Here is a 57,671-nt window from a genome sequence, read left to right on the forward strand (position 1 = left end):
GAGAAATGGCGGTGCAGGGATCATCTCCCCAAACACCGCCATTCCTTCGTTTTCACACGTTTAGGGATGGAGGGGAGCTGTCTGTCGCGTGAACAGACTCCCATTTGAGACTCCCTCTTACACATTTCTAATAAACAACATTAGTCTCTTTAGAGATTCTCTTATGCTTTTTTCAGTGCTAATTGGATCGAGCGAAATAATATATTTCCCGGTTACGGGGTGAACTCGTTCGTGTTAAAAAAGTATAGGCAGTTATAAAAGAGTGCTATCGATAAGCGCTTTCATGCGGTTCATGCGGTGCTATAGTTGGTCATGTCACGAATCCAGACAGGACTGAAAGGGGCCGTATATCCATGAAAAGAGGCTTCAAATCGATCGCGCTCTTGCTCGTTATCGCGCTGTTCGCGGCGCTCGTCGCCGCCTGCGGCGGCAAAAACGGGGGGAGCGGCGGCAAAGTCAGCGTAGGCATCGTGCTGCCGACCAAGGACGAAGAAAGATGGCTGCAGGACGAACAGCGGTTCAAGGACGCGCTCTCCGACACCAAGTATTCGACCGAGATCTTGTTCAGCCAAGGCTCCTCCGCCAAGGAAAAGGAAAACGTCGAGACGCTGATCAATAAAGGCATCAAAGTTCTCATCATCTGTCCGTTCGACGGCGCGGCGGCAGGCGCTGCCGTGGAAGCCGCCAAAAAAGAAGGCATCCAAGTCATCGCCTACGACCGTCTGATCACGAATACGGATGCGGTCGACTACTACGTCACGTTCGACAGCAAAACCGTGGGCGCCAAGCAAGCCCAGTACCTCGTCGATCACGCCAAAGGCTCCGGCCAGCCCCTCTACCTCTACGCCGGCGCAGCCACCGACAACAACGCGTTCATTTTCTTCGAAGGCGCGTGGGAAGTGCTGCAGCCGAAAATCGCGGACGGCACGTTCAAGATCGCCAACTCCAGCGAAGCTACCGCTCTGAAGGATTCCAAGAGCCTCACGCGCGACCAGATCAGCAAGATCATCGGCCAGGTGACGACGAACTGGGACGCGAACGAAGCCAAAAACAAAGCCCAAACGCACCTGACCGCCGCCTCGGCCGATATGAAGGGCGACGTGGCCATCCTCGCGCCGAACGACGGCACCTCCCGCTCGATCGCCGACGTCTTCGCCTCCGACAAAGCGATCACCAGCTACGTCATTACCGGCCAAGACGCCGACAAAGCCTCCATCCAGTACATTATCGACGGCAAACAATCGATGACGGTGTTCAAGGACGTCCGCACGCTCGTCAAAGACGCCATCGGCATGGCGGTCGAGCTCCTCGACGGCAAGACGCCCGAGACGACCGGCTCGTACAACAACGGCAAGAAAGACGTCAAAGCCAAGCAAACCGACGTCATCGTCGTCGAGAAGAGCAACGTCAAGCAGGAGCTCGTCGATTCGAAGTATTACAAAGAAAGCGACTTTACGGGACTCTGATCGCTGCGCCCATATCGATGAACGGGATAGTGATAGACTCGTCTATCACTATTCCGCCATTGTCAGAAGTTTGTCCGGCTAAGGAGTGCATACGATGAGCGACTATCTGTTAGAAATGCATCATATCACCAAAGCGTTTCCGGGCGTCAAGGCGCTCACGGACGTCAGCTTCAAGGTGGCGCGCGGCGAGATCCATTGCCTCATCGGCGAGAACGGAGCGGGCAAGTCGACGCTGATGAAGGTGCTGAGCGGCGTTTACCCGCACGGCACGTACATGGGCGACATCGTCTTCGATGGCGCCGTGCAGTCGTTCGGGAAGATCGGCGACAGCGTCCGGGCCGGCATCGCGATCATCTATCAGGAGCTGGCGCTGTTCCCGGATCTGACCGTGTACGAGAACATCTTCGCGGGCAACGAGGTTCGGCGGGGGGCGGTCGTGGACTGGAACCGGACGATCGTCGAGGCGAAGCGCATGCTGCGGAAGGTGAAGCTGAACGTCCATCCCGACGCGCTGGTCAAAGATCTCGGGGTGGGCAAGCAGCAGCTCGTGGAGATCGCGAAGGCGCTGAGCAAGGACGTGAAGCTGCTCATTCTCGACGAACCGACGGCGGCGCTGAACGAGAACGACAGCGAAAATTTGCTGGCGCTGCTCCGCGAGCTCAAGGAGCAGGGCATCACCTGCATCATGATCTCGCACAAGCTGAAGGAAGTCATCTCCATCGCGGACAAGGCGACCGTACTGCGCGACGGACGGACGATCTGCACGCTCGACGCGGCCAAAGGCGAGATCGTCGAGAGCGTCATCATCAAGCACATGGTCGGCCGCGAGATCGAGGATATTTATCCGAAGCGGGCAAACAAGACGTTCGGCGAGCCGATCCTGGAGGTCCGGGATTGGTCCGCGTACGATGCGCAATCGGGCCGGCATGTCGCGAAGAACGTCAATTTGCAGGTCAGAAAAGGCGAGATCGTCGGCATCGCCGGCCTGATGGGCTCCGGGCGGACGGAGCTGGCGCTCAGCCTGTTCGGCACTCCCCGTTCTTACAGGCTGCGGGGCGAGATGAGGTTGAACGGCGCGCCAGTCGCCTTCAAGCATACGAGCGACGCGATCGGGGCGGGAATCGCCTATGTGACCGAAGACCGCAAAGGCGACGGCCTCTTCCTGATCCAGGACATCAAGAGCAACGTGACCGCCGCCAACTTGCGGGGCATCTCCGCGCGCGGGGTCATCAACGACAACGAGGAGGTCAAGGTCGCCAACGCCTACAAAGACTCCTTGTACGTCAAGGCGCCGTCCGTGGAGCAAATCGTCGGCAACTTGAGCGGCGGCAACCAGCAAAAGGTGTCTCTCGGCAAATGGCTGTTCGTAGGACCCAAGCTGCTGATCCTCGACGAGCCGACGCGCGGCATCGACGTAGGCGCCAAGTTCGAGATCTATACGATCATGAACCAGCTGATCGCCCAAGGCATGAGCATCATCATGATCTCCTCGGAGCTCGGCGAGGTGCTCGGGATGAGCGACCGCGTGTACGTTATGGCGGAAGGGCGCATCAAGGGCGAACTGCAGGCCGTCGAGGCCGATCAGGAAAAAATCATGCAGCTTGCGACGCAATAGGAGGCACACCGATGAATTTTTTCAAGGAAGCGAAATCGCTGGTTAAAGTCAACATCCGCGAATACGGCATGTACATCGCGCTGTTCGTCATCATGCTGACGTTCTCGATCCTGACGGACGGCCTGTTCATGTCTTCCCGCAACATCAGCAATCTGCTCGACGCGACGGGCTATACAGCCGTGCTGGCCGTCGGCATGACGCTCGTCATCGTCATCCGCCATATCGACTTGTCGGTCGGCTTCGCGGCCGGCTTCATGGGCGCGATCGCCGCCATCCTGCTCACGCAGGGCGGCGTGCCGGTCTACCTGACCATTCCGATCATCCTCGTGCTGGGCGTGGTTGCCGGCATGTTCAACGGCGTGCTGGTCGCCTCCATCGGCATTCCTTCGTTCGTCGCCTCGCTCGCAGGCATGCTGATCTTCCGAGGGGCGCTGCTGCGGGTGACGGAGAAGACGGGGACGATCAATATCAAGGACGAGCACTTCAACGCAATCGGCAACGGCTTCATTCCTTCGTTAGCCGACGTGGGAGGCCTGAACCTATCCTCGCTCATCCTGGGCGTCGTCGTCATCGCGCTGTACATTTACTTTGAAGTTTCCAAGCGCCGCAACAAGCTCAATTATCAGTTCGAAGTCGTCTCCGGCCGCATCTTTGCGCTGAAGCTCGTCTTCGTGTCCGTCATCGTAGCCTACATCACCTGGATCATCGCCGGCTACAACGGCTTTTCCTGGACGGTCATCATCATGCTGGCGGTCGTCATCGTCTATCACTTCCTGACGACCAAGACGGTGCTCGGCCGGCATATTTACGCCGTCGGCAGCAACCCGGAAGCCGCGCACCTGAGCGGGATCAACGTCAAGAAGATTACGTACTTCGTCTTCGGCTCCATGGGCATGCTGGCGGCGCTGTCGGGCATTCTGTTCACCGCCCGCCTCCAATCGGCGACGACGACAGCCGGAACGCTGTTCGAACTGGACGCGATCGCGGCGGCGTATGTCGGCGGCGTCTCCTCGGCGGGCGGCGTGGGCAAGGTCACGGGCTCCATCATCGGCGCCATCGTCATGGCCTCGCTCACGAGCGGGATGAATCTGTTGGGCGTCGGGATTTCCTACCAATACATGATCCGCGGCGGCGTTCTCGCGGCGGCGGTCATATTCGACGTCCTGACGCGCAAGAAGAGAGGTTAACCCGCCATAGGCGACTTGTAGATAGTAGATTGATTTTCCGGCTCGACCTGAATTCGGTGCTTGACCAACGGGTTAGCCTTGAACGAGCCCCCATTTTTGACCAAATAGCGTCGCTCACAACCGATAGGATTTTCGCCCCGCCATGGTCAAACGACAAGCCGCTCCCGCCTCTTCCCGCACAACTCGCGCGGGGGAGGAGGGGGCGGCTTGTATGCATCCAAAGTTCGGAACGACGCCTATAAAAATGCTATATTAGGATCAGAAAAACCGGATGCTGCTTTTGACCCCGGTTCATGATGAACGTCATTCGGAGGTGCCCGATGAAACCGATCCAAACGACGAAACGAGCGTTACGGCGCTTTTTGTTAGAAACGCAGCTGCTGCTGCCCTCTCGCGAGGAACGAGCAAGCTCCGCGGCGGAGCTGCGCGAACGCGTGATGGATGTGATCCGGCAGTTGGAATGCGTACAGATCGACCCGGTGTCCGCCGTGCGTCCGAATCAGCATTTGGCGCTGGCGGCCCGAATTCCCGGGTACGAACCGGGGATTTTGAACGAACTATTGCGAGAACATCGGGTTTTTGAGTATTTGGCGAATGCGGCATGTATGATTCCGATCGAGCAATACCCGATTTTCGAGCCGGTCCGCCAGCGTCTGCGCGAGCGGACGCAAGCTCATCTCGACCAATTGGGGTCCGTCGCCGAGCAAGTGCTGCAACGATTGGAAAGCGAAGGGCCTCTATCCGCCAAATCGTTCGAATCGGATCAAAGGGTGCACGGGTATTGGGACAACGTCAGCGCGAAAACCAAAGCGACTTCCCATGCATTGAACTTATTAACGGACGCCGCGCTCATCCGGATCGTCGGCAGGCAAGGGAACCAACGGCTGTTCGACGTGACCCGCCGCAGCGTTCCGGCCGGGCTGTTGGCATCCGCCGAGCGGATCGGGACGCCCGAAGCGCTGGACGCGATGATGCGGCATTACTTTCGCGCGTTCAGGGTATTCGAGCCTAGCGATCCCCGCCTCGGATGGCAGCGTCTCGCCGCCCGGGAACGGCGCGAAGCGATCGAGCGCCGGGTGGCATCCGGCGAAGTCGCGCCCGTCCAAGTCGAGGGGCTCAAATCCCTTTATTACATCTTGTCTTCGGATCTGGAGCGGTTCTCCGTCCATCACGACGAGGACCTGGCGCGGGTCGGCCGGCCCGACGAGGAGGGACCGGTTCGTTTCCTTCCGCCGCTGGACAATTTATTGTGGAGCCGAAAAAGATTGGAGGATCTATTCGACTTCACGTATCGATGGGAGATTTACACGCCTGCGGTCAAGCGCAAGTACGGCTATTACGCGATGCCGATCTTGGCCGGCGACCGCCTCGTCGGCCGAATGGATCCGCGGCTCGACAGCAAGAAAAGACACTTGACGGTGCAATTGCTGCAATTCGATCGGGCCACCGACTTGACGGACCGCCTTCATAAAAATGTGCTTAGCGAACTGGATTCGTTTGCCCGCATGCATGGGGCGGACACCTTTTCGGTCGAGCAATACGCTTTCGGCCAAGAGGACGACGGGTAGCAGAGGATCGGCCAACCGATCCTCTTCGTCATTAATTCGCCGGCGGTCGGTTGTACCCGCGATCCCCGTACGGCTGCAGCTTCTCCAGCCACGGCTTCAGCATCATTTTCAGCTCCCAGCGCACGTCCGTCACGTCGGCCGAATCCTTCTGCTCCAGCACCTCATATTTGAACGCGTCCGCCCCCTGCGTTTTCCAGTCCTGCTGCAGCCCGGCATTCGCAAACCTCCCCATATCCAATTGCGCTTGGATCGTCGTCCATTTGTTTTTGAGATTCGGATAGCTATCGAGAAAGATTTTGCCGTTATGCCGATTGGTGATTTGAATGACGCCCATGAACGTCTTGATCTCTTTGTACGCTTCGATCAGGTCCTTGCGTCTTTGCTTGTCCATGCGGTCTCGCTCCTCCTCTTCGTGCCGCCGAGATGCACCCTTTATAAATTACTCATTTACTAAATTACTGATGATGATACCGACTTGCAGATCCGATGTCAATGGCGGTACGGAACGGGAAGTCCGATCCCGGACCGTCAACAGGTGTATATCGAATGTAAAAGCTTGTATATGGCTGGCTTTGAATCCGCTTTATATACTGGAGAAGTGATAGGAAGCCCGCGCGCAGCCTCCTGCATCAAACCGTATATGGAGGGGTTCCATGAGTAGGAAAGTCAAAGGCGTTCTGGCCGCAGCTTTGATCGCCGGCCTCGTCGCAGCTACCGCTTGCAGCAAGACGGACAACGGCGTTTCGCCTTCCGCCGCTTCGAAGGGTTCAGAACCATCCGCATCGTCTTCTGCATCGCCGGGCACGGATACGAGCCAGGTGCTCGAAATTTCGACCGTGCGGGCCAGCGATCCGTATCTGAAGTTCGATCCGGGCGAATCGTTCGACAAAAACGCGGTATACGACGCATACGAGAAAGACGTGGGCGTCAAAATCACGAACAAATGGATCGCCGACATCAGCCAGTTCCCGGAAAAGCTCAAGATGGCGATCGCCTCCAACGACCTCCCGGACTTTTTTCCGGTCGACGCCTCCCAGCTTCAACAGCTGATCGAAGCGGACATGATCATGGATCTGACCGACGTCTACGACAAAAACGCGAACGAATACACGAAAAAGTTTATGACGATGGACGGCGGCCTTCAGATGAAGACGGCGACGTTCGACGGCAAGCTGATGGCGATCCCGCAGACGGGCAACCCGTACGGCTCTCAATTTCTCTGGGTGCGCAAGGACTGGCTTCAAAAGCTGAACCTGCCGGAGCCCAAAACGATGCAGGACGTCCTGACGATCGCAGAAGCGTTCAAGACCAAGGATCCCGGCGGCACCGGCAAGTCGTACGGTCTCGTCATGAACAAAAACCTGTACGACGGCGCGACCGGCGTTACCGGGTTCATGAACGGCTATCACGCCTATGCGGACATCTGGATCGACGACGGCACCGGCAAGCTGGCATACGGGGATATCCAGCCCCAGATGAAGCAGGCGCTTCAGGCGCTGCAAGACCTGTTCAAGAAAGGACTCATCGACCCGGAATTCGCGGTCAAAGATACGAACAAAGCGTCGGAGCTGCTGTACGGCGACAAGGCCGGCCTCGTCTACGGCGCGGAGTGGTCCCCCGCCCAGCTCGTCAACGGCGCGGTTAAGGACGGCAAAGTCGTGCAGGACTGGGCCGTGTACCCGCTGCCTTCGGCGGACGGCGAACCGGCCAAGTCGCAAATCGGCATCGGCGTAGGCACCTATTACGTCGTCTCCAAGCATGCCAAGCATCCCGAAGCCGTCATCCGGCTGCTGAACCAGTTCATCGAAGCGGACAACAACCAGACGGAGGAAAACAAAGTCTACGAGTTCGGCAAAGACCGCGTAGAGAAATCCAGCAACTACTGGCTGCTCAATCCGCTCACCGCTTACAACCAAACGAGCACGAACGGCGACGTTCTGCCCGGCGCGATCGCGAACCGCGATCCGAGCGGACTGAAGACGAAGGACCAGAAGACGCGGTACGGCCGCGCGATGAAGTACGTGGACGGAGACGTCAGCATGTGGTGGGAATATTTGATCTCCGGCCCGAACGGCGCCGTCTCCCTGTACCCGGACATCAAGAAAAACAACCTGTTCATGCAGAACAAGTTTTACGGGGCGCCGACGCCGACGATGGTCGAGAAAAACGCGATCCTGCTCAAGAAGCGGGACGAGGTGTTTATCAAGATCATCATGAACCAGGCGCCGGTCGACGAGTTCGACAAATTCGTCTCCGACTGGAAGAAGCTCGGGGGAGACCAGATCACGCAGGAAGTGAACGACTGGTACGCCAAGGTGAAATAAGGGTCGGTCGCGGACCGGAGAGGGCCGCCAGTCCGGCTCCGGTCCGTCCGCTCCCTTTAGAAAAGCGGGGCAGGTGATGCGAAGTGAACGCCATCGGCAGATGGTGGCGCCGGGAGTGGCCGCTGCATGCAATGCTCATCCCGGGTCTTGCCGCCATCCTTCTTTTCAGCTATATCCCGATGGCCGGCGTCGCGATGGCCTTCGAGAAGTTCATTCCGACCAAGGGACTGTTCGGATCTCCGTTCGTCGGGCTGAAAAACTTTCGATTCCTGATCGACTATCCGGATATCGGGCGTATTTTCTTCAATACGATCTATATCGCCTCCATGAAGATCGTAGCGGGGCTGCTCGTCCCCATTACGATCGCGATTCTGCTGAACGAGCTCGGAAGGGCATGGATGAAGCGAACGTTCCAGACGCTCGTTTACTTGCCGCATTTTCTCTCTTGGGTGCTGCTGAGCGGCATCCTGATCGACGTGCTGTCCCCGTCCACGGGGATTGTCAACCAGATCCTCGGGGCGGTCGGCATGAAGCCGGTTTTCTTCCTCGGCGATAATCGCTGGTTCCCTTATGTCATGGTCGTTTCGGACGTCTGGAAGGAGTTCGGCTTCGGGACGATCGTCTATCTGGCGGCGCTGACGGGCATCAATCCTACGCTGTACGAGGCGGCGGAGATCGACGGCGCTGGGAGGTGGAAGCAGACGCTCCACATCACGCTGCCCGGCATGATGCCGATCATCGTGCTCATGCTGACGCTGAACATCGGCAACGTGCTGAACGCCGGCTTCGACCAGATTTTCAACCTGTACAATCCCCAAGTGTACGAGAGCGCGGACATCATCGACACGTTCGTCTACCGGGTCGGGGTGGAGCAGACGCAGTTCGGCTTCGCGACGGCCGTCGGGCTGCTCAAGTCGATCGTGTCGTTTCTCTTGATTTCGACTTCTTATTTCCTGGCCTACCGCTTCGCGAATTACCGCATTTTCTAACGGACGGCGGACCGGCGGAAGCGTTCAAGCCCACGCGAGGAGGAGACATTTTGCGCTACAAACTGTCCATCGGCCGCAGGCTTTTCCTGGGCGGCAACGTCGTCTTCCTGACGGCGGTGTCGCTCGGCTGCCTCATGCCGCTCGTTCATATATGGGCCCTGTCGCTCAGTTCCGGCGCGGCGGCTTCGGCGGGCGAAGTCGTGCTCTGGCCGGTGAACTTCACCACGGCCGCCTACGAGAACGTCTTCGGCAAGCCGGAATATTTGCGCGCCTTCGGCATTTCGGTTCAACGCGTCGTTCTGGGCACCGCCATCAGCATGCTGCTGACGATCGTGACGGCTTACCCTCTCGCCAAGGACCAGCGCCAGTTTCGGATGAGGACGGTCTACGTCTGGATCTTCGTCCTGACGATCTTGTTCAACGGCGGCCTCATCCCCTGGTATTTGACGCTCAAGACGCTCGGCCTGATCGACACGATCTGGGCGCTGGTGCTGCCGGGCGCGCTGCAGGTGTTCAACGTGATCCTGCTCCTGAACTTTTACCGCAATCTGCCCAAGGAGCTCGAGGAGTCCGCGCGGATCGACGGCGCCGGCCACCTCGCCACGCTGTGGAAGATCTATGCGCCGCTCTCGCTGCCCGCGCTGGCGACGACAGGGCTGTTCACGATGGTCGGCCATTGGAACAGCTGGTTCGACGGCATGCTGCTCATGAATCATCCCGACAAATACCCGCTGCAGACGTTCCTGCAGACGATCGTCATCAATCTCGACTTCCGGTTCATCAAGGCGGAGGACGCCGAGCTGATCGTCAAGCTGTCGGACCGGACCAGCAAGGCGGCGCAGATCTTCGTGGCCGCCTTTCCCGTCCTCGTCGTCTATCCGTTTTTGCAGCGGTTTTTCATTAAAGGAATCGTGATGGGGAGTGTCAAAGAATAACCGTCAACCATTTACAGGCGGGTGAAGACAGATGACGCGTTTTTTCCGGTTGAGGGATTATTCGATCGTACAGAAAATTATGGCCGCCTTTTTGGCGGTCCTCTTGCCATTGATGGCGATTACGTGGCTGATCAACGAAAAGGGCTCGGACAGCATTCGGACCGAAATCTCGCAGTCGGTCCTGAACTCGACGCGCTACTACCTGGATGCGCTGGACCAGGAAGCGGACCGGATCGTTCGGTATTTGCCGAAGTACGTGACGGACGACGACCTGCTGGAGCTTTCCGCGGCGGGCAACGACTTGTCCTACTACGAGCGGGCGCAGAGCATCCTGAACATCCAGAAGCGGCTCGCCTTGATGAAGGATTCGAGCCCGTTCATCGAGAAGGCGAAGGCGTACATCCCCCTCTTGGACCGGACGGTGACGAGCGTGGGATACGAGACCTCCATCGACCGGGAAGAGTACCTCGCGATCCAGCCGAACCGCAGGCGGTACGAGGAGCCCTTCATCTCCTGGCACGGCCGGCTGTTCATCGGCATGCAGTATCCGGCAAACTCCCAACGGCCTCCGCTGTTCGCCGTCTCCGCGGAGCTGTCGACCGTCAAGCTTCGGCAGTCGCTGGCCCAGATCGGCGCCTCGCTCGGCGGCAAGAGCGCGATGGTGAATCTCGACCGCGAATGGCATATCCAGAGCGACGACGACCCGGCGTACCTGGAAACGGTCGCCGCCTTTGCCCGGGAACGGCAGGCCGCGGGGCAAAAGGAAGGATACGCGACGCTGCGCTACGGCGGGCAGCGGTACCTGGCCGTCTACAAGTATTCGCCGCTTTGGAATGCGTACACGGTGAGCAGCGTCCCCGAGGCGAACGTCCTCGGTCCGATCCAGAAATACCGGGTTTGGTTCTGGTGGGCCTGCGCGCTGGCCGTCGCCGTCGTGCTGTTTTTCTCCTACTCGCTGTTCCGCCTCATCTATCGACCGCTGATGCGGCTCGTCCACTCGTTCCGGCGGGTCCAGCAAAACCGCTTCGATCCGATTCCGATCGATCGGGGGCGCGACGAGTTCGGGTACTTGTACGAAGCGTTCAACGATACGGTCCATTCGCTCAAGACGCTGATCCGGGACAACTACGAGCAGCAGATCCGCAGCCAGCGTTCCGAGCTCAAGCGGCTGCAATCGCAGATCAACCCGCATTTTCTCTACAATTGCTTTTTCGTTCTTCTGCGGCTGATCAAGTCGGACCGGCACAAAGAAACGGCTTATCGATTTTGCCTGTACATCGGCGAGTACTTCCACTTCATCACCCGCAACGACGCGGACGACATCCCTCTCGAGACGGAGGTGGAGCACTCGCGCACCTACGTGGAGATGCAGAAGATCTGCTACGGCGAGCGGATCGAGGCGAGCTTCGACGTGGAGGCGCCGGACATCGTCGTTCCTCGGCTCGTGCTGCAGCCGATCATCGAGAACGCCTACAAGCATGCGCTCGGCAACATGCCGGGCAAGGGGGCGCTGCGGGTGCGCGGCGAGCGGCACGAAGGAGGCTGGGCTTGCTGCGTCGAGGACAACGGCGACGCGATCACGGACGAAGCCATCGAGCAGATGAATCGCAAGCTCCGGGTGACCGGGCAACCGCTGGAGGAGACGACGGGCCTCGTCAACGTGCATCGCCGGCTTCAGCTCCGATACGGTCCCGGCTTCGGCATCTCGATGATGCGTTCGGAGCTCGGCGGGCTCAAGGTGCGAATCCTATTCGGCCATTCGACGGCGAACGAACAGACTGCCTGAGGAGGCGTGCTATGTACACCATGCTGATCGTAGACGATCTGCCGATCATCGTAGATGGTCTGACGGAGCTGTTCGAGGCGCAGAACCATCTGCAGCTCGAGCTTTTGAAAGCGTATTCCGGGGAGGAGGCGCTGGCGGTGCTAGGGCAGACGCGCGTAGATATCGTCGTGTCCGACATTCAGATGCCGGGACTGCAGGGCATCGAGCTGCTGCGGGAGATTCGGGCGCAATGGCCCGCTTGCAAGGTCATTTTCCTGACCGGTCACAACGATTTTCACTACGTGCAGAGCGCCGTGAAGTACGGCGGCTTCGAATATATTCTGAAGATCGAGAGCGACGAGAAGATCGTCGGCTCCGTCGAGCGGGCGATCGAACGGTTTGAGGAAGAACGCGTCCAGCAGCAGCTGATCCGGAGGGCGAACGAGCGGATGCGCCGGGCGATGCCTTCGCTGCAAAAGGAATATGCGACCGGGATTCTGCAAGGGCATTCGATCTCGGAAGACGGGCTGCAGCGGCATTTTCGGGAGCTCGACCTGCCATTGCGCGCGGATCGGCCCGTTCTGCTGCTGCTGGGGCGGATCGACGCCTGGACGGAGACGACGACGCCTCCGGACAAGGCGCTGTTCCTCTACGCCGTGCAAAATATCGCGGAGGAGGTTCTCGCCCCGCTCGTGCGATGTTATTCCTTCGTCTACGAGCAGACCAAGCTTGTGTGGTTCTTGCAGCCGGAAGGGGAGGGTGAAGACTCCTGCGAACGTCTCTGGCGGCAATCGCAAACGTACGCCAGCTGCATGCTGGAGACGATCCAACAGACGTGCAAAGAGCTGCTGAAGCTGCCGGTCTCCTTTGCCATGGGGAGCGAGCCGGTCGACTGGAGCGGCGTGTCCGGCCGTTTCCATGCGCTCAAACTCCGATTCGCCTACGGGATGGGGCTGTCCGGCGAGATCATCCTGATCGATGCCGACGAACGGCGCGCCGCGGAGGGAGACGAGGCGGGCGGACCGCGCGGCGACGACATTCTCCATCACCGCGTTCAGTTGATCGGCAAATGCCTCGAGAACGGCCGCCGCGAGGAGTTTTGCCAGCAGTATCTGGCGTTGTCGGAACTATGGGCGGAGGACCAGCCGTCGTTCGAGCGCAAGATCGAGCTGTTCCATGCGCTCTCGGCGATCTTCCTCGCCTATATCAACAAGAGTCCGGCGCTTCGGGAGCATTTGGTCGCCGTACACGACCTGACGCCGCTCATCCGCTTCAGCGAGCCGGATCTGTGGATCTCGCTGCGGGATTATTTCCTGCAGACGGCGATCTGCATATTCGACTGGAACGCCGCCCGGGGCGCCGAGCTTCCCGCCGAGATCGTGCAGCAGGCGCACCGGTTTATCGAGGCGCATGTCGCGAAGGACATCTCGCTGAACGCGATCGCCGATCACGTCGGACTGAATCCGTCTTACTTTTCGAGACTGTACAAACAGATGACCGGGATCGGCCTGTCGGACTACATCAACGAATACCGGAACATCAAAGCGAAGGAGATGCTGGCAGGCGGCTCGCCGAAGGTCGGCGACGTCGCCGTCGCGCTGGGGTACGGTTCGGCGCTGGCGTTTATCCGGTTCTTTAAAAAGCAAAACGGACTGACGCCGCAGGAGTATCGGACGCGTCGCTTGCAGCCGCAACCGGCGAGGCCGGGGGAAAACGAGGAGTTCCGCGACAAACGAAAGTAAACAGATGTATACGGAATGTAAGCAACGATCTCTATCGATCGTCCGGCGGCGTCCGTACAATCGGGAGTGACACCGAACGAAAGATGGGAGAGAGCGAGATTGAAGCCAATAACAGCGGTGCTGCTCGGCGCCGGCAGCAGAGGAAGATACATTTACGGGCCTTACGCGGAGAAATATCCGAACGATCTGCGTATCGTCGCCGTGGCGGAGCCGGACGAGATGCGGCGGAGACAGTTCGCCGAGAAGCACGGCATCGGCGAGGACAACGCCTTTGCCTCGTGGGAGCGGGTATTCGAGCAGGGACGCATCGCCGACGCGATGATCGTGAGCACGCTGGACCGGATGCATTACGCGCCGACGATGAAGGCGCTCGCGCTCGGCTACCACGTGCTGCTCGAGAAGCCGATGTCGCCGGATCCGACCGAGTGCGTCCGGCTGTCACAGGCGTCGTCGGCGGGCGGCCGGCTGCTCGTCGTCAGCCATGTGCTGCGGTACTCGCCGTTTTGGGCCGGGATCAAGCGAACGATCGAGGCGGGCGAGATCGGGAAGATCGCGGGGATCCAACTGACCGAAAACGTCGGCTACCGGCATATGACCCACAGCTACGTCAGGGGCAATTGGCGCAAGAGCGCGGAGACGAGTCCGATGATCCTGGCCAAGTCGTGCCACGACCTCGACATCCTTTCCTGGCTGATGGACGAGCCTTGCATCAGCGTGAGCTCGTTCGGCTCCCTGCTGCATTTCCGGGCGGAGCACGCGCCGGAAGGCGCGACGGACCGCTGCATCGACGGCTGCGCGGTCGAGCGGGACTGCCCGTTTTCGGCGCTGAGGCTGTACCGGCAGCCGCCGGATCATCCCTGGGCCCGGTACATCACCGGCGACCTGAGCCCGGAAGGGATCGACAAGGCGCTGCGCGAAGGATCTTTCGGCCGCTGCGTATACCGATGCGACAACGACGTGGTCGATCATCAGGTCGTGAGCCTGAGCTTCGCCAGCGGCGCGAGCGCGACCTTTACGATGTCGGGCTTCACCGAGGGCGGCTCGCGGCGGGTGCAGATCATGGGTACGCGCGGGGAGATCACCGGGGATATGGAGGAAGGGACGTTCACGCTGTACCGGTTCTCGACCGGCGAGCGGGTCGAAGTCCGGTGCGGCGTCGCCGGAGACGGTCACGGCGGCGGCGACGAGGTGATGGTCGGGGCGTTCGTGAAGCATGTGCGCGAGTTCGAGCGAAGCGCTGCCGCCGGCCTGACCTCGGCGAGCGCGTCCCTGCAGAGCCACTTGATGGCTTTCGCGGCGGAGCGTTCGCGGCTGAACGGCGGGCAGGCGGTGCGAATCCCGGAGATGATCGAAGCTTTGGAGGCCGGCGGGCAGCCGGACGCGGACGGGGAGTTACCGAAGTAACGAATCAAAGAGACATTTATCGGCCATGACAAAGACGTCTTCGGACGTATATAAGGCAGCGACAAGTTCCTGGACATTACCGATTTAAACGAGCTGCCGACAAAGCTGATCAGAATCATTGCAACAAAATAGAGCACCGCAGCAGTGCTCTATCATTTATCCGAAGTTAGGGGAGAGGCATGATCCGGAGAAACCCTCGGACGTTTGTCCGGGCGCCCTGATTAAACGAAGTTTAAACTGTCCGTATAGGGGAACGGGAGCGGGAACCATTTGGCCGCAGCTTGGCTCCATTCCGCGGACAGCGGCAGATCGGGCTGGGGGTCGAATAGAAGCGACACGAAAGCCTCGCGGCTGAGTTCGACGTCATGAAGAGTGGGCAGCGATATGATCGCTCTCCCGTTTTCGCCGTTCTTCACGCTCAAATGCCGGCCGGCGATCGGATCGATCTCCTCGAAGTAGGGCTTCAACTGCACAAATAAAGTTTCCGCATCGAACACATATACCGTTCCTTGATTCCGTCTTTTTTCCATGGGAACATCGCGCAAGGCTTGGAGCAATTCCTTTTCATACCCTTCCGCCGTAAGCGTCAGCTGTTCCAGACCGGCGCCAAGCATGACGTTGGACGCGATTTGAAGAAACGCCCCGATCTCGCCGGCCCATTCTACGATGACAGGAGAAGCTCCTTGCGACGAGGGTCCGGGCAACGCCACGACGGCGAAAGCGGCGGGATTGCCGTTTCTGTTGGCGACATAGACGCGCTGGGTCATTTTCCGGCTGCTGATATTCGCTTCCGTACGGATCAGCGCAGAGAAATCCCATAGGCTCATTTCGTAAGCGAACCGGCGTGCGGAAGCCAGACGATGGAGAAGCGGCGTATCCCGGTGAATCGCTTCGGTTACTTGAATATCCGAGAGACGATTCCTCCATGATTCGGCAAAAGCGCGATCGAGCGCGAAACGGTAAACTTCCCCGAATTTCAAACATCCGGACCGGGCGTACAGCGGGCCGTCACCCGAGACGAGCAGCAGGGAGGCGCCGGCTGTACGTCCGTATGCCTGGATTTCGTCCAGCACCCGGCTTGAGTAGCCGCGATTGCGGGCCTCCTCCATGCAATATACCGATCCGAGGGAAAAGACGGTTAAGCTGGCGCTCCCTATACGTACATTGGCAGGGACAAGGCCCATGAACGCGAGGAGCTTGGAGTTCTCGAACAAGCCATGCGAATGCGAAACGGCTTCCGAGAAAATAAACGGAAACGCCGTTCCCATCGAGGACATCCCCGGAGCGCGAAAAATGGCATCGGCCGCATCGATTGCGGATTTCATCTCTTCTTGCCGGACGAGTCGAATTTCGACGGTCATCGCGTATCCCTCCCTAACAGCGTCAATTCGTTGGTATACCGGTTCATGTCGATGACTTGGTGCGTAAGCCGAGACTGCTCTGCCGCGAAGGCCATGAGGTGACTTTGGACGGAAGCCTGGGCGGATGTTCTTCTTTCGCCGCTGCCGTCGCTTATCGAGCTGATGAAATTCGCGATCGTAAGCGAATCTCCGCCGCCATGGCCGATATGCCCTTCAATTCCTTCAAGCGTGATGAGTTCCTTCTCGCTTCTTCCGAAGCGGATGATTTCAATCTCGTTCTTATCCATCGCTCCGCGAATTTCGCCCCGCGTCCCCATCAATTTGATCGTGCGGTGGTTCTCGTTCGTAAAAGCGCTCATGGTGAACGCAGCCGTCACTTCGTTGGCGAACTCGAGATTGACCACTTGATGATCCACTACGTCATTGTCGCAATGGTAGACGCAGCGTCCGTACGGCCCGGTCATCAGGGCTGCGGCTCTCGCTTCGTAGCTCATGTCGTTGGAGATAACGGACGTCGGCCAATCGGTGTTGTTCGTCAAATAAGTGTTCGGCGCATAATACAGACACGTGTTCTGCGCCGGACAACCGTCCAGGCAGCGAAGCGGCGCGCCTTCCGGCGCATTGTCGGAACGGAAATGGGAAAGCGAACCGAAGGAAGACACCCGGACGCAGTCTGATCCGGCAAGCCACAGCAAAATGTCCATGTCGTGGCAGGATTTGGCCAGAATCATCGGGCTGGACTCGTCGCTTCGGCGCCAATTGCCGCGGACATAGCTGTGCGCTTGGTGCCAGTATGCGACATTTTCGTTATGCTGGATGCTCATAAGTCGGCCGATTGTTCCTTCTGCCAGCAGCTTTTTCAATGTCGCGAAAAAAGGAGAGTACCGGAGCACGTGGCAAATATCGAAATGCGTGCCGATTTCTGCCGCTTTCGCTCCCATTAGCAAGCATTCCAGCGGATCGGTCGACATCGGTTTTTCCAGCAGGACGTGATATCCGGCTTCCAGCGCTTGGATGGTCGGCTCATAATGCATCCTGTCCTGCAGACAGATCAGGATGGCGTCCGCTGTCTTCGGCGCAGCCAACATATCGCGCCAGTCTGCGAATGTATTGCCGTCTTCGATACTGTGCAAATCGCGAAATTCCCGCCTGCGGGCCGGGTCGGCTTCGGCCACCGCCACGACTTTCGCTTCCTGAGGATGGGTCAACGCGTACTTGGTGTAGACATGGCCTCTCTGCCCGGCGCCGATCAGCGCGATTTTCACTGGATTCATGGGGCTCACTCCGATTTCTTTAGGGATGGGTCATCCTTTGACTGCACCGGCGGTCAGACTTTCCACGACTTTTTCCTGCGAGAAGACAAAGATGGCGATAGGAGGCAAGATCGTCAGTATAACCGCCGCGAACAAAGCCGGGTAATTGTTCGAAAACGTGCCTAAATAGTAGCTGAGGGCAATCGGAACCGTTCTCGCCTGGTCGCCGCTCGTCAGAACGAGCGCGAAGAAAAACTCGTTCCACGTGCTGAGAAATTGCAGAATGGCCGCCGTAACCAATCCCGGCAAAGACAGAGGAACGATTATTTTAAGAAACGTTGTCAGGAAGCCGGCGCCGTCTATGCTAGCCGCTTCTTCCAGTGACCTGGGAATGCTCAAATAGTAGCTTCGCAGAATGAAGAAAGAAACGGGAATGCCGAATGCCGCATAAATCAGAATTAAGCCGGTTTTTGTATCGAGAAGATGGAATGATCTAAGCAGCGTAAAGATCGGAACGGCCAAAGATTGGGAAGGTAGCAGCATGACCGAGGCGATCGCGGCCACGAGCAGCTTCTTCGTCCGAAAATCGAACCGCGCCAAAATGTAGGCGAAAGCGGCCACGACCAGAATGTTCAGCAAGGTGTTCGCCGTACATACGATTAGACTGTTCATAAAGTATTTTCCGATCGGGACCAGTCGGAAAGCATCCGTGTAATTGGCGAATCCGAAGCTGCGCGGGAGCGAGAAAGCCGACGAGTAAATTTCGCTGCGCGTCTTGAAAGAGCCGACCAGCACCCATAAAATAGGCCCCAACGAAATGAGTGCGATGACGATCAGCACTGCATAATGGAAAACCGGAGCCGGGCTGCGGTTCATTGTGTCGCTCCTATTCATTGGAATCACCCAACTTGAACGCCCTCCCGATCAAAAAAACCAATATCAGACCTACGAGAATTTGGACAACGCTGATCGCGTTAGCGAGTCCGTAGTTGTTGTCGAGCGTCGCGGTATTATACAAAAACACAGAAAGATTTAGCGTCGACGATCCTGGACCGCCTCTGGTCGTGACGTAGATCGTGTCAAACTGGGTGATCATGCCGACGGCCGCCAGAATCACGCAGGTGCCTAAAATGTTGCGCAGCAGAGGGAGCAGAATGTGCAGATCGATCTGAAATCGGGTGGCTCCGTCGATTTTCGCGGCTTCGAGCAAAGCATCGGAAATGGTTCCAAGTTCGGCCATGATAATGATCGTGCTGATGGCGGAGTAGAACAACCAAGTCAGCGTCAATGCCCAAAAAGCATAGGAGCTGTTGCCGAACGGGTTGATTGCAGGACTATGGGGGCCCGCAAGATGCTGCAGCGGCTTAATGATGCCTAGCTCCGGATTAAGCAGCAAATAGAACATGATGCCCGTCGCGACGGTCGGAATGATGCTGGGAATCATATAGACGGCCCGGAAAAATTTCCAGCCGAACGGTTTCCGGAAGAGCAGCAGAGCCACGATGCAGCCGACGGATACCCCGACGGTGCATTGCATGAGCACCCATAACAATGTATTTCGAAAGGCCTGCCAAAAGCTGCGGTCATGAAGCAGCTCTCTGTAGTTCCCCAATCCGGACAGTATCGGCGGAGAGAATGTCGTGTAATCGGCGAAAGAAGTCCAGGTTACGTTGACGAGCGGAATGCCGATGAAGACGATAAACATAAGCAAACAGGGGGTGACGAACAACAGGACCCATAACCTCTTCGCCACAATCATACCTCCATTCGGAAGAAGAGCGCATGGAGCGACAGCCCGATACGCTCTTGCTTGTCTGGATCACTTATTTTTTTGCGCGACTTCTTCGAGTTGCTTGGCGAGCTCCTCCGGCGTAATCTTGTCGAAGGCCAATTCCGGCAACTGTCGGCTCAAGGTATCCAGCGTATTCTGATACCAGTTGGCCTGGTTTTCTCCGAATAGATACTTGGCTTTGGTCGACAATTCCAGCATTCGGCCGACGATGGGATTCTCCTTGTTGAAGTCGTCCGGGACGACCGCTTGGGGAGAGACGGGGATGATTCCGGTCATCTTCAAAGACGTAATCTGGTTGTCGAGTGTAGTCTCGTATTTCAAGAAATTGACGGCGGCGTCTATTTTGTTTTTGTCTCCGGAGGCTACCATGTCGCCGGTTCCCGGCACGCTGACCATCCCGTCTTTCGGGAAGAGCATAACGCCGATCTGATCCGGCAGACCCGGGGTGGCCTTCTCCTTGTTGCTGAAATCCGGCACCATCCACGGACCGTTGGCGATCATGGCAACTTCGCCCATCAAGAAGTGGGCGGCCATCGGATCGTATTTGCCGCCGACGGCGTCTTTCGTCGTGTACTGGGTAAGCATCGTTTTCAAGTTTTTTAAAGCGTCTACAACCTCGGGGGTGTTGAAGTTCATAGGTTTCATCGTGTTCATAAATTGATTGCCCGCTTCGTTCGCGGTGCCGATCATGGCGCCGAGAAACATCGAGGACAGCCAAGCGAAGTCATTCGTGTCCAGCGATATCGGCGTAATGCCGGCCGCCTTGAGCTTTTCGCATGCGGCGAAAAATTCGTCCCAGGACGCGAAGGAGGTTTCCGGCGGCTCGATGCCCGCTTTTTTGAACAGCGCTTTGTTGAAGTAGATCATGGCGATTTCCTTCTGGTTAGGCACGGCATAGATTTTGCCGTTGATGCTGTTTCGTTCCAGCGCATCGGGATCGAACGAAGATTTCCATGCCGGATCGGCATCGAAGTAGGGCGTAAGATCCGCGATTTTGCCCGATTTGACGGCCAAATCAAGGATGTAGTTCCCGGTGGTCAGAACGATATCAGGAAGATCGCCTGTGGCGAACAGAACTTTGATTTTTTGCGCATAGGCATCCGTTGTCGGAATTTCCTGCAAATTGAATTTGACACCTTTGCCCAAATCGGAGTTTGGGAATTCATCGAACAGTTTTTTGAAGAAGGGAGCGGCGTAATCTTCGCCGACATGATAGTTCAGCACGTTCAAAGTAACTTGTTTTCCGCCCCCGGCGTTGCCGGAGCTTGTCTGGATGTTGCTTTTGCTTGAACAGCCGGCGATTAGCAAAGCGCAGATGACAGAAATAATGACGTACTTTGAAATGTTTTTCAAAGCATCCATTCCTCCTTTGATTTGTTTCGCTTAATCAGTATAATGAAGCGTGCAGAGGTTGTTAATGCAATATTTCTACATATACCAATCAAAAATTTGACTTCAGTGGCGGAAAATCTCCATATTATTGTGGTTGGCTTACGTTTCTTCCGCGTATTTCTATGAGAATTTTTACGTTCGATCAATATTTTTACTTCAACCCTATGCATTTGCGGAACATATATGTAATTATGTATTACATCATATGATATGGATGTGTTGAATGTGGCGCGGCTTTTTACCTCCGGTTCCGTCAAGAGCATTCGTTTTAAAGTCATTTCCATGACGCTGCTTCTCGTATTTTTTTCCTTATCCATCATCGGAATTTATTTTTACCAGTCGATCCATACAATATTGAGGAACAATGCGAACGACAATCTCACCCGCATGCTGGAGCAAACGAACGATAACTTGGAGGCGCAGCTCGAGATGATCGACTCCGCCATGATTTCCTTTATATCCAATCCGGTGATCAACACCAACCTTGAAGACCAGCCGCCGACCAGTCCCTACGAGAAATGGGGCAGGAAAACGGAAATCGAGCGGCAAATGATTTACTTGTTGTCCAACCATTACTTGTGGGAGAAGAACATCCTCGATTCGGTGTTCATCATCGACGATTACGGTAACGACTACTCGGTTCTGCGAAAATACGGAAATATGGATGTGCAGGTTCGCCGGAACATTGCGGTGTATAAGTCGATTGACAACGAGCCGGAGCAAACGCAGATCGTAAACCCGACACCTGATGACCCGATCCTGTATTTCGTAAAAAACATTAGAAGCTTTCTGGACTACAGCTATAAGGGAAAAATCATTTTCGGCATCAACGAAACCAAAATGAATGCCCTCTACGATAGCATCGTTCATTATGACAATTCGCAGGTTTTTCTGATCGACGGGGACGGCTCGATTTTGTCCAGCGGGAATACAAGTCTGCTGGGACACACGGCGGACCCCGGGTTGATCCGGTTTCTTCACACCTCCCTATTCAGCTCAGTGAGACTAAACGATGTTTCCTATTTCGTCGCCGCCAAGGAAATCAAGCGATACAATTGGACGTCGCTCATACTCATCCCGCAAAACCAGGCGTTATCCCATTTATCCGAATCGTTCGGCAAGTTTATTCCGATCGCTCTCGGCATCTTGTTCTTCTTCCTGCTTGTCGGATACTTTATTTCCTCCAAAGTAACCCGGCCGATCATCGACTTGTTAAAGCGCATCGAGCTGATCCGGAGAGGAGATTATTCGACGAGGATGCCCGCTTATACAGAGGTGGAATTGAATAAGCTCGCCATGGTGTTTAATAAGATGTCGGAGGAAATGGAATATTTGATTACGGACGTTTACGAGAAAAAGCTGCTGCTCCAGGAGTCGGAACTGAAATCCCTGTACGCGCAAATCAACCCGCATTTTTTGTTTAATGTGTTGGAAACGATCAGTTGGTATGCGAGAATGAGCAACCAGGTCGAAATCCATGAGATGGTCACTTCGCTCGGTTACATGCTGAGATCCGGTTTGGTCGGGAACGGCCAACAGAAAACGGCGATCAGCGAGGAATTGAAATATATCGAGTTTTATATTCTCCTGCAAAGAAAGCGCTTCGGAGAACGGCTGCAGGTTGACATCAAGATCGGAGACGATTCGATCCGCGATCTGCTGCTGCCCAAATTAAGCATCCAGCCCATCGTAGAGAACGCGATCGTACACGGCTTAGAGCGGAAGGTAGGCGATTGGCAATTGCTCGTGGAAATTCGCCGCGAGGGAGGAGATATCCTATTCTTGATCGAAGATAATGGCGTCGGCTTCGATTCCGTTCCGACTGGACGCGGCGGGGCGCACAACCATATCGCCCTGGAGAACGTGAACCGCAGAATTCAAATGTTATACGGAAACCCTTATGGGATAAGCATTGACAGCAGGATCGGAGAAGGCACGAAAGTAACGGTTCGGATTCCCGAGGACACGGCAATTGTTCCGGAGAACGGGACCGGGCCAATAACAGGGGAGGGGCGCACCTATGTTCCGGGTGTTCATCGTGGATGACGAGCCGATCATTCGTTCGGGTCTTACCCATTTCATCGACTGGAAACAATGCGGTTGCGAGATTGCGGGGCAAGCGGGTGACGGCCTGGCGGCCAAAGATCAGATCGATGTCCTTCTGCCGGACATCGTAATCACGGATATCAAAATGTCGGGCATGGACGGATTGGAGCTTTCGAAATTCCTTTACGAACGTTATCCGCATATGAAAATCATCATGTTGACGGGGTATGCCGATTTCGAATACGCGCAGAAAGCGATTCGATACGGCGTCGTCGACTTTCTCCTAAAACCGACGACGAACGAGCAGATCATTCAAGCTATCCATAAGGCCATAGGCATGCTGGACAAAGAAAACAGAACGAGAAGCCAGTTTGCGCTCGTTCGGGAAAAGTTTTTTCAGGACACGGTTTATGGCATTTTGTCGGATCCGACAACGATTCTCGATAAAAGCGTCGAGTACGGTATCGACGTTCAATCGTTCTCCCTGGGTTTGTTCGACATCCATTCCCTTCGAAGCCAATCGGACCAATCGCAACTGAAATCCGTCGGGAATTTGATTTACACCGCCTTTCAATCGTTCTACTCCTATTCGTTTGCACTCGGCAGCGATAAAATCGGCGTTCTGATTCAAGCCGATGAACTGCGAATCGCTTTTGTCTGCCAAGATTTGATCCAATCCGCGAACACGCTGTTCGGCCTCCGGATCTCGGCGGGAATCAGCGGCAACCATCAGGGCATCACCGAAATCCATACGGCTTACCAAGAAGCTTTAGCGGCAATCTCGCTTGGTTTCGAAGCGGAGAATGACGTCGTATTTTTCAGAAGCGACATGCGCGCGCGAGCGGAATCCTACCAGCAAATGGCAGATGCGTTTTGCGAGAGAATCTTCGGACTCGTGCAGGACAACCGCTTGGATAGCGCTCTTGAAGAGATCCGCGTCGGCTTTGAAGTCAAAAAAATATTTCAGCACGCTGTGGAAAAGTACAAGCTGGCGGCGATCCAATTGTGTCTGCTGTTATGGAAGCGGTCACATGAATCGGCCAGCGGCATTCATGACCGGTTCCTGTCGTGCGATACGATTGCGGATGTGGCGCAAGCGCTGATGGAAGAAGTGAAGAATTCCTCACGCTTCAGGAACGCATCGGAAAGCAATGCGATTGTAGCGGAATCGTTGGCATTTATTCACAAGAACTACCATCAGGAAATGCAACTGCAGACGATCGCGGATGCCGTCTACGTGAACAGCAGTTATTTAAGCCGGCTTTTCCACAAGGAAACAGGAGAAACCGTCACGGAAGCGATCACCAAAATCAGAATGGAAAAGGCCAGAGAGCTGCTCGCGAAATCCGAAATCAAAACGCAGGAAATCGCGACGATGGTCGGATTCGATAATCCGTCGTATTTTTCCGCTACCTTCAAGAAACGATTCGGCCTGACTCCGAAGGCATACAGGTTTTCGCAGCGATAAGAAAGACTGGAAATCCAGTCCCCCTTGTTGAGTTGAACTGAATATTCAAAGAAAAACGAGCCTCTAGAGTCGCTTCTAAGGCTCGTTTCGCGTTCTGGGAGACATTCTCTAAAATAGGCGTCCCTCTTTCATTGGAGAGCAATAGCGGAGAAACGGGTCGGCGCGTCAGACGACGCGCAGAAACGCTTCGACCACATGGGGGTCGAAGTGCACGCCCTTCTGCCGACGGATCTCTTCGATCGCTTGCTCGTGCGACCAGGCTTGCTTGTAAGGACGTTCGTGCGTGAGCGCATCGTAAAAGTCCGCCAGCGCGACGATTCGTCCGGCCAGCGGGATGTCTTCTCCGCTCAGGCCGTTCGGATAGCCGGTGCCGTTCCACTTCTCGTGATGGGACAGCGCGATCGTCCCGGCGAGCTGCAGAACGGGAAAGACGGTCCCTTCGAGGATGCTCGCCCCGATCGTCGTATGCCGCTTCATCTGCTCGAACTCTTCCGGCGTGAATCGCCCCGGCTTCAAGAGAATATCGTCGGAGATGCCGATCTTGCCGATATCGTGCAGCGGCGTCGCCCGGGCGATCAGGTCGATCTCCTCGTGCTGCAGTCCCAGCTCCGCCGCGATCCGCCTCGCGAGCTCTCCGACACGCTGCGTATGCTGCCCCGTCTCGTCGTCGCGGTATTCCGCCGTTCGCGCGAGGAGTTGCAGAATCTCTTGCTTGGCCAGCTCCAGCTCCGACGTCCGGTCCTGCACCCGCCGCTCCAGCCACTGGTTTTGATCCTGCAGCTGCAAATGGAGAAACCTCGTTTTCAGCAGCGTCTGAATGCGCAGGGCGACCTCCGCCTTGTCGAGCGGCTTGGTCAAGAAGTCGTTCGCCCCCAGGTGGAGGGCTTCCTGCCTCTTCTCCGGCGAGACGTCGGCCGTGAGCACGAGGACCGGCAAAAAGTTGCTGTCGGGGATCCATTCCCTTAGCCGTTTCAAAAGCGTCAAGCCGTCGATGCCCGGCATATGCAAATCCAGCAGGATCAGATCCGGCCGGACCTCGTGATAGAGGCGCTCGAAGCTCGCGGGATCCGTCGTGCTGCGCAGATTGACATACCCGTTGCGGTGCAGGATCCGCTCGAGCAGGCTGATATTGAACGCTTGGTCGTCCACGATCAGGAAGCTTGCTTCTTTCATCCACGCTTTGTCCATGTGTTAGTCTCATCCCGTCTGTTCGCGTTTCGGAAGTCTATTCTCTTTATCGGCTTTTGGCGGGAAAAATGCAGTCGGAGGCAGGCCGGAGACTACCGGGACGGCAGCGGAAAACGGACGCATGCGCGCATGCGTCCGATCGATATCGACTCTCTATCGTTTAAGCAATTCCCGTATAGGCGACGCCGTCCATCATGAGCAGGCAGTCGGAGTCGATGAATTCGGTCGTCGTGGTCATCCGGGCCGGATACGCGCCGTCCGAGAAGTAGGAGGCCATCGTCTTCTCCATCTCGGGCAGATCGCGGATGTGCTTGAGATAGACGTGAAGCTTGACGACTTGATCCGGCGACGTCCCGATCCTCGCCAGCGTGTCCGTCAATCCGTCGAGCGCGCTCCGGAGCTGCTCGGTGAAGGTGGCGCCAAATCCCCGCTGCAGACCGAGAAAGACATAATCTCCGGCCGCGACGGCTTGCGAATAGCTGTAAGGCGTAGGAAGTCTCCGTACCAATGAAATCCACCTCTTGGCAAGCAATTTTCTTCCATTATAGAACATATGTTCCTATTCGTAAAGAGGGATATGCTCAAAAGGCGGAGCAGCCGGGTTATGGTACAATCGGGGGAGAGGCAATCCTATAATGGAGGCAAAGGAAGGTCGCCATGATCCCAATCGACAGGCAGCATACGGAAGCGGAGCTTCGGAAGTTCGTCGGCGCGGAGGTTTACGTGCACAGCGAGGCGACTTCGTTCGTATTCGTACGCAATTTTAAAGTAAAAGTCACCGAAGCGCATGTAAAAGGGGAAGGGCCGTATCGCGTCGCCCTGCGGTTCGAAGACCGGGGCTGGCTGCGCATGGAGGCGCTCACGCACGCGGAGGTCGACGGATCAGGACGTCTGCTGCTGGCGGGCTATGACGACAGGGGACGGATGAACGTCGCCCTGCATCTGGGGAAGGAGCCGTTTGCAGAATGAACGAACAACAGCAAGGCGAGGCGCGCAAGCTGCTGGCGGTGTTCGCGCACCCGGACGACGAGTCGTTCATCTGCGGGGGGACGCTGGCGAAGTATGCGGCGGAAGGGTACGAGATTACGCTCGTCAGCGCGACGAGGGGCGAAATGGGGCGGCGGATGGGCAATCCGCCGTATCTGAACCGCGAGACGATGGCGGATGCACGGGAGCGGGAGCTGAGGGAGGCTTGCGACATTCTCGGGATCGGTCGCCTGATTCTGTTCGGCATCCGCGACAAGACGGTAGAGTTCGCGGACGAGGAGCAGTTGACGGCGCGGATCGAATCCCTCCTCGGCGAGATCGACCCCGACGTCGTCCTCACGTTCCATGAGATCATGGGCGGGCATCCGGACCACTGCGCGATCGGCAAGGCGACGACGGCCGCGTGCCGGCGCGCCGAGCGGACGGCGTCGCTGTACTACATCACCTTCGGCGACGCGATGTCGCGGCCGGAGCGGTACGGCTATACCCGCCACGACATCGTCAAGATCGACGTGTCCGCCTATCTGAAGGCCAAGCTCGCCGCCTTCCGCGCGCATCGCTGCCAGACGGAGATGGACGAGTGGGTATGGCTGCCCGACCGGGAGGCGCTGAGCCGCTTCGGCAAGCATGAATACTTCATCCACGCCGATCCGGTCGCGCCGACCGTCGCTTTCCGGGACGCCTTCTAGACGTCCGGTATCCTCAGGCTCGCTCGTCCAGCGCGGCGGACGCCAGCATCTGCAGGACGGCGCTGTCCATGGGCGGGTTGTGCAGGCCGGCGCGGACGTCGCGGTAGTAGCGTTCCAGCGGAAGCCGGCGCGACAGGCTGGCGCCGCCGACGATGCGCATAGCCAGATCGACGATCCGGATCGCGCCGTTGGTGGCGACGTGCTTGGCGAGCCCGAGCTCGGGCTTCAGCGCCGGACGGTCCGCGATCTCGCGGTCCCAGCGGTCCGCAGCCGTGTACAGGAGCGTGCGGGCGGTCCGCAGCTCGATCTCGATTTCGCCGAACGATTGCCGGACGGCGGGGAGAGCGGCGATCGGCTCCCCGAGATGGTTCGGGCGGTAGCTGCGGGCATAGTCGAGCGCAAAGTCGCGCGCCGCCATCGCGATGCCGAGGTAGCAGGCGGGGATATGGAGCAGCCAGCCGCCGCCGTCGTCTTCGCCTTTGCCCGCGAGGCGCATGCCGCTCCCGGTCCAGGCGCCGTCCAGGACGACGTCGTGGCTGCCGGTTCCCCGCATGCCGATCGTATCCCACGTCTCCTCGACCAAGACCCGGTCCGAGCGGGCGACGAGAAAGTCGGCCGTCGTGTCCTCCTCCGGAAGGTAGGCGGAGACGACGAAGCGATCGAGGATCGGCGAGAGCGTGCTGAACGTCTTGCGCCCGGTGATCCGCCAGCCGCCGTCTGCCGCGACGGCCGTCGTCTCCGGCTTGCCGCCGCGGCTCGGGCTGCCCGATTTCGCCTCGCTGGCGAACGAGTTGATCATCGCGCCTTCGGCCACGACGTCGCGGCACAGGTCGGCGAACAGCCCTTCGGGCCATTTGCGGGAAGTACGCAGATGAAGCATCTGCCCGATGTGCCAACCGAAGCCCAGGGCGGTGGAGCCGTCACCGTACGCCAGCCGCTCCTGGACCTGTACCATCTCGTACAGCGAGATCTCGTCGCCGCCGAAGGCCCGGGGAACGGTCAGCTTCATGAAGCCGGCCTCCCGCAGGTCGTCGAAGTTTTCGAAGGGAAACGATCCTTCCCGGTCGTGCCGGGCGGCCCGTTCCGCAAATCGGGCGGCCAGCTCGTCCGCCAGGGCGGCCCGCCGCTTTTCTTTCTCGTTTCGCAGGTACTGGTCGATCGCGCGCATCCGTTATGCCAACTCCTTTCCTTGCATTATACCCTATCGGGCCCCTGACGCGCATCGCGCTTAGACGGATACCCACCCCGTTCGGCGAAGGCGTCCTTGGCCGCGAAGATGGCGTTCAGCACCGCGGGGGGAAGTCGATAGACGGCGCGCTTGCTTCCGTCCGTTCAGACTTCTATGATAGAGAAAACGGCGGACCTGGATGGAAGCCGGAAAGACGCCGCGTGCCGACGCGGGAGGAGGGGAGAGCCTTGAACCTTTTGATTTTCGGCGCGACCGGACGCGTCGGCGGACGGCTGGCAGCGCTCGCGCTGCGGGACGGGCACCGGGTGTTCGCGCTCGTCCGCTCGCCCGACAAGCTGGGTGCTCCGCGCGAGGGCCTGACCGCCATCCCCGGCGATGCGCTGAGGGAGGCGGATATCGCCTGCGCGATGGACGTCCGTCCGGATGCCGTCGTCAGCGCCTTGGGAACGGACGGCGCGACGACGCTTTCGTCGGCGATGCCGCTGCTGACGGCCGCGATGGAGAAGGCGGGCGTCGGCAGGCTCGTTACGATCGGGACGGCCGGCATTCTGCAGAGCCGCGCGGAGCCTGAGCTTCTGCGCTACCAGTCCGGCGAGTCCAGGCGCAAGCTCACGCGCGCCGCTGAGGAGCATCGCCGCGTCTACGAGTTTCTGCGGGAGTCCGCGTTGAACTGGACGATCGTTTGCCCCACCTACCTGCCGGACGGGGAAGCGACCGGCGTCTATCGCGTCGAACGGGACCTGCTGCCGGTGGGGGGCTCCGAGATCTCGGTCGGAGACACGGCGGCGTTCGCCTATCGCCAGTTGACGGACGACACGTATGGGAGGGCGCGCGTGGGCATCGCCTACTGATTCGCGCTCGTACGGTGCACGGGTGACATAGGTAGGGGGACTATGGTAAAATAGTCGTATACAGTTATCTTGAAAGAGAAAGGCGGGATTCGCATGGAAACCCATGACCAAGCGGCCGTCCACGAAGGCTGCGGCACGGACGAACGCAAAAGCCACCATTCCGACAAGACGAAAAGCAATCTCATCAGCCGGTTGAACCGTATCGAAGGCCAAATTCGCGGCATCAAAGGGTTGATCGAGAAGGATACCTACTGCGACGACGTGCTGAATCAGATTTCCTCCGTGCAGTCTGCGCTGAACGGCGTAGGCAAGCTGCTGCTCGAGCATCATATGAAGAGCTGCGTCATCGAGCGGATTCAGGACGGCGAGAACGAAGTCATCGACGAACTGCTCACGACGATCAACAAGTTGATGAAGTAAAACTGCGCGACAAGGATTCCCTGAATCCTTCTTTTTTCGGTTCAATAATAGGGTAATGGGGTACAGTAAAAATACGGTTGACAAACATAGGGTACGGGGGTATACTTTGTTTTGAGATCACCCCAATACGAAAAGGAGAGATCAAACATGACGAATACAACACTGAAGGTAGAAGGCATGTCTTGCGGCCACTGCGTCAACTCCATCGAAGGCGCGCTTCGCGAGCTGGGGGCGTCCGGCAAGGTCAATCTGTCCGGCGGCACGGTCGACGTCGCTTACGACGAGAGCAAGCTTTCGATGGCCGACATTCAGGCGGCGATCGAAGAGCAAGGCTACGAGCTAGTCTAAAGCCGGCATCCCCGTACCCACAAGCTGGAGGTTTTCCATGAAACGAACAGGAGTTGTTCTCATTCTGACCGCGGCGATTCTATCCGCCTGCGGTGCGAAGGGAGAACATGACGAGATGAATGCAGGGCACGGTGGACACGGAAATACAGCCGAATCGAGCGCCGGCCACGCGCACGGAAGCGAGCATAATGCGCCGGGCGCGATCGCGACCGAAGACGTCGCGGCCAAGTGGACGGTCGGTGGGGATCAGCCCGCGCAGGCGAAGCAAGAGACGACCATCCGGATCGAGCTGACGAATGGCGGTCAGCCGATCGAACAATTCGACGTGACGCACGAACAAAAGCAGCACCTGATCGTCGTGAGCAAAGACCTGTCGTACTTTCACCATATCCACCCGGATTACCTGGGCAACGGCGTTTTTGAAGTAAAGAACGACTTCCCGTCGGGCGGCGAGTACAAGCTCATTGCCGACTTCGTGCCGACCGGCGGCAGCGCCATGAACAAGTCGACGTGGGTAAAGATCGAGGGCGAGCCGGATCCGGCTGTGCCGATCGAGCCGGACGCGACGCTAACCAAGGTCGTCCAGGGCAAAGAAATCAAACTGGCGTTCGACAGGCTGAAGGCCGGCGAGGAAACGATGCTCACCTATACGATCTCGGACGCGCAATCGAAGGAGCCGATCGCCGATCTCGAGCCGTATCTCGGCGCTGTCGGGCACGTGGTCATTCTGACGGAGGACGCGAAGGATTATCTGCACGTGCATCCGATGGAAGAGCAGGCTTCAGGTCCGAAGGCCGAGTTCATGACGACCTTTCCGCAAAGCGGCGTCTACAAGATCTGGGGGCAGTTCAAGCATCGGGGCGAAGTGTTTACGGTACCGTTCGTCGTGCGTGTGCCCTGAGGGGTGGCAGGCATTCCGAGCTCGGTTGCACTTCGCGACGCTAAATAAGGGCCTCATTTGTCAAAGAGGGAGTCGATTGTCGGCTCCCTCTTTAGCCATGAAGACGGCTCGGTGGAGGCACATTGGCGCTCGGTCGGCGTTTCCGCTGGATGTAGGTAGTTTACATACGCACATTGGCGCTTGGTCGGCCTTTTCGCTGAATGTAGGAAGTTTACATACGTACATTGGAACTCGGTCGGCATTTTCGCAGAATGTAGGAAGTTTACATACGCACATAGGCGCTCGGTCGGCATTTTCGCTGAATGTAGGTAGTTTACATACGCACATAGGCGCTCGGTCGGCATTTTCGCTGGATGTAGGTAGTTTACATACGCACATTAGCGCTCGGTCGGCGTTTCCGCTGGATGTAGGTAGTTTACATACGTACATTGGCACTCGGTAGGCATTTTCGCTGGATGTAAGTAGTTTACATACGCACATTAGCGCTCGGTAGGCATTTTCGCTGGATGTAGGTAGTTTACATACGCACATTAGCGCTTGGTCGGCGTTTCCGCTGGATGTAGGTAGTTTACATACGCACATTGGCGCTCGGTCGGCATTTTCGCTGGATGTAGGTAGTTTACATACGTACATTGGCGCTCGGTTAGCGTTTCTGCCACCCGCGCTGCGTTCCGAACGTATTGACAGTCCTTTTTCCGTTGTGATATATAAAAAATGTTCTTAGCACTCGGGTGGAAGGAGTGCTAAAATGGAAGGGTGCGCCGAAGCGCGCATGCCAAGCCCTTCTTATTCCCCTTCACAGCGAAAGGAGACCGTCCGTTCATGGCGAAGCAGCAATTCAAAGCCGAATCGAAACGATTGCTGGAGATGATGATCAACTCCATTTATACCCAGAAGGAGATTTTCCTCCGGGAACTCATCTCCAATGCCAGCGACGCGATCGACAAGATCTACTACCGGGCGCTGACCGACGATCAACTCGTATTCGACAAATCGCAATATTACATCCGCGTAACGCCGGACAAGGAGAATCGTACGCTCACCCTTTCCGACACGGGGATCGGGATGTCCCGCGAAGACCTGGAAGAGCATCTCGGCGTCATCGCCAAGAGCGGCTCCCTGGCGTTCAAAAAGGAAAACGAAGCGCAAGACGGACACAACATCATCGGCCAATTCGGCGTCGGCTTCTACTCGGCGTTCATGGTCGCGGATACGGTTACCGTCGTGAGCCGGGCGCTAGGCAGCGATCAAGCGTACAAGTGGGAGTCCACGGGCGCGGACGGGTACACCATCGAGCCGGCTAGCAAGGAGACGGTCGGTACCGACATCGTCCTGAAGATCAAAGAGAACACCGAAGACGACCAGTACGACGAGTTCCTCGAGCCGTATCGCCTGCGCGCCATCATCAAGAAGTATTCCGACTTCATCCGCTACCCGATCAAGATGGACATCGCGAGCAGCCGTCCGAAGGAAGGCGCAGAAGGCGAATTCGAGGACTACGTCGAAGAGCAGACGGTCAACAGCATGGTCCCGATCTGGCGCAAAAACAAAAGCGAGCTGAAGCCCGAGGACTACGAAAACTTCTACAACGAGAAGCGGTACGGCTTCGACAAGCCGGTGAAGCATATCCATATCAGCGCGGACGGCTCCGTCGTCTACAACGCGATCCTCTTCATCCCGGAGAGCACGCCGTTCGACTACTATACGAAGGAGTACGAGAAGGGGCTCGAGCTGTACAGCAACGGCGTGCTGATCATGAACAAGTGCGCGGATCTGCTGCCCGACTACTTCGGCTTCGTCAAAGGGATGGTCGATTCGGAGAACCTCTCCCTGAACATCTCGCGGGAGATGCTCCAGCACGACAAGCAGCTCAGCCTGATCGCCAAGCATATCGCTAGCAAGATCAAGAGCGAATTGCTGAGCCTCCTCAAGAACGACCGGGAGAAATACGAAGCGTTCTACAAGTCGTTCGACCGACAGCTGAAGTTCGGCGTCTACAACGACTACGGCATGAACAAGGACACGCTGCAGGATCTGCTGCTGTTCTCATCCTCCATGGAGAAGAAGCTGGTTTCGCTGGACGAGTACGTCTCCCGCATGCCGGAAGGCCAGAAGTACATCTACTACGCCTCCGGCGAGTCGATCGACCGGATCGAGAAGCTGCCGCAAACCGAGCTCGTGGCGGACAAGGGCTATGAGATCCTTTACCTGACCGACGACATCGACGAATTCGCGATCAAGATGATCATGGCCTACAAGGAGAAGGAATTCCGTTCCGTCTCGAGCGGCGATCTCGGCATCGAGTCCGACGAGCAGGACAAGGAGACCCCGGCCGAGGAAGCGGGGAACCAGGAGCTGTTCGACCGGATGAACAGCCTTTTGGCCGGCAAGGTAAAGAAGGTCAAGGCGTCCAAGCGGCTCAAGACCCATCCCGTCTGCCTGTCCACGGAGGGCGAGGTCACGATCGAGATGGAGAAGATCCTGAAGGCGATGCCGAGCGGCCAAGACGTGCAGGCAGAGAAGGTGCTCGAGATCAACGTCAACCACGAGGTGTTCCAGTCTCTGAAGGCCGCCTTCGGCAAGGACGAGGAGAAGCTGAACCTCTACACCAACCTGCTGTACAACCAAGCGCTGCTGATCGAAGGTCTGCCGATTCAGGACCCGGTTGCGTTCACGAACGACATTTGCAAGATCATGGCATAAATCGCGACATTTGCGCGAGAGGAGCGGCACGGTCTGGGAGAGATGCAGACCGCGCCGTTTTTTTTATAGGGGGTCGTCGTCAACATCCGCGTCTGCCTCACATACGCTGCGGTAACGGATAACCAAGTTAGGATACTTGTTCCAAATATTACTCCGATCCCCATTGCCATAAAAAAGATAGATCGAATCGATAATGTGCATCACGTCTGATTGAGACATCTGATAATATAGCGGCAATCGGATCAACCGTTCGCTTTCTTGGGTCGTATAGATGTCTTTCCCCGCAAATCTGCCCATCAGGCGTCCAGCGTTGGAGCTGTGCAAAGGGACATAATGAAACACGCTGTAAATATGGCGATCCCTAAAAAAGCGAACATGGAAGCGCCATCCGGAAACACGACGAAGGATCCCCACGTAGAGCGGGCAGCCTGCACTAACCAATCGGGATAGGCAATCCCTTGTTGGTTCGGAAAAACGAGGCTGGCCGGATTAAACCGGCCAACCTCGCCAGAACTTAAGGGATCAGCAGCGCCGAAGCATTCTGGGCGTACCATCGGACGAGGTAATCGTTCGGATGGTTGACGTTGTTCGCGGTCATGTCGAGGAAGCTCTTGTGCTGCAGCAGCTCCCTATGAATGCCGGTCATGTCCATGACCACCGTCCCCCCGTACGTGCTAGCGAGATGACCCAAAGCCGTCTTGTAATCCGCCTGGTTGCCCGCGAATGTAGTGGAGCAAGCCGCGTCCCCGCAGACGCCTTCCCGCGCAAGCGTCGTCGCGACGAGGATGAATTCCGCGTTGGCGTTGGCGGCGAGCACGTCGTCCATGATGGACTTCACGTTGCTCTCGAACGTGGCAGGCGGCACCTGGTACGTGCCGTCGTTCATGCCGAAAGCGATGATGACCAGATCGGGATTTTCGGCCGCTACCCGACCGGCGTTTGACGCTCCCCAGGCCGAAACCTGACCGCCCATCGACGGGTTCGCCAGCGAAACTTCGGAGCCGAAGGCATCGTGCAGCTGCCGGACGAATAACCGGCCCCAGCTCGGCATGTAAGGAGATCCTCCGGAATAACCCGAGGCGTTGCTGCCTACGGAAATACTGTCCCCGAATAAGACAACTTTGAGCGGCGCGCCGGCGGCCAGCTTGGCAGCCGTCTTCGGCAGGTCGGCTCCTGCATACTGCGGAACGAGGCCGCCCCAAGGCTCGCTCTTCGTGTACGTAACGGCCAACTGCCGGCTCGAGATGTCCGTGCCCTCCCGGTACAGAATGTATTGGGAACCCGGCCTGTACATCGACCAGCCGGATTGGTAAGCGGCAGGGTACAGCTCGCTTGTCGTCATGAAGCCCGCTTTCGTGCCGGGAAGCAATTTCAGCTTGCCGGATGCCGCGTCGTATACCCAGTCTTTCCCCTCCACGAATTCCGTTCCCAAAGTTGCGTCCTTGACCGACAAAATGCCGATCGGCGTGTAGTGCAGCTTCGCTTCCGGCTGGCTGCCGTTGTCCGATACGAGCATCACCGATTCGTTATAGATCGTGTTGGAGGACCAGAGCGGCGCCATCGCCTCGTTCGGATCGTACCCGGGCCGGGCAGTCCCGTCGGCATCGATCTTGACATAGTCGAGCTCGATCGTGCCGTTCGAGGCACTGTTCGCGGGCGCCAGCCGCAATTGCCGGATTACGCCCTTCCAGTTCGGATCGGCGGACAGATCGATGACGTACTCGGTATACCCGTCGTCGTGCGGCCGGATGCCGAACAGCTTGTATTTGGCCAAGTCCCACACAGTGTCGTCGTCACGAAGCCAGTACAGTTCGGCTTCGTTGTCCGCCGTGTTGTTCTTCATGCTGATTTTCACGTAAGCGTAGCGAGACGCGTCGATATTCAGGTTATCCGGAGACTGCAGGTAAGGATCGGCTCCAGTAACCGTTAAGTAGTACGTGTTCGAATAAATGTAGCCCGTCAGGCTCTGCATCAACGTCCATCCTTGCGCATTGCCCGGACTGAAGGTCGAGAAGTAGGCCGATGACGGAGCGGGATCGTTCGGATCGCCGTAGACGGCGATTTCGTTTAGCTGGTTCGTACCGTCGCCGCTGTAGGAGGATTTCATATAAAGCCGAATATACCGCGCCCGTGCTTCTCCGACATCGATGATTTCCCGTCCCTGCGTCAAGTAGCCGGCGGCGAGCCGATCGTAACGGACGCCATCGACCGATCCGAGCACGATCGCTTCGGCCGGGCCGAGCGGGTAAGCGCCCGTCCGCGAATCGACCGCGATCTTTCGCACGGTCCGGGAAGCGCCCAGGTCGACCGTCACCGTCTGCGGATGGCTCTCCGAGGGCTCTGTGCCGACATAGAATCCTGCGTTATCGTCGTATAGGCCGTCATTCAAATGTTCGGGCGCGTACGGCGAGATGACGGAAGAGGCGGAGACGGACGCCATCGGCAGCCGGTTATCGCTACCTGAGCCTATGGGACCGAAAAACTCGGTTTCCCGGATTTGCACATTTTCCGCGTCGTACCCGGATTTGAACAGCAGCTTGACGAACCGGGCGTCCGCCTGGCCAAAAGAAAAGCTCTGGTCGGCATTGGCAGCGATGTAATCGGCAACTTTCGTATAACGGATCCCGTCGGCGGACAATTGGATTTCCGTATCCTTGTTCCCGTAATTCGCCCGCGGCGAGATTCGGACCATCCCCAGCTTGCGGAGCTGTCCCAGATCGTATACGAGCCATTGCGGATTTTCGGCGGAAGCCGGCTTGCCGCTCACCCAGAAGCCGTCGTTCGGCAAGTCCTTCACCCCGTCCAGCGTCCTGGCCGGGTTGTAGGAGTAATAACCTTGCGTGCTGGAGGCCTGCACCGTTTTGGCAGTGATCTCCTTGTAGCCGCTCTCCCGCGCCGCAGTCGCGTAGACGGCCATCTCGGCGATGCCCACGTCGTTCCAGCCGTAGGACGAACGGATATTCAGCTTGACATAGCGGGCCGCGGTCGGCTGGAACGTGTGCAGTTGGCCGTTGTTCTCGCTCGTGACCGTATAGGCGAAGCTGTAGTTGTTGCCATCGGCGGACAACAGGATGTCGATATCCTTCGGGCCTTGATTCGGTACCGGCTGGATCTCGACCCGGTTGACGCGATGAGTGGACCCCAGATCGTACACGATCGATTGGGGGGCCGGCTCCGTCGGGTAAGCGTCGCTGCGCCAGTACGTATCTTCCCGCAAGTCATGCAAGTTCGCGGCGGGGAACCCGGCCTTCTGCGAAGCGTAGGACACGCTTGCCGGAGCAACCCGCTTGGAATCGTCCTCCGACTCCGGTCCGTACAGCTGCAGTTCCCGGATTTGCACGGTGGTGTCCGCAGAGTACGAGGAAGTGACATGCAACTTGACGAATTGCGCCCGTACAGGTTGGTCGAAATACACAACCTTGCGGCTATTCGGCAGCGTTCCGCTCCATACGGGCGCATAGTTGACGCCATCGCTCGACTCCGAGACCGCCGTGTTCTTCGGGCCGAAACCTTGCCGCGGATCGATGACGACGGCATGGATGACCCGTTCCTTGCCGGTATTGGCGATGATCGTCTGGATGGGAGCCGGCGTGCTGGCCCAGAAGCCGTGATCTTCGCTGCCGATCATGCCGTCGATCATGTTCTCGCGGGGGTAATCCCCATTTTGGTTCGTGGTCAGCACATCGTAAATGGGAATCGGACTGGCCGTCCGGTAGTGCGTGACCTCCGCCGGAAGAGTGACCGGCGTCGCAATCGCGTCGGTGATCGTATCCCGCGCTCCGGGCGTGCCGGAGGACGGATTCCCGTAGTATTTCGTGAACTGCAGCACCTCGGCGTTGCCGGTTAACGACGGGGAGAATTCTATGCGCGGATTGACGCCCCCGGATTCGTCATACTGGGAGTCCATCAGGTTTTTGCCGCTGTAGGAGACGACGAGCTTCTTTCCGTTGGCGGCGTTTGTGCCCGCATAGGTGGCCGCGACGCTCGGCTCGAACCGGATGTTTCGCCGGATGCCCGCGGAATCGGCGTAATCGGACAGGATGTTCGGCATGATCTCGTCAAAGAATGCGTTGTTCTGCACACGCGTCGTGGTGAACAGCACGCTGCCCGCGCCGTAAGGGGACTCGGCGACGAGCGTGTTGCCGGTCCCGTCCTCCACGACAGGAACGGCGCCCGGCGCCAGCGAGACGAACGCCTTGTCGATAGCGGGAATGGCGCCCTGATCCGCCGTCGTCAACGACGTGAGCCAGGCCGGCTTGCCGCCGGCAATGCGCCAGTTGCGGCTGGCCGTCGCCGTCACCGCCGTGCCTCCACTGAGGCCCAGGCTCCAGTTCGACGGGTCGGAGGCATTCGGCGACGCAAGCCGCCGGTCGCCGTCGATTTGGTACGTGAGCGCTCCCTCTCCGAACGTGACGAGTTTGCCTCCGTTATGCACCCATTCCTTGATTTTATCGCCTACCGTCTTCAACGTGACGGTGCTCGACGTGTTCGGGACGATGAGCACCTTGTAACGGCTCAGAATATCGTCCAGAATGAGCTGTTCGTCCACGACATCCGGCGTCGTCAAGTATCGGGTCCATGAAGCGTAAGCGCCGTATGCGCCGTGGGTCATCTCGGCGTCATAGACGAGGCTGACGTCACGGTTCGTCTTGTCGCTTCCCCGGTACCAGGACGTATAGTGCGATTGGAAGAAAGCGACCTCGCTCGACTCGTAAGCCGGCCGATACTGCTTGACCGTTTTGTGAAGGCTTTTCAAATAATAGTATGGCTTCGTCTTCTCGAAGCTGCCCGTCCAGGAGGCGGTGTTCCAATCGAAGCCCTTGAACAGCCACTCCACATAGGCGTAATGCATCGTATCGGCGCCGGACATCAACAGATTGGCCGCGTTCTGCCTCTGCTGGTTGTACGAGACGGCAGGGATGCCGCCATCACCTTCTCCCCAGATTTTGACCCCGTACTGGCTGCCGATCGTCGTGCTGTGGCGCATCGAGGACAAGTTCTCGTTGTTCGTGTCGTCGAAAAAGGAAGCATGTCCGCCGCTCGCCAGCAGCTTCAGCAGGTCGGCCGTCGACGCGGAGAAAGCGGCGGAATTCGGATTGGAGCCCATCTTGGCGCCGCCGATCTTGATTCCGACGGGCTTGGCGGTCGCGTTCTTGGCCGTCGTGAGCCACCTCTCCATGACGCCGTACAGGAAGGCGTGCCGCCACGTCACGAAATCCGACCAGCTTCGGCGCAAATCGATCGCGGTTTCCCCCAGCGCGTAGTCCGGCAGAGGAGGCTGCACATCGTTCCAGCCGGCATAAGATGAGCCCCAAGCCGCATTCAGCGCGCCCACGTTCGGGTAGACGGTCTGCAGGTAAGAACGGAACGCCGCCTTGGCATTGGGATCGTAGCTGTAGAACTTCGGTTGGGCGTAATTGTCGGTCAACATCTCCACTTCCCCGTAATAACCCGGCCCGTCGATGTAAAACCCGTAGACGCCGGCATCGCCGTCATAGTGTCCGACCACCGCTTGGACGAAGCTGTCGTAACCGTTCTGCAGCGCGGGCAGATACGCGTTGAAGCGATTCGCAATGGTCGAGCCGTCCTCCGCCACGTAGTCCGCGTAATACTCCGGCCACCAATCCTGTCGAAACGAGCCGTTCAGGGTAACCTCCAGCACGACCCGGATGCCCTTCGCTTTCCAGCGGCGAATTTGCGCGTCGAGCAGGGAGAATTCGTACGTGCCTTTGGCGCTCATGACGCCGTCGCCGCCTGGATTCGGATGCGCCAACGGATCGTTCGCCACCGCCTTCAGCTCCACTACGTCGACTCCCGCATCGGCCAAGTCCTGTATAGCCGAATCGGGGAAGCTCCACATGTCCGGAATGGCGGCGAGCAGCCCGGCCCGCGGCTCCGCGGCCGTCAGCGCCGCGGTTTGGCCGCCTGCCGACGCCGTCAGCGCCCCGAACGGCAGCCAGCCGATGGCGGTCAGCAAGATCAAGGCAATCACCTTTCTCATTGTCATTTTCCTCCTTCGATCCCTATGTTGTAAGCCCTTACAAATTACTGAGCCTATTATAGTCGGGACCAAGGAGAATGTATTTACACGACGTATTGTTGTTGCGGTAAACCGACGGGGCCGCAAGCCGCCCCGTCTTCCCGAAGCCGGACGTTCGATTTGCACCTGATCGACATCCGGATTTCCCGCTACCGTTCATTCTCCGCTTGGCCGCCGTTCAGCCTCCACTTCGACGGACTGACGCCGTACGTATTTTTGAACACCCGGCTGAAATAATGGATGCTCTGATAACCGGTCAGCTTGACGATGTCTTGGATCGGCAAGTCCGTGCAGCTCAAATGGCTGACGGCGGCGTTCATCCGCAGATTGTTCAAATACTGGAACGGAGTCATCCCTTTCATCTGCTTGAACACCCGGATCAAATAGGACGGATTAAGATGAATCCGGTCGGTCAGATCCTTCATCGTAATGTTCTCCCGGTAATAGGACTCCATGAAGTGCATCAAATGCTCGACGGCTTCCTCGGTCTCGGACTTGGCGACTTCCGATTCGCCCCGTTCCTTCTTATCGGGTTTGACCCCGGCATGCACGGATAACGACACGATATGGCGCACGAGCACGACGACCTTCTGCATCTCGGCCGTAACGAGCCGGTTCAGCAAGCCGTTGTCGATCGACAGCTCCGATTCGAAATGGTTGCGGATCAGGTTCATCGTTTGAATGACGGCGGACAAGGCATAGGAGGGCGACTGCATCCCGCTCTGCATGTCGTTCCAACGGATGATTTCCGACAGGCTGAGGAAAGGATCGTGCTGCATATCGGCTTCCATGAACAGAAAGCTGTACTGCGTCGATATTTTCGCAAGCTGATGCGGGGTGTTCGGCGTCATGAAAAAGAGCGCGGGCCCCTTCGTCTCATATACGTGGTTCATCCACGTCAATTGGATTTCGCCGGAGGAGATGTACAGGATCTCGTGATGATAGGGGTGGATGCCGCCGCTCTCGTAGCGCTGCGGGGAGGTGAACGTGATATTGCCGTATTTGCGGATGTGCATCGGAAGGCCTCCGTTCAGCTGCAAAATTCGAAAAGTCAACCAAATACAAATAGATTTCGAAATATGCCCGATTATACACCTCTAAAAATACCGGACGTCTTCGTAAACAACAAGATTAAATGCAAATACAGAAATCCTCCACCAGATTATAATGGGATGGCAACGTTGTAAAGGCTTACAATTTCCGATGGCACGAGAGGGGGTGAGACTACGCATGCCGGGCGAACCAACAACCGAGACGTTTCGTTCCGGGGGAACCGGACGGACGAGATGGCAGAAAATCCGCAAAGGCCGACAGCTGTACCTCATGCTTGCGCTTCCGGTCCTGTTCGTGATCGTGTTCAACTACGTTCCGATGTACGGGGCGCAAATCGCTTTCAAAAACTACGTGGTCACGAAAGGAATCTGGGGGAGCGAATGGGTCGGTTTCAAGCATTTCCACCGCTTCGTGAACTCGTACGAATATTGGCGGTTGATCCGGAATACGTTATCGATCAGTCTGTACAGCCTGATCGCCGGATTCCCGTTCCCGATCCTGCTGGCGCTCAGCTTGAACTACGTGCGCAGCCTTGCGTTCAAGAAAAGCGTCCAGATGATCACGTACGCGCCCTATTTCATTTCCGTGGTCGTCATGGTAGGGATCGTTTTCGAACTGCTGGATCCCCGCAAAGGGATCGTTAACCACGTCATCCAGGCGCTAGGCTTCGAGCCGGTCCCGTTTATGGCCAAGGCCGGACTGTTCCAATCGATCTATGTCTGGTCCGGCGTGTGGCAGATGGTGGGCTTCAGCTGCATCATCTATCTGGCGGCGCTCGCCAGCATCGATCCGGCGCTGCACGAATCCGCCGTGATCGACGGGGCAAGCAAGCTCAGACGCATGTGGCACGTCGATTTGCCCGGTATTATGCCGATCGCCGTCATTCTGCTGATCATCAACATGGGTCACATGCTCGACGTCGGTTACGAGAAAATTTTGCTGATGCAAAACTCGCTTAATTTGCGGACGTCCGAGGTGATCGACACTTACGTGTACAAAGTGGCGCTGAATTCGCCGGCCATGAACTATTCGTACTCCACGCTTATCGGGCTGTTCAAATCCGTGATCAATCTGGCGCTGCTCGTGCTCGTGAACCAGGTCGCGCGCAAGACGAGACAGGCGAGCTTGTGGTGACGGCGACAGCGGGAAAGGAGACCTGGAATTGGACAACCGTTCCATTCGCGATTCTGGCGGAGACCGCTGGTTCACCGCGCTGAATTATATCGTGTTGACGCTGTTCCTGCTTTCGGTGTTGTATCCCTTGATCTACGTGTTGAGCGCTTCGTTCAGCAGCCCCGACGCCATCGTGTCGGGCCGGGTATGGCTGTGGCCGGTAGGCTTCACGCTGGACGGCTACAAAGCGGTGTTCCATCACAAGTTGATCGGCTCCGGCTTTCGCAATTCCCTCTTCTACATGACGGCGGGCACGACGATCAACGTGGCGCTGACGATATTGGCGGCGTACCCGATGGCGAGGAAGGACTTGTACGGCCGCCATCTCTTCATGTTCCTATTCGTGTTCACGACGATGTTCTCCGGGGGCTTGATCCCGTTCTACATTCTCGTGCGCGACCTTGGCATGCTCAACACGGTGTGGGCTATGCTGCTGCCGGGAGCGGTGGGCGTCTGGAACGTCGTCATTACGCGAACGTATTTTCAGACTTCGATTCCGGATGAAATGCTGGAGGCGGCCCAACTGGATGGCTGCAGCGACTTCACCTTCGTGCGCAAAATCGTCCTTCCGCTGTCCATGCCGATCATCGCCGTGATCACTTTGTTCTATGCGGTCGGCCATTGGAACCAGTATTTCAGCGCGTTTATTTTCCTGAAGAGCCAGAACCTGTACCCGCTGCAGATCGTGCTCAGGGAGATTCTGATCCAGAACAACATCAACATGGATATGCTGTCAACGGTCGTCGACGTGCAGAGCGCCGCGAAGCGGGAAGGCTTGAGCAACCTGCTGAAGTATTCGCTGATCGTCGTGGCGACCGTGCCGCTCATGATCGTGTACCCGTTCGTGCAGAAGCATTTCGTCAAAGGGGTCATGATCGGCTCGTTGAAAGGCTAAAACCAAATCCAATAAGGGGTGTTCGGCTTGAAGAAAGGCATTCATGGGTTCGCGGTTATGCTGCTTGCCTTGTCACTGGTCATGAGCGCTTGTTCCGGGAAAAACGACGGGGCCGCGACCGGCTCGCCTGCGGGCTCGGCCTCGGGCTCGCCAGTCGGAAGCCCGGCCGGTACGGGCAACGTGACCGCGGCCGGCGAGCTGCCGATCACGAAAGAGAAGACGACGATCCGAATCATGACTCACGCCAACTCGCTCGTCGAAGATTTCGCCACGAACGAATTCACGAAATATTTGGAAGAGAAAACGAACATCCACATCGAATGGGACATCCTGCCGGAGAAATCGGCTTCGGAGAAGCTGAATCTCGTGCTAGCAAGCGGAGAGCAACTTCCCGACGTCATCATGACGATGGGCATATCGCTGGCGCAGCAGATGATCTTCGGCGCCCAAGGCTTGTTCCGCCCGCTGAACGGGCTGATCGACCAATACGGCGTGGAGACAAAAAAGATGTTCGAGCAGATGCCGTACGTGAAGGACACGATCACGGCGCCCGACGGCAACATCTACGCCATGCCGGCTCCGAACGAAGGCTTCCACGCGATGTTCATGCAGAAGATGTGGATTTACAAGCCATGGCTCGACAAGCTGCACCTGGCGATGCCCACGACGACCGAAGAGTTCTACAACGTGCTCAAGGCGTTCAAGACGCAGGATCCGAACGGGAACGGCAAGGCCGACGAAATTCCGTTCTCCGGCTCGCCGACGGGGTACGTGACGCAGGTGCAGAACTTCCTGATGAACTCGTTTACTTATGCTCCGCTGTCGTGGCTCGCGGCCGATAACGGCAAGATCGAAGTGCCTTACAACAAGCCGGAGTGGAAGGAAGGGCTCAAATATTTGCACCGGCTGTATGCCGACGGTCTGATGGACCCGCAGGCGCTTACGCAGGACGGCAACCAGCTCAAGCAGCTCGGGGAAAATCCGGGCGTCCCGATCCTGGGCGCGGTATCGACCTTGCACATGGGCGAGTTCACGCAGTTTTTCGGCGAAAGCGGCAGATGGAAAGATTACGTCGCCGTTCCTCCGCTGAAAGGGCCGGGAGGCGTGCAGGTGACGCCATACGATCCTTATGGCGTGCTCAATACGGGCGCTTACGTCATCACCAAGGACGCGAAAAATCCGGAAGCCGCCTTCCGCTTGCTCGACTTCATGTACAACACCGAGACGACGCTGCGCAGTTCCTACGGGCGCCCCGGCGACGAGTGGGACTGGGCGAAAGAGGGGGAACTCGGCATCAACGGCGAGAAAGCGATCTGGAAGCCGCTGAAATCGTGGGGCAACGTACAGAACGTGCACTGGTCGCTGTCCGGTCCGATCTTCAATCCGTCGTCGCTCCGTCTGGCCCAGGTCGACGATCCGGCCAATCCGCTCGAGAAGATGCTGTATACGGAGACGAAGGAGAAGTACGACCCGTACAAGGCGGGGCTCGACCGAATCGTGCCGCCGCTATACTTGTCCAACGAAGATTCCGCGGAAATCGCCGACCTGCAACTGACGCTGCATAACCGGGTGAACGAGATGCTTGTCCGTTCGATTAACGGCGACGTCGATATCGACAAGGAATGGGATTCCTACGTAAAAAGCTTGGACGATATGAATCTGGGGCATTACCTGGAGCTCTATCAGAAGGCATACGACGCCAAAAAGTAAGACAGACGAGGAGAATGCGCAGTGAAAGGAAAAGCGGTCGTGTTCACGGACCGGAACCGGGTGTCGTTCCAAACGGTCGAGATGCCGGAGCCGGGAGACGATGACGTCGTCGTGGAGGTGCGGCATTCGTGGATCAGCGCGGGAACGGAAGGCTCGTTCCTGCGCGGCGAGCGGATCGCCGGAGAGCGGCCGTACGGGAAGGGCGATCCCTGGCCCTTCCCGCATGCGGCCGGTTACCAGAAGGCCGGCATCGTGCGCGAGGTTGGACGCAATGTCCGAGACTTGCGGAAGGGAGACCGCGTGTTCGTCGCGATGAGCCGCGTCTCCGGGCTGTTCTTCGCCGAGGCCGGCCACATCCAGCCGTCCGTGTCCGGCGCCGATCAGGTGTGGAAGCTGCCGGACGAAGCAGACGATCTGTCCGCCTATGCGGGGCTGGTGCTGGCGCAGGTCGGCTACAATTGCGGCATGCGCCCCGCCGTTGCGCCGGGCGAGCTGGCCGTCGTCATCGGCGACGGGCTAGTCGGCCATTGGGTGGCGCAGACGCTCGCCCATCGCGGAGCCGCCGTGGCGCTGCTCGGGCGGCACGACGGCCGGCTCGGACTGGCGGAGGCGCCGATCCGGACAGTGAACGTCCGGCGGACGCCGGCGGACTCGGCCTTCCGGGGCGAAGCCATCGCGGTCGTCGTCGATACGGTCGGCGCCATGGATCAGGTGCGCGAGCTGCAGCAGCTGATGAAGCGCGACAGCCATCTGGTATCCGCCGGATACCTCGGCACCGAAGGCATCGTGGACATCCAGAAGCTAAGGGAGCAGGAGATTACGCTCCATACGCCGTCGGGCTGGACGAAGCGGCGGATGGACGCGACGCTTGAAGCCATTCGGGACGGCTGGCTGAAGACGGCGCCGCTCATTACGCATCGCTTCCCGGCAGACGAAGCGGAGAAAGCGTGGGAGTTGATCCGAGGCGGCAGCGAAGCTTGTCTGGGCGTTTTGCTGGACTGGGAAGACGTATCGATCGATTGAAGGACCAGATTGATAGACAGAGGAGCCATATTGCATGGAAACGATGAAAACGCTCGTTATTCGGGACAAGGAAAAGGCGGAAGTCGTTCGCGTTCCGATTCCCGCGCCCGGTCCCGGGCAAGTGTTGGTGAAGGTGAAGGCGGTCACGACATGCCCGCAATGGGACTTGCACATCTATCATGGCAAGCCCATGTTCGCCAATCAAGGTCCGGTTCCCTTTCCGTATATTCCGGGTCAGCCCGGCCATGAAATGACTGGCACGATCGCGGCCGCCGGCGAAGGCGCGCGGCTCGCGATCGGCCAAACCGTATGCGCTTGGCGCGACCCGGGCCAGATCCGCCCCGGTTGTTACGCCGAATACGTCGTAATGGACGAGGCGGACGTCATCGAAGTGCCGGCGCACCTGCATTACGCGCAAGTCGTCTCGCTGGAGCTGGCCATGTGCATCGCCGGCACGATTTTGCGGCTTAAGGACACCCTCGGCATCCGGGGCAAGCGCTGTGCCGTGAACGGGCTCGGCCCGGCGGGGCTGATCGCCTTGCAGATGCTGAACGCCGAAGGGGCGTCGGAAGTCGTCGGCATCGATCCTCTGGCGGTGCGCAGGGAGCTGGCTGTGTCTTTGGGCGCCGCCCGGACGTACGAAGCCGGCTCGGCCGCGCTCGCCGACCGGATGGAGGCGGGAGCGTCGGACATTGCCGTCGATTGCGTCGGTTATCCGGCGGCCGTGCGTTACATGATGGATCATACGAAAGAAGCGGTCGCGCTGTTCGCCGTGCAGCGGGACGATTACATCCTGAACCATCCGGGGCTAAGCGTGATCGGCTATCCGGGACACTCCCGGGAATCCGCGGAGTACGCGCTGGAGCTGATCGCAACCGGCAAGCTGGAGATGAGACCTTTGATATCCAAGGAGCTGCCGCTGGAAGCTTACGCGGAAGCCGTCCGGCTGCTTCGGGAACAAGAGGCCGTCAAGATTTGTTTCGTGCCGTGAACGGACGCGCGCGGCGGCAGGGAAAGCGGGGAGCCGACGATGGAAGAGAATAAAGCGTGGCAGGCTTCATGGATTTGGGCGGATCGCGCCAGCAGAGGGCGGCCGGACGGCAACGAGCTTGTCTATTTCCGCAGAACGTTCCGGCTTGCGGACGCTTCTGTGGCCCGCCTGCTCGCGGACGTATCCGCAGACAGCCGGTATCGCCTGTACGTGAACGGCGTATCCGTCTCGACCGGACCTGCGCGGGGCGACCTGCGCACCCATTATTACGAAACGGTCGACTTGTCCCCGTATTTGGCGGACGGAATTAACGTGTTGGCCGTTAAGGTGCTGCACTACGCGCCGGGTTCGCCGCGTCCTTCCGCGATTCCGAGCGCGCATACCGGGGCCTTGCTGCTGCAGGGCAGGGTAACGGACCGGGATGGCCGGGAAACGGAGTCGCTGGACACGGACGGGTCGTGGGTGTGCCGAATCGACGACGCGGTCGCGTTTCTGCCCGAAAGCTATACGTGCGTCGGCGGAGGGGAGTCGGTCGAAGGGGATCGCCTTCCCCACGGCTGGCATGAAGCAGGCTACGACGACCGGGATTGGAAGCGGGCCGTCGTCGTCGCGCCGACCCATCGGGAATACGACGGCTTTCTCGAGCCTTGGCAACTAACGAGGCGGACGATCCCTCCGATGTTCGAGAGGAACCGTGCATTCGTACGCGCGATGCGCGCCGAGACGTCCCCCGGGGCCGTGCTGGGGGAAGCTTCGTCCGAGCGGGAGTGGCTTCGGCTGCCCGCGTACGGAACAGCGGTCGTGGAGCTGGATGCCGGGGAATTGACGACCGGTTATATGCGGATGGTCATGGCCGGCGGGCGGGGTAGCGAGATTGCCTTCCTGTGTTCGGAATGCTACGAGTCTGAGGACGGCGTCAAGGGTATGCGCGACCGGGCGGAAGGCGGAGTCCTGCGCGGTTATCGCGAAAGATATGCGGTCTCGGGACGGACGGAGGGAGACGAGGCATACGAAACGTTCCTGTTCCGAACGTTCCGGTTCGTCCGGCTCGAGATCTCGGCCGGCAGCGAGCCGCTCGCCGTCCATCGGGTGCATTACCGGGAAACCGGCTATCCGCTCGAAGTCCGGGCTTCCTTCGAGGCGTCCGACGAAAGCCTGGGACCGCTATGGGACGTCAGCGTGCGTTCGCTGCAGCGATGCATGCATGAAGGCTACTACGACTGCCCGTTTTACGAGCAATTGCAGTACAGCATGGATACTCGCCTGCAGGCGCTGTTCACCTATGCAATCGACGGAGACGACAGGCTGGCGCGCAAGGCGATCTACGAATTCCATAGCTCGCTGCTGCCCGGCGGCATGCTGTTGAGCCGGTATCCGTCGATCCAGCCACAGGTTATTCCCGGCTTCGCGCTGTATTGGATCCTGATGTTGCATGACCATTTGCTCTACTACGGCGACGCGGCGCATGCGGCGCGTTATCGCCCGACCGTGGATGCCGTGCTGGACTGGTTCGCGCGGCGGATCGGCAGCGACGGCCTCGTCGGAGCGGCGCCTCGGGGATATTGGTCCTATGTCGATTGGGTGAAAGAGTGGGAAAGGACCCGCGGGGTTCCGTCCGCCGAAGGTCCGCTGACCGTGTACAACCTGATGTATGCGGACGCGCTGGAGAAGGCGGCCGTCATCAACGCGCATACCGGCCGGCCGGAGACCGCCCGCGAGTACCGCGATCGGGCGAAAGCCATCGTCGCGGCGGTCAACGCGAGCTGCCGTTCGGAAGAGCGGGGACTGTACCGGGACGGGCCCGGTCTCGATTCGTACAGCCAGCATGCGCAAATATGGGCGATTCTCGCGGGGGCCGTCCGGGGCTCTGACGCGACCGGGTTGGCCAGCCGGCTGATGGAGGATTCTTCCTTGCTGCAGGTGTCTTACTCGATGGCGTATTTTCTGTTCCGGGCTTTGTCCGAAGCCGGCCGGTACGAGACCGGTTTTGCGTTATGGGACCGATGGCGGGAACAGATCGGCCTGCATTTGACGACTTGGCTTGAGGACCCCGTCTCCCAGCGCAGCGATTGCCATGCTTGGGGAGCGGTGCCGCTCTGGGAATTCACGAGCGAGATTCTCGGCGTGAAGCCGGCCGGTATCGGATACGAGCGCATCCGGATCGAGCCGCGGCCGGGACCGCTAAGATGGGCGCGCGGCAAAGCTGTCACCCGGCACGGGCCGGTCAAGGTCGCCTGGGAAATCGTCGAAGGCTCGTTCCGGCTGCAAGCGGCCGGGCTGAACGGGAGACCGACGGATATCAGGCTCCCGGACGGGTCGAGCCACCGGGTCGAAGGGTCGGACACCGCCGCATTTGCTTGCCGCCTGCCCGGATAAAGGAGGGGGCTTGATGCCCGCCAAGCGAACCGTGCGGCAGGCTATCGCCGTTGGCGCGATTGTCGCGGTTATAGCCGCTACGCTGCTGATCGTCTCACAGTCGGCTTTAGGGACGGCCCCGGTTCCGGGACCGTGGGAGAGGAAGAAACTTATGGAGATTCCCGCTTATTCTTACGCGCCGGACTACGATGCCGCTGGCGGCGTCAAGGCAATCTTCTACGAAGGCTTGCCTTACGAAGGGAAGCCGACGAAAGTATTCGCTTATGTCGGCATGCCGGACTTGCATCCGGGAGAGGACGGCGTGCCGGCCGTTGTGCTCGTCCACGGCGGAGCGGGTACCGCTTACGCCGATTGGGTGAAGAAGTGGAACGACCGCGGGTACGCCGCCATAGCGATGGATTTGGAAGGGCATCTGCCCTTGTGGGATGAGCAGACCCGATCTTACAAGCCGCACGAAGGGGGCGGGCCGAACAATCAGCCGGTATGGCAGGACATCGGCAAGCCGGAGAAGGAGCAGTGGACGTACCACGCGGTGGCGGATACCGCGCTGGCCCACTCGCTGCTCCGCTCGCTGCCCGGCGTCGATCCGGGGCGCGTCGGCATCGTGGGGGTATCGTGGGGCGCCGTGTTGACGGAAATCGCCGTCGGCATCGACGATCGGTTTCGCTTCGCGGTCGTGGTGTACGGGAGCGGGTTCGTGGCCGAATCGGAAAGCTATTTCGGCGACGCGTACCGAAGCTGGCCGCGGGAGATGCAGGAGAGGTTCGAGCGGTTGTGGGAGCCTGCCGCCTATTTGCGCCGCGCCAAGCTGCCGATGCTGTGGGTGAACGGCGACAACGACGGCCATTTCCCGCTGACCGTGTTCACCAAATCCTACGAAGTCGCGAAACCCGACTCCGTTCTCAGCATCCACCCCGGTATGCCGCACAACCAAGAAGAAGCCGTCCGGCCTCCGGAAATCTACGCTTTCGCCGACAGCATCGTATCCGGATCCGCTCCGCTTGCCCGCATCGTCCGGCACGAGCGGGATGCCGATGTCCGCCGCGTGACCGTCGCCATGGAGCTCGACTCCCCGGAGCCGATCGTCCGTGCGGAATTTTACTATACGCTTAACGTTTCCGATCGCCTCAGTCCGGTATGGAACAAGATCGTCGTGGACCTGCCGGCCTACGCCGGCCTGCGCCCGCGGATCGAAGCGGAGCTGCCGGCGCAGGCAAAAGCCTATTACGGGAACGCGATAGACGCGAGGGGTTACATCGTCAGCACCGGACTGACGGACGTCGCGGGGAGGTCTCCATGACAACCGTCTTCCGATCGATCGGAGGATCGCTGCTCGCGGTTATTCTTCTGCTCGCAACGGCCGGATGCCTGAAATCGCCGCCGGGCGAACAGCGGGAGGCCGCCGACAATTGGATTCTGGACACGGGCTTCGAGCGCGGGGCGATGGTGTTCCAACCGATCCCCGGCTCGGCCCGCGTGAGCGGGAAGCTCGATTTCGGCCGCAAGCTGGAAGGCTTGAAGTCGGAATGGATCGTGTCGCAATGGAATTCCAAGAGCGACATAGCGAAAATCGCGGGCAAACGCGACGGCACGCGGTACGTCTACGAGAACGCGTATAAAACGCTGGCCGTGGCGGACGACGGCACCGTGACGCTCGGCGTGGATACAGGCCAGGAATATGCCGAACCCCGCAGCAGGCCGACCGATCCGTGGGTGCATCTCTATCTTGAGCAGCGGTACAAGAACCCGCGCAGCCTGAAGGATGGGGATGGCTTGCGCATTCGGTTCGATACCCGCATCGCGAAATCCGAGCTGCTGATGGCGCCGGAGCAGTACGATCCCGGCCTACACGCGGCCATCGCCGTCTTTTACCTCATCATCGGAAATTCGTCCGGCAGCGGGGACTTTCTTAATTTCTGCGTGCCGATCTACGACAACCGCCACGGCATTCCGCCCGGCGAATGGCACATCGACAGCGGCTTCAATCCGGCGGGAGATACGCACAAGCTCATCTACACGCTGGACGGCGGCGAGATTTACGATTCGCCCACGGGCGACGGACAATGGCATCATGTGGACGTCGATCTGAAGCCGCACATCGAACGAGCGCTGGAGATCGCCAAGCAGAACGGTTATTTCGGCGGGGTCCCCCATCCTGATCTGGGGCTGGAAGCAATCTATATCGGCTGGGAAGTTCCGGGCGCCTTCAGAAGCGAAATGCAGATCAAGAACATGGCCATTGGGAGTTCGTCATAAGCAATCTCGATAGGCTTCCCCTACGGCAGACAGGCGCAACGCCAAGACCTGTTTGCCGTAGGGGGAGCTTTTTCGTGGCTATTTTCCTGCAATCGAGCACAGCTCTTCAAACAATGGGGTGGAGTGCGAAAGCACCTTACATGTCGTACATTGGATGGACAAAAGGAGTCGGTCGAGACATTCGACGAGTTCGCGAAGAAGCTGGAGTCACTCGATATCAAGCATGCCATCGAGATTCAGGAGGGCGCGTACGACCGGTTCCTGAAGAGGTAACGGCCGACGATGCTGCGGATATGGACACGGATCGAACGAGACTTTAAACGGAATAAATGGCTGTACGTGATGGCGCTTCCCGTCATCGCGTACTATGCCGTCTTTCACTACGGGCCGATGTACGGCGCCATCATCGACTTCCAGAATTACTCGCCAATGAAGGGAATCCGGGGCAGCGAGTGGGTGGGGTTGGAACTTCCGCACCTTCGTGAACGGCTATTATTTCTGGCGGCTATTGCGCAACACGGTGCTTCTGAGCTTCTAATCGCTCTTGTTTGAATTCACGGCGCCGATCGTGCTCGCCCTGCTCATCAACGAATTGAGAAGCCGCCTGTTCAAGAACGTCGTCCAGACGATCTCCTATATGCCTTACTTCATCTCGCTGATCGTCGTTTGCGGTCTTGCCGCGGATCAGCCGATCATGGCGGGGCAAGTCGCCCACATCGGAGCAGGTATTCAATTGCAAATGCAAAGCTTGACTGCAAATCAACTACGTGAAGCCTCATTTGCCCCAATACGCTTTCCGGCTCGGTCATTCGCTTCACCGACAGGCCGCGCGAAGCATGCGCATGACGGCGACGGTCGCATGCGCTTTGGTCAGGATGCCGCGCGGATCGAGCCGGGTCGCGGACACCCCGTTCAGGAAGCTTCGATTCATTTTCCCTCGTACCGCTTGCCCATCCGATTATCCCGAGGCATCCAAGTTAATGATTTGTTGTTTAAGTTGATTTTGTTTTCTATTTTTCCTCGTGCTTATTCGCTATGCTTGGGATGAAATTCGGGAAAGGAGGCAAGGAATGGATTCCAGCGAGTTACAAACCATTTTATTTGAGCGGCAAGGGGGGGCCGAAGCTTTTTTTCACAATAATATGTAAGCGCTATCCAAGTTGAGGGTTTTACCGGTTTATTCCATTTTATCAATCGGGAATATAAAAGGAGCTCTCACCATATGAAAATCCCTTTCAGAAGGTGGTGCGCTTGTCTGATCGCCTTTATGTTAACGTGCGGTGCGCTCTCCTTTCCGCGAGACGTCTATGCAGCCAATTCTATTCATGTCAACGCGGTTCTGCAAAGCGACGTCATCACTAACAAATTCCCTATGCTGAACAGTTGGTACTACAGCAGCGACTGGGGCTCCTCCGCAAGCAGTCAGCCTGACAACTATATCACAAACAATTACCCGTTCATCCAATACGTCCGGCTGTTTGCAGCAACCGGGGGCTGCTATACGGGGTATTCGGGCTGCAGCGACGGGAATGACCGCGATCTGTTCGTTAATCCCGCCAACACCGCCACGCTGTCGGATTATAAGTTCGATAGTCTGAAGACCTCCATTCAGAACGTTCTCAATAAAGGCTTGAAGCCCTACATCGTGACCGGCAACGTGCCCATTAAATATTCCGCGGCCCCCTATATCGGAGCATTTAATGTCAATACCCGACCTCCGGCAGACTACTCGACTTACTACAGTTATATGAAGGCAATGGCCGATGCGCTTGTAACCCAATTCGGCGTCACCGAAATCAAAACGTGGAAGTGGGGAGTGCTGTCGGAATTCGAGAATGCGGATTGGTTTTGGGACAGCCCCGGCTCTACGCCGGACGCGAACGCCTCCAAAACGGCTTATTTCAAGCTGTACGATTACACGGTCGCGGCTCTGCAAAGCGCCATCGGCTCCGGCAATTTGACGGTCGGGGCGCACGCGATGGCCGTTACCCCGGGCTTGTGGGATCCCCGCGACTTTATCGACCATGTTGCAACCGGAACCAACTACAAAACGGGCGGCATCGGCACGCAAATCAATTTCATTACGGCCTCGTACTACGATGATTCGCCCGGCGTTTATACGGCCAATAGCTTACCAACCGTCATCAACAGTCTGCGGGACCGAGCCATCATGAACGGGTTGACGAATCTCCAGGTCGGGGTGGACGAAGGCTGGTTCCTGACGGATACGAGCGGCAAGGATTTGTTCTCCCGATCATCTGGAACGGGCTACCAAGGAGCTTACATGGCCCAAAAAATCAAGGAAATGGTCGACTACAACATCGACTGGTTTTCCGTTTGGGACCTCAACGCTTATGGTGTATGGGGAGGGGCGAGTGTTCCGACGATCTCTACCAACGTCATCGCTTTGGCGAGCAAAATGGCAGGGGAACGCAGGGCGGGATTGTCCATCGGAGGCAGCGCCTCCGGTTCGGGCAACGTCGTGGACGGATTCGCCGGCTACAGCGACTCGACGAAGAAGCTGCAGGTACTCGTATATAACTACAACGCCAATCCGGGCGCCGCTAGCAGCGAGTCTCCGACGATTACCATTAATAACATAGCCGCCGTATCGGGAGGCAGCGTGAACGTCAAATCGTGGACGGTCGACGACACCCACGCGAATTTTTGGCCCCAGTGGTGGAGCGACAAGGGATCTTCGTTGACGTCGGCGGACTTTGGCGGCTTCTGGTCTCCCCAATCGGTAGAAGTTCCCGCCGCTCTGACGAATTCGTCCGCTCTGGCTTACTGGAACAGCAGGCTAGGAACCTACCAATCGCTAGCCGCCCTCACTTCGTCGGCGACTTCCCCCATGACGGTAAGCGGCAACTCCATCACATTGTCGCCTACCTTGAACCATCATGGTGTCATGCTGTATGAGATCACGGATGTAACTAGCATAGGCAATCTCGTAAGCGTCACGGACGACATGAACGATTTCTCGAAAATGAACGCGCATAGCTCCGGACTGTTCTTCGACAGTCTGAACGTGGCCGCGCTCGGGGATACGAGAAGAGTCGCGCGAACGACCACGGGCCCGACGCCGGAATTCGTAACTTACTTTTATAACAACTTAAAAAGCGTTGCTTTGACCGGTTTGTTCGATTCCACCACCGAACCGATCAATAACTTCAAGCTATACACGTCTTCCACGGGAGCAAGTGGGACATGGGCGCTCCAGAGCGGTTACACAACAAGCGATACGCCGATCAATAGCAATCTGTGGACGAGACGCGTTTACAACTGGCCTTCCCTGCCTGCGGGCACGAATTACGTGAAGGTGGAATTTCCGACAGGTGGTTCGCACAATTGGAATCCGCAGTTGAGTCAGGTAACAATCCAATACACCCCTTGACCGCAAGGTTTAATCCCTTCACAGACAGGAGCACTAAGATGAAAAAAAGAAAAGTTGTAAGCGCTATACGATCTTCGTTTCTTCTGTTAAGCATGGTTCTCGGTCTGTTTCCCGGCATTTCGACCGCCGCCGCCGGCGTGCAACTGACATTCGACCTGAACGCCCGGGGCCAGACGCTGACGAACAAATTTTACGACCTCAGCGCCTGGGATCTGAACGAGCATTGGACGACGGAAGCGGACGCTCAGGATGCCGATGATTTCTCGTCCCGCTATCCATTCATCAAAAGAGTACAACTCATGATCGCGACCGGCGGCTGTTATATCGGCTACCCGGGGTGCAACACGAACCGGGATTTATTCGCCGACCCTTCGGATAAGACGAAATTGAACGATTATAAGTTCGACTCCCTGATTCAAGCAACGAGCAACATCGTCAAGCAAGGATTGAAGCCTTATATCGTAACAGGCAACGTTCCGATCAAGCTCAGCTCGAAGCCGGTATTGGGCCCTTTCCAGGTGAACGTCCGGCCGCCGGCCGATTACGAAGAATACTACAACTATATCAAGGCATTGGGCGATGCGCTTGTTGCCAAATTCGGGGCAGAAGAACTAAAAAGCTGGCAATGGGGCGTCGTGCAGGAATACGAAAACCGCGATATGTACCTTGCCGACGACGAGTCTTCCGAGAGTACCCGAATCGCGTATTTCAAGCTTTACGATTATACGGTAGCCGCCCTGCAGGATTCCATAGGCTCGGCTAACCTCACGGTCGGTGCGCACGCGATGGCGGTCTCCCCCGGACTGTGGAGTCAACTTGAGTTCATCGATCATGTCGCAAAGGGAAAAAACGATAAAACGGGAAAAATCGGAACGCAAATCGACTTTCTGACCGGCTCCTATTACGATCAGAAACCGGGAGTCGGCGCTCCGGCCTCCAAATCTCTCGAGCATACGATCAATCTGCTACGGAGCCGCGCTCTGCAAAACGGGCTGACAGGCCTCAAATTCGGCATCGACGAGGGCCGCATTCTTCAGGGGCCCGACGGGAAAGAGCTGTTGTCGAGGGTCGTCGGACACAGCTTTCAAGCCGCGGCCGATGCCAGGCTGTTCAAGCAATTGCAGGATTGGAACGTAGATTGGTTCTCCATGTGGGGGATGAATACCGAAGGCGTATGGGGCGGAGCGGATTCGGTAAGCGCCCATATCGCGAATTTGTCCTACAAGATGGTCGGCGGCAAGCAGTTGAATCCCGTCTTATCCGGCTCTCCGGCCGGTACCGGCAATGAAGTCGGGGGGATCGGCGGATTCAAGGCCGAGGAGAACAAGCTTCACCTCATGGTATACAACTATAACGCCGATATGAACGCCGCAGACGGCGAGACGCCTGCAATCACGATCAAGAATATCGCTCCGACATCCGGGAATACCGTTACGGTCAAGCAATGGACGGTTGACGATACGCACGGCAACTTCTGGCCCGCTTGGTGGTCCGATCAAGCTTCGCGCGGTCTGGAAGACGGCTCGTACAACGTTTGGTCCAAGTATTCCGTCGAAGTGCCTTCCGCTCTGAAGAACGAAGCGGATCGGGAGTATTGGTATTCCAAAGAAGAAGGCTACAAAAAACGGGCCGAGTTAACGTCGACTACACGCAGCGTTGCCGTAAACGGAGGCTCTTTAACGCTGTACCCCAGCATGGGGCATCATAGCGTCGTCTTCTTCGAGATAACCAACGCCAAAAGTACGGGAATCGCTCAAATCGTAACCGACGATCTGAACGATTGGACCCGCAGTTATGCGCATAGCGACGGTCTGATATTCGATACGGGGAATGCCGCTATTCTCGGCGATCCCAGCCGCGTCATGCGGAAAGCTCCGTTTCCCGGTCCGGGCGCGGAATTCGTCACCTATAAGTATCCGAATATGGCCAGCCTATCCGCGACGGCTCTGTTTGCTTCTTCGAACGAAACGATCAGCGATTATAAATTTTATGCGTCCGAGGACGGCAAAACTTGGACAGAGCAATCCGGGTGGAAGATCCAGGATACGCCGATCAACGGCGGCTTGTGGACGAAACGAACATACACGTTGGGCTCGCTCCCCGGAGGAACGCAATACGTAAAAATCGAGTTCCCGGCCGAGGCGGCTTACTTCTATAGTCCTCAGCTCTCCCAGGTCCAGATTGCCTATGCCAACTCCTGCGCGTGCTCCGACGATTCGGTTTATGTCGACGATTTGAACGATTGGTCGATCGCAAGCTCGCATAGCTCGGGGCTGCAATTCGATACCCAGAATGCCGACGTCCTTGGAGATCCGAGCAGAGTCATGAGGAAGGATACGCGTACCGAGCCCGCCGAGTATGTCGTCTACCGGATGAACGGAATGACCGGCGCCATCGTAAACGGCTTGTTCGCGTCAGTCGCGGAATCGATATCGGACTTTGTTTTCTATGTATCTCCGAACGGCACCGACTGGACGAAGTTATCGAAACAGGCGACAATCGAAGACAAGCCGATTACGAGCGTCAACTGGACCGACCGTAAATACGCACTGAATGATTTGCCTTCGGGAACGAATGATCTGAAGATCGAGTTTCCGGCCGTCGACGGCGCCTTCTGGAATCCGCAGTTAAGCCGGGTCGAGTTGACGGCGAGCGTGGGCGCGACAACGGACACGAAGTAGATTCCAAGCAAATTCGGTTCCGCGGACTGAATACCCCGGTACGACAAGCAAAATGCAGCCTGCATCCCTAGGGATGCAGGCTGCATTTGATTTCCATCCGTGCCCGGGCCGGCGCAAGCGCAGTCTCACTCCTTCACCGCGCCCAGGACCATGCCTTTGACGAAATACTTTTGAAGAAACGGATAAACGAGCAAAATCGGAATCGCCCCGATGAAGATTTGGGAAGCTTTAACCGTGTTGTTGGAGATCAGTTTGACGTCTTCGGGCCGCAGGTTGATCTTGCTGAAATCTTCCGTCACGACAATCGTTTGGAGCAGGGTACTGAGCGGCCATTTTCGGGCTTCCGTGATATAGATCATTCCGTCGAACCATGAATTCCAATGCCCCACCATCGTGAAAAGAGATAGCGTAGCCAAAGAAGGCAAAGAAATGGGCAAGTAGATATAGAGCAGCGTTTTGAAATGCGAAGCTCCGTCGATAAGGGATGCTTCTTCCA

General features: G+C 57.8%; 42 protein-coding genes and 2 pseudogenes (1 of these 44 running past the window's edge). 32 read left to right on the forward strand and 12 right to left on the reverse strand.

Features of this window, described 5'->3' with window-relative positions; genetic code table 11:
* The first annotated feature begins 353 nt into the window (after positions 1-353).
* The 4 genes from LKX83_RS19420 to LKX83_RS19435 all read left to right on the forward strand — a co-directional run bounded on the left by LKX83_RS19420 (position 354) and on the right by LKX83_RS19435 (position 5,836).
* Positions 354-1,466, forward strand: a complete 1,113-nt coding sequence (locus LKX83_RS19420) for a sugar ABC transporter substrate-binding protein (RefSeq protein ID WP_227883998.1) — start codon at positions 354-356, stop codon at positions 1,464-1,466.
* Positions 1,467-1,560: 94 nt separating this feature from the next.
* Complete coding sequence (locus LKX83_RS19425) at positions 1,561-3,081, forward strand: sugar ABC transporter ATP-binding protein (RefSeq protein WP_227884000.1); 1,521 nt, start codon at positions 1,561-1,563, stop codon at positions 3,079-3,081.
* Positions 3,082-3,092: 11 nt separating this feature from the next.
* Positions 3,093-4,268 carry a sugar ABC transporter permease gene (locus LKX83_RS19430; RefSeq protein WP_227884002.1) on the forward strand — a complete coding sequence of 392 codons (1,176 nt, stop codon included), beginning with the start codon at positions 3,093-3,095 and terminating at the stop codon, positions 4,266-4,268.
* 320 nt (positions 4,269-4,588) lie between these two features.
* Positions 4,589-5,836 (forward strand): DNA glycosylase AlkZ-like family protein, encoded by a 1,248-nt coding sequence (locus tag LKX83_RS19435; RefSeq protein ID WP_227884003.1) that lies wholly within the window; start codon positions 4,589-4,591, stop codon positions 5,834-5,836.
* 31 nt (positions 5,837-5,867) lie between these two features.
* On the opposite strand, the gene LKX83_RS19440 is transcribed toward LKX83_RS19435, so the two are convergent.
* Positions 5,868-6,227: a GIY-YIG nuclease family protein gene (locus LKX83_RS19440; RefSeq protein ID WP_227884004.1), complete on the reverse strand. Its 360-nt coding sequence runs from the start codon at positions 6,225-6,227 to the stop codon at positions 5,868-5,870.
* A 262-nt stretch (positions 6,228-6,489) separates the two neighbouring features.
* Here LKX83_RS19440 and LKX83_RS19445 point away from each other — a divergent pair, with 262 nt between their 5' ends.
* From LKX83_RS19445 to LKX83_RS19470, 6 genes are all read left to right on the forward strand, one after another.
* On the forward strand, positions 6,490-8,160 hold the full coding sequence (locus tag LKX83_RS19445) for an extracellular solute-binding protein (protein ID WP_227884006.1): 1,671 nt from the start codon (positions 6,490-6,492) through the stop codon (positions 8,158-8,160).
* Positions 8,161-8,291: 131 nt separating this feature from the next.
* Positions 8,292-9,149: an ABC transporter permease gene (locus tag LKX83_RS19450; RefSeq protein ID WP_255654699.1), complete on the forward strand. Its 858-nt coding sequence runs from the start codon at positions 8,292-8,294 to the stop codon at positions 9,147-9,149.
* A 50-nt stretch (positions 9,150-9,199) separates the two neighbouring features.
* On the forward strand, positions 9,200-10,084 hold the full coding sequence (locus LKX83_RS19455; RefSeq protein ID WP_227884010.1) for a carbohydrate ABC transporter permease: 885 nt from the start codon (positions 9,200-9,202) through the stop codon (positions 10,082-10,084).
* 31 nt (positions 10,085-10,115) lie between these two features.
* On the forward strand, positions 10,116-11,870 hold the full coding sequence (locus LKX83_RS19460) for a histidine kinase (RefSeq protein ID WP_227884011.1): 1,755 nt from the start codon (positions 10,116-10,118) through the stop codon (positions 11,868-11,870).
* An 11-nt stretch (positions 11,871-11,881) separates the two neighbouring features.
* Entirely contained in the window at positions 11,882-13,591 is a 1,710-nt protein-coding gene (locus tag LKX83_RS19465; RefSeq protein WP_227884013.1) for a response regulator, read from the forward strand.
* Between the two features lie 99 nt (positions 13,592-13,690).
* Entirely contained in the window at positions 13,691-14,995 is a 1,305-nt protein-coding gene (locus LKX83_RS19470; protein WP_227884015.1) for a Gfo/Idh/MocA family protein, read from the forward strand.
* A 221-nt stretch (positions 14,996-15,216) separates the two neighbouring features.
* Here the strand turns inward: LKX83_RS19470 and LKX83_RS19475 are convergent, their stop codons facing one another.
* From LKX83_RS19475 to LKX83_RS19495, 5 genes are all read right to left on the reverse strand, one after another.
* Positions 15,217-16,356, reverse strand: coding sequence for a GNAT family N-acetyltransferase (locus tag LKX83_RS19475; protein WP_227884020.1), 1,140 nt, complete (start codon positions 16,354-16,356; stop codon positions 15,217-15,219).
* On the reverse strand, positions 16,353-17,630 hold the full coding sequence (locus LKX83_RS19480; protein ID WP_227884022.1) for a Gfo/Idh/MocA family protein: 1,278 nt from the start codon (positions 17,628-17,630) through the stop codon (positions 16,353-16,355). Before LKX83_RS19480 ends, LKX83_RS19475 begins: the two co-directional genes overlap by 4 nt.
* A gap of 30 nt (positions 17,631-17,660) precedes the next feature.
* On the reverse strand, positions 17,661-18,485 hold the full coding sequence (locus tag LKX83_RS19485) for a carbohydrate ABC transporter permease (RefSeq protein WP_227884024.1): 825 nt from the start codon (positions 18,483-18,485) through the stop codon (positions 17,661-17,663).
* Between the two features lie 10 nt (positions 18,486-18,495).
* Positions 18,496-19,362, reverse strand: coding sequence for a carbohydrate ABC transporter permease (locus LKX83_RS19490; RefSeq protein ID WP_227884025.1), 867 nt, complete (start codon positions 19,360-19,362; stop codon positions 18,496-18,498).
* A 66-nt stretch (positions 19,363-19,428) separates the two neighbouring features.
* On the reverse strand, positions 19,429-20,754 hold the full coding sequence (locus tag LKX83_RS19495) for an ABC transporter substrate-binding protein (protein ID WP_227884028.1): 1,326 nt from the start codon (positions 20,752-20,754) through the stop codon (positions 19,429-19,431).
* A 264-nt stretch (positions 20,755-21,018) separates the two neighbouring features.
* Between LKX83_RS19495 and LKX83_RS19500 the strand changes: the two genes are divergently transcribed.
* The 3 genes and pseudogenes from LKX83_RS19500 (at position 21,019) to LKX83_RS19510 (ending at position 24,307) form a co-directional block, all read left to right on the forward strand.
* A complete protein-coding gene (locus tag LKX83_RS19500; RefSeq protein WP_227884029.1) occupies positions 21,019-22,839 on the forward strand; it encodes a cache domain-containing sensor histidine kinase in 1,821 nt (606 codons plus the stop codon).
* A pseudogene (locus LKX83_RS34445) lies at positions 22,814-23,101 on the forward strand (response regulator); the annotation flags it as partial. The gene LKX83_RS19500 and the pseudogene LKX83_RS34445, both read left to right, overlap by 26 nt.
* 75 nt (positions 23,102-23,176) lie before the next feature.
* The gene (locus LKX83_RS19510) at positions 23,177-24,307 is read left to right on the forward strand and encodes a helix-turn-helix domain-containing protein (protein WP_227884140.1); all 1,131 of its coding nucleotides are present in this window, start codon (positions 23,177-23,179) and stop codon (positions 24,305-24,307) included.
* A gap of 165 nt (positions 24,308-24,472) precedes the next feature.
* Here LKX83_RS19510 and LKX83_RS19515 read toward each other — a convergent pair whose 3' ends face one another.
* Both LKX83_RS19515 and LKX83_RS19520 read right to left on the reverse strand, forming a co-directional pair.
* A complete protein-coding gene (locus LKX83_RS19515) occupies positions 24,473-25,495 on the reverse strand; it encodes an HD domain-containing phosphohydrolase (protein WP_227884031.1) in 1,023 nt (340 codons plus the stop codon).
* A gap of 160 nt (positions 25,496-25,655) precedes the next feature.
* The gene (locus tag LKX83_RS19520) at positions 25,656-26,003 is read right to left on the reverse strand and encodes a RidA family protein (protein ID WP_227884033.1); all 348 of its coding nucleotides are present in this window, start codon (positions 26,001-26,003) and stop codon (positions 25,656-25,658) included.
* A gap of 149 nt (positions 26,004-26,152) precedes the next feature.
* Here LKX83_RS19520 and LKX83_RS19525 point away from each other — a divergent pair, with 149 nt between their 5' ends.
* Both LKX83_RS19525 and LKX83_RS19530 read left to right on the forward strand, forming a co-directional pair.
* Complete coding sequence (locus LKX83_RS19525; RefSeq protein ID WP_227884036.1) at positions 26,153-26,464, forward strand: DUF1806 family protein; 312 nt, start codon at positions 26,153-26,155, stop codon at positions 26,462-26,464.
* The gene (locus LKX83_RS19530) at positions 26,461-27,171 is read left to right on the forward strand and encodes a PIG-L family deacetylase (RefSeq protein ID WP_227884038.1); all 711 of its coding nucleotides are present in this window, start codon (positions 26,461-26,463) and stop codon (positions 27,169-27,171) included. The genes LKX83_RS19525 and LKX83_RS19530 overlap by 4 nt, the downstream gene beginning before the upstream one ends.
* Positions 27,172-27,184: 13 nt before the next feature.
* On the opposite strand, the gene LKX83_RS19535 is transcribed toward LKX83_RS19530, so the two are convergent.
* Complete coding sequence (locus LKX83_RS19535; RefSeq protein ID WP_227884039.1) at positions 27,185-28,339, reverse strand: acyl-CoA dehydrogenase family protein; 1,155 nt, start codon at positions 28,337-28,339, stop codon at positions 27,185-27,187.
* Positions 28,340-28,587: 248 nt separating this feature from the next.
* On the opposite strand from LKX83_RS19535, the gene LKX83_RS19540 reads away from it, so the two are divergent.
* The 6 genes from LKX83_RS19540 (at position 28,588) to htpG (ending at position 33,583) form a co-directional block, all read left to right on the forward strand.
* Positions 28,588-29,211: an NAD(P)-dependent oxidoreductase gene (locus LKX83_RS19540; RefSeq protein WP_227884041.1), complete on the forward strand. Its 624-nt coding sequence runs from the start codon at positions 28,588-28,590 to the stop codon at positions 29,209-29,211.
* A 93-nt stretch (positions 29,212-29,304) separates the two neighbouring features.
* Positions 29,305-29,631 carry a metal-sensitive transcriptional regulator gene (locus LKX83_RS19545; protein ID WP_227884043.1) on the forward strand — a complete coding sequence of 109 codons (327 nt, stop codon included), beginning with the start codon at positions 29,305-29,307 and terminating at the stop codon, positions 29,629-29,631.
* A 147-nt stretch (positions 29,632-29,778) separates the two neighbouring features.
* Positions 29,779-29,979: a cation transporter gene (locus LKX83_RS19550; RefSeq protein ID WP_227884045.1), complete on the forward strand. Its 201-nt coding sequence runs from the start codon at positions 29,779-29,781 to the stop codon at positions 29,977-29,979.
* Positions 29,980-30,016: 37 nt separating this feature from the next.
* On the forward strand, positions 30,017-30,880 hold the full coding sequence (locus tag LKX83_RS19555) for a hypothetical protein (protein WP_227884048.1): 864 nt from the start codon (positions 30,017-30,019) through the stop codon (positions 30,878-30,880).
* A gap of 76 nt (positions 30,881-30,956) precedes the next feature.
* Positions 30,957-31,322 (forward strand): hypothetical protein, encoded by a 366-nt coding sequence (locus LKX83_RS19560; RefSeq protein ID WP_227884049.1) that lies wholly within the window; start codon positions 30,957-30,959, stop codon positions 31,320-31,322.
* A gap of 380 nt (positions 31,323-31,702) precedes the next feature.
* Complete coding sequence (gene htpG, locus LKX83_RS19565; RefSeq protein WP_227884051.1) at positions 31,703-33,583, forward strand: molecular chaperone HtpG; 1,881 nt, start codon at positions 31,703-31,705, stop codon at positions 33,581-33,583.
* 514 nt (positions 33,584-34,097) lie between these two features.
* Here htpG and LKX83_RS19570 read toward each other — a convergent pair.
* Complete coding sequence (locus LKX83_RS19570; RefSeq protein WP_227884053.1) at positions 34,098-39,584, reverse strand: discoidin domain-containing protein; 5,487 nt, start codon at positions 39,582-39,584, stop codon at positions 34,098-34,100.
* A 188-nt stretch (positions 39,585-39,772) separates the two neighbouring features.
* Positions 39,773-40,639 (reverse strand): AraC family transcriptional regulator, encoded by an 867-nt coding sequence (locus tag LKX83_RS19575; RefSeq protein ID WP_227884055.1) that lies wholly within the window; start codon positions 40,637-40,639, stop codon positions 39,773-39,775.
* Positions 40,640-40,853: 214 nt separating this feature from the next.
* On the opposite strand from LKX83_RS19575, the gene LKX83_RS19580 reads away from it, so the two are divergent.
* From LKX83_RS19580 to LKX83_RS19630, 11 genes and pseudogenes are all read left to right on the forward strand, one after another.
* The gene (locus tag LKX83_RS19580; RefSeq protein WP_227884057.1) at positions 40,854-41,810 is read left to right on the forward strand and encodes an ABC transporter permease; all 957 of its coding nucleotides are present in this window, start codon (positions 40,854-40,856) and stop codon (positions 41,808-41,810) included.
* 28 nt (positions 41,811-41,838) lie between these two features.
* Positions 41,839-42,744 carry a carbohydrate ABC transporter permease gene (locus LKX83_RS19585; protein WP_227884059.1) on the forward strand — a complete coding sequence of 302 codons (906 nt, stop codon included), beginning with the start codon at positions 41,839-41,841 and terminating at the stop codon, positions 42,742-42,744.
* A 27-nt stretch (positions 42,745-42,771) separates the two neighbouring features.
* On the forward strand, positions 42,772-44,454 hold the full coding sequence (locus LKX83_RS19590) for an ABC transporter substrate-binding protein (protein ID WP_227884061.1): 1,683 nt from the start codon (positions 42,772-42,774) through the stop codon (positions 44,452-44,454).
* A gap of 21 nt (positions 44,455-44,475) precedes the next feature.
* Positions 44,476-45,477, forward strand: a complete 1,002-nt coding sequence (locus LKX83_RS19595; protein WP_227884062.1) for an MDR/zinc-dependent alcohol dehydrogenase-like family protein — start codon at positions 44,476-44,478, stop codon at positions 45,475-45,477.
* A gap of 34 nt (positions 45,478-45,511) precedes the next feature.
* The gene (locus tag LKX83_RS19600) at positions 45,512-46,468 is read left to right on the forward strand and encodes a zinc-dependent alcohol dehydrogenase (protein WP_227884063.1); all 957 of its coding nucleotides are present in this window, start codon (positions 45,512-45,514) and stop codon (positions 46,466-46,468) included.
* A gap of 39 nt (positions 46,469-46,507) precedes the next feature.
* Complete coding sequence (locus tag LKX83_RS19605; protein WP_227884065.1) at positions 46,508-48,844, forward strand: alpha-L-rhamnosidase-related protein; 2,337 nt, start codon at positions 46,508-46,510, stop codon at positions 48,842-48,844.
* A gap of 13 nt (positions 48,845-48,857) precedes the next feature.
* Entirely contained in the window at positions 48,858-50,144 is a 1,287-nt protein-coding gene (locus LKX83_RS19610) for an alpha/beta hydrolase family protein (protein ID WP_227884067.1), read from the forward strand.
* Positions 50,141-51,100, forward strand: coding sequence for a hypothetical protein (locus tag LKX83_RS19615; protein WP_227884069.1), 960 nt, complete (start codon positions 50,141-50,143; stop codon positions 51,098-51,100). Before LKX83_RS19610 ends, LKX83_RS19615 begins: the two co-directional genes overlap by 4 nt.
* A 282-nt stretch (positions 51,101-51,382) precedes the next feature.
* Positions 51,383-51,785: pseudogene (locus LKX83_RS19620) on the forward strand (sugar ABC transporter permease); the annotation flags it as partial.
* A gap of 537 nt (positions 51,786-52,322) precedes the next feature.
* Positions 52,323-54,494 (forward strand): GH39 family glycosyl hydrolase, encoded by a 2,172-nt coding sequence (locus LKX83_RS19625; protein ID WP_227884070.1) that lies wholly within the window; start codon positions 52,323-52,325, stop codon positions 54,492-54,494.
* A gap of 38 nt (positions 54,495-54,532) precedes the next feature.
* Positions 54,533-57,175, forward strand: a complete 2,643-nt coding sequence (locus LKX83_RS19630; RefSeq protein ID WP_227884072.1) for a GH39 family glycosyl hydrolase — start codon at positions 54,533-54,535, stop codon at positions 57,173-57,175.
* 125 nt (positions 57,176-57,300) lie between these two features.
* Here the strand turns inward: LKX83_RS19630 and LKX83_RS19635 are convergent, their stop codons facing one another.
* A protein-coding gene (locus LKX83_RS19635; RefSeq protein ID WP_227884073.1) for a carbohydrate ABC transporter permease crosses the window boundary here: on the reverse strand, positions 57,301-57,671 show its final stretch. Its footprint extends 508 nt past the window's final position; the window shows 371 of its 879 coding nt (coding positions 509-879); the start codon falls outside the window, past its right edge — the gene reads right to left on this strand; the stop codon is at positions 57,301-57,303.

It is taken from the genome of Cohnella baijiui, assembly GCF_020731285.1.
In the GTDB taxonomy this organism is placed as follows: Bacteria; Bacillota; Bacilli; order Paenibacillales; family Paenibacillaceae; genus Cohnella.

Bases quoted from the DNA above. Each gene is read 5' to 3' on its own strand.
- htpG (WP_227884051.1), top strand. From the start codon at position 31,703: ATGGCGAAGCAGCAATTCAAAGCCGAATCGAAACGATTGCTGGAGATG.
- LKX83_RS19440 (WP_227884004.1), bottom strand. From the start codon at position 6,227: ATGGACAAGCAAAGACGCAAGGACCTGATCGAAGCGTACAAAGAGATC.
- LKX83_RS19485 (WP_227884024.1), bottom strand. From the start codon at position 18,485: ATGAACCGCAGCCCGGCTCCGGTTTTCCATTATGCAGTGCTGATCGTC.
- LKX83_RS19435 (WP_227884003.1), top strand. From the start codon at position 4,589: ATGAAACCGATCCAAACGACGAAACGAGCGTTACGGCGCTTTTTGTTA.
- LKX83_RS19630 (WP_227884072.1), top strand. From the start codon at position 54,533: ATGAAAAAAAGAAAAGTTGTAAGCGCTATACGATCTTCGTTTCTTCTG.
- LKX83_RS19545 (WP_227884043.1), top strand. From the start codon at position 29,305: ATGGAAACCCATGACCAAGCGGCCGTCCACGAAGGCTGCGGCACGGAC.
- LKX83_RS19535 (WP_227884039.1), bottom strand. From the start codon at position 28,339: ATGCGCGCGATCGACCAGTACCTGCGAAACGAGAAAGAAAAGCGGCGG.
- LKX83_RS19550 (WP_227884045.1), top strand. From the start codon at position 29,779: ATGACGAATACAACACTGAAGGTAGAAGGCATGTCTTGCGGCCACTGC.
- LKX83_RS19525 (WP_227884036.1), top strand. From the start codon at position 26,153: ATGATCCCAATCGACAGGCAGCATACGGAAGCGGAGCTTCGGAAGTTC.
- LKX83_RS19625 (WP_227884070.1), top strand. From the start codon at position 52,323: ATGAAAATCCCTTTCAGAAGGTGGTGCGCTTGTCTGATCGCCTTTATG.
- LKX83_RS19575 (WP_227884055.1), bottom strand. From the start codon at position 40,639: ATGCACATCCGCAAATACGGCAATATCACGTTCACCTCCCCGCAGCGC.
- LKX83_RS19430 (WP_227884002.1), top strand. From the start codon at position 3,093: ATGAATTTTTTCAAGGAAGCGAAATCGCTGGTTAAAGTCAACATCCGC.
- LKX83_RS19610 (WP_227884067.1), top strand. From the start codon at position 48,858: ATGCCCGCCAAGCGAACCGTGCGGCAGGCTATCGCCGTTGGCGCGATT.
- LKX83_RS19600 (WP_227884063.1), top strand. From the start codon at position 45,512: ATGGAAACGATGAAAACGCTCGTTATTCGGGACAAGGAAAAGGCGGAA.
- LKX83_RS19605 (WP_227884065.1), top strand. From the start codon at position 46,508: ATGGAAGAGAATAAAGCGTGGCAGGCTTCATGGATTTGGGCGGATCGC.
- LKX83_RS19515 (WP_227884031.1), bottom strand. From the start codon at position 25,495: ATGGACAAAGCGTGGATGAAAGAAGCAAGCTTCCTGATCGTGGACGAC.
- LKX83_RS19580 (WP_227884057.1), top strand. From the start codon at position 40,854: ATGCCGGGCGAACCAACAACCGAGACGTTTCGTTCCGGGGGAACCGGA.
- LKX83_RS19425 (WP_227884000.1), top strand. From the start codon at position 1,561: ATGAGCGACTATCTGTTAGAAATGCATCATATCACCAAAGCGTTTCCG.
- LKX83_RS19450 (WP_255654699.1), top strand. From the start codon at position 8,292: ATGCTCATCCCGGGTCTTGCCGCCATCCTTCTTTTCAGCTATATCCCG.
- LKX83_RS19480 (WP_227884022.1), bottom strand. From the start codon at position 17,630: ATGAATCCAGTGAAAATCGCGCTGATCGGCGCCGGGCAGAGAGGCCAT.
- LKX83_RS19465 (WP_227884013.1), top strand. From the start codon at position 11,882: ATGTACACCATGCTGATCGTAGACGATCTGCCGATCATCGTAGATGGT.
- LKX83_RS19510 (WP_227884140.1), top strand. From the start codon at position 23,177: ATGCTGGACAAAGAAAACAGAACGAGAAGCCAGTTTGCGCTCGTTCGG.
- LKX83_RS19420 (WP_227883998.1), top strand. From the start codon at position 354: ATGAAAAGAGGCTTCAAATCGATCGCGCTCTTGCTCGTTATCGCGCTG.
- LKX83_RS19555 (WP_227884048.1), top strand. From the start codon at position 30,017: ATGAAACGAACAGGAGTTGTTCTCATTCTGACCGCGGCGATTCTATCC.
- LKX83_RS19475 (WP_227884020.1), bottom strand. From the start codon at position 16,356: ATGACCGTCGAAATTCGACTCGTCCGGCAAGAAGAGATGAAATCCGCA.
- LKX83_RS19570 (WP_227884053.1), bottom strand. From the start codon at position 39,584: ATGAGAAAGGTGATTGCCTTGATCTTGCTGACCGCCATCGGCTGGCTG.
- LKX83_RS19615 (WP_227884069.1), top strand. From the start codon at position 50,141: ATGACAACCGTCTTCCGATCGATCGGAGGATCGCTGCTCGCGGTTATT.
- LKX83_RS19460 (WP_227884011.1), top strand. From the start codon at position 10,116: ATGACGCGTTTTTTCCGGTTGAGGGATTATTCGATCGTACAGAAAATT.
- LKX83_RS19445 (WP_227884006.1), top strand. From the start codon at position 6,490: ATGAGTAGGAAAGTCAAAGGCGTTCTGGCCGCAGCTTTGATCGCCGGC.
- LKX83_RS19530 (WP_227884038.1), top strand. From the start codon at position 26,461: ATGAACGAACAACAGCAAGGCGAGGCGCGCAAGCTGCTGGCGGTGTTC.